The sequence below is a fragment of the Thauera aromatica genome, from assembly GCF_023093595.1.
In the GTDB taxonomy this organism is placed as follows: Bacteria; Pseudomonadota; Gammaproteobacteria; order Burkholderiales; family Rhodocyclaceae; genus Thauera; species Thauera aromatica_A.
In genome coordinates this window covers 1-54,876 of record NZ_JALLIK010000089.1, presented here as the reverse complement: position 1 = coordinate 54,876, position 54,876 = coordinate 1, and the positions used below count along the sequence as shown (strand labels likewise).

At 66.8% G+C, this 54,876-nt stretch carries 56 protein-coding genes and 1 pseudogene; 23 read left to right on the top strand and 34 right to left on the bottom strand.

The features are described from left to right. The first annotated feature begins 65 nt into the window (after positions 1-65). The 9 genes from MXC99_RS05480 (at position 66) to MXC99_RS05440 (ending at position 8,460) form a co-directional block, all read left to right on the top strand. Positions 66-392, top strand: coding sequence for a cupredoxin domain-containing protein (locus MXC99_RS05480; protein WP_247724503.1), 327 nt, complete (start codon positions 66-68; stop codon positions 390-392). A 116-nt stretch (positions 393-508) separates the two neighbouring features. Beyond that, a complete protein-coding gene (locus MXC99_RS05475) occupies positions 509-892 on the top strand; it encodes a c-type cytochrome (protein WP_247724502.1) in 384 nt (127 codons plus the stop codon). Positions 893-964: 72 nt separating this feature from the next. After that, positions 965-2,173 carry a cytochrome D1 domain-containing protein gene (locus MXC99_RS05470; protein ID WP_247724501.1) on the top strand — a complete coding sequence of 403 codons (1,209 nt, stop codon included), beginning with the start codon at positions 965-967 and terminating at the stop codon, positions 2,171-2,173. Continuing rightward, positions 2,173-3,231, top strand: coding sequence for a siroheme decarboxylase subunit beta (ahbB, locus tag MXC99_RS05465; RefSeq protein ID WP_247724500.1), 1,059 nt, complete (start codon positions 2,173-2,175; stop codon positions 3,229-3,231). The genes MXC99_RS05470 and ahbB (MXC99_RS05465) overlap by 1 nt, the downstream gene beginning before the upstream one ends. Continuing rightward, on the top strand, positions 3,224-3,727 hold the full coding sequence (locus MXC99_RS05460; protein WP_247724499.1) for an Lrp/AsnC family transcriptional regulator: 504 nt from the start codon (positions 3,224-3,226) through the stop codon (positions 3,725-3,727). Before ahbB (MXC99_RS05465) ends, MXC99_RS05460 begins: the two co-directional genes overlap by 8 nt. 26 nt (positions 3,728-3,753) lie before the next feature. Beyond that, positions 3,754-4,281: a siroheme decarboxylase subunit beta gene (gene ahbB, locus MXC99_RS05455; RefSeq protein ID WP_247724509.1), complete on the top strand. Its 528-nt coding sequence runs from the start codon at positions 3,754-3,756 to the stop codon at positions 4,279-4,281. A 105-nt stretch (positions 4,282-4,386) separates the two neighbouring features. Beyond that, positions 4,387-5,595, top strand: a complete 1,209-nt coding sequence (gene nirJ / locus MXC99_RS05450; protein WP_247724498.1) for a heme d1 biosynthesis radical SAM protein NirJ — start codon at positions 4,387-4,389, stop codon at positions 5,593-5,595. Continuing rightward, the gene (locus MXC99_RS05445) at positions 5,592-7,223 is read left to right on the top strand and encodes a cytochrome D1 domain-containing protein (protein WP_247724497.1); all 1,632 of its coding nucleotides are present in this window, start codon (positions 5,592-5,594) and stop codon (positions 7,221-7,223) included. Before nirJ ends, MXC99_RS05445 begins: the two co-directional genes overlap by 4 nt. Before the next feature lie 49 nt (positions 7,224-7,272). Then, a complete protein-coding gene (locus MXC99_RS05440) occupies positions 7,273-8,460 on the top strand; it encodes an NnrS family protein (protein WP_247724496.1) in 1,188 nt (395 codons plus the stop codon). A 78-nt stretch (positions 8,461-8,538) separates the two neighbouring features. Here the strand turns inward: MXC99_RS05440 and MXC99_RS05435 are convergent, their stop codons facing one another. The 10 genes from MXC99_RS05435 to MXC99_RS05390 all read right to left on the bottom strand — a co-directional run bounded on the left by MXC99_RS05435 (position 8,539) and on the right by MXC99_RS05390 (position 17,588). Further along, on the bottom strand, positions 8,539-9,309 hold the full coding sequence (locus MXC99_RS05435; protein ID WP_247724495.1) for a Crp/Fnr family transcriptional regulator: 771 nt from the start codon (positions 9,307-9,309) through the stop codon (positions 8,539-8,541). A 4-nt stretch (positions 9,310-9,313) separates the two neighbouring features. Continuing rightward, positions 9,314-11,227, bottom strand: coding sequence for a nitric oxide reductase activation protein NorD (locus MXC99_RS05430; RefSeq protein ID WP_247724494.1), 1,914 nt, complete (start codon positions 11,225-11,227; stop codon positions 9,314-9,316). Between the two features lie 3 nt (positions 11,228-11,230). Beyond that, positions 11,231-12,247, bottom strand: coding sequence for a 4Fe-4S binding protein (locus MXC99_RS05425; RefSeq protein ID WP_247724493.1), 1,017 nt, complete (start codon positions 12,245-12,247; stop codon positions 11,231-11,233). Positions 12,248-12,254: 7 nt separating this feature from the next. Further along, positions 12,255-12,665 carry a hypothetical protein gene (locus tag MXC99_RS05420; protein ID WP_247724492.1) on the bottom strand — a complete coding sequence of 137 codons (411 nt, stop codon included), beginning with the start codon at positions 12,663-12,665 and terminating at the stop codon, positions 12,255-12,257. 58 nt (positions 12,666-12,723) lie between these two features. Then, on the bottom strand, positions 12,724-13,524 hold the full coding sequence (locus MXC99_RS05415) for a CbbQ/NirQ/NorQ/GpvN family protein (RefSeq protein WP_247724491.1): 801 nt from the start codon (positions 13,522-13,524) through the stop codon (positions 12,724-12,726). Further along, positions 13,521-13,802, bottom strand: coding sequence for a cytochrome C oxidase subunit IV family protein (locus MXC99_RS05410; RefSeq protein ID WP_247724490.1), 282 nt, complete (start codon positions 13,800-13,802; stop codon positions 13,521-13,523). Before MXC99_RS05410 ends, MXC99_RS05415 begins: the two co-directional genes overlap by 4 nt. A gap of 11 nt (positions 13,803-13,813) precedes the next feature. After that, on the bottom strand, positions 13,814-14,440 hold the full coding sequence (locus MXC99_RS05405; protein ID WP_247724489.1) for a cytochrome c oxidase subunit 3 family protein: 627 nt from the start codon (positions 14,438-14,440) through the stop codon (positions 13,814-13,816). 45 nt (positions 14,441-14,485) lie between these two features. Continuing rightward, entirely contained in the window at positions 14,486-15,583 is a 1,098-nt protein-coding gene (locus tag MXC99_RS05400) for a type I glyceraldehyde-3-phosphate dehydrogenase (RefSeq protein ID WP_432654234.1), read from the bottom strand. A 167-nt stretch (positions 15,584-15,750) separates the two neighbouring features. Continuing rightward, complete coding sequence (locus MXC99_RS05395; protein WP_247724488.1) at positions 15,751-17,130, bottom strand: cbb3-type cytochrome c oxidase subunit I; 1,380 nt, start codon at positions 17,128-17,130, stop codon at positions 15,751-15,753. Between the two features lie 32 nt (positions 17,131-17,162). Continuing rightward, positions 17,163-17,588, bottom strand: coding sequence for a c-type cytochrome (locus MXC99_RS05390; protein ID WP_075148797.1), 426 nt, complete (start codon positions 17,586-17,588; stop codon positions 17,163-17,165). 216 nt (positions 17,589-17,804) lie between these two features. On the opposite strand from MXC99_RS05390, the gene MXC99_RS05385 reads away from it, so the two are divergent. Next, positions 17,805-18,608, top strand: a complete 804-nt coding sequence (locus MXC99_RS05385; protein WP_247724487.1) for an N-acetylmuramoyl-L-alanine amidase family protein — start codon at positions 17,805-17,807, stop codon at positions 18,606-18,608. An 81-nt stretch (positions 18,609-18,689) separates the two neighbouring features. Here MXC99_RS05385 and MXC99_RS05380 read toward each other — a convergent pair whose 3' ends face one another. From MXC99_RS05380 to MXC99_RS05365, 4 genes are read right to left on the bottom strand one after another with little or no spacing between them, the layout of a single operon-like run. Then, entirely contained in the window at positions 18,690-19,697 is a 1,008-nt protein-coding gene (locus MXC99_RS05380) for a quinone-dependent dihydroorotate dehydrogenase (RefSeq protein ID WP_247724486.1), read from the bottom strand. Between the two features lie 42 nt (positions 19,698-19,739). Beyond that, positions 19,740-20,462 (bottom strand): arginyltransferase, encoded by a 723-nt coding sequence (locus MXC99_RS05375; RefSeq protein WP_247724485.1) that lies wholly within the window; start codon positions 20,460-20,462, stop codon positions 19,740-19,742. A 32-nt stretch (positions 20,463-20,494) separates the two neighbouring features. Continuing rightward, positions 20,495-21,202 (bottom strand): leucyl/phenylalanyl-tRNA--protein transferase, encoded by a 708-nt coding sequence (gene aat, locus MXC99_RS05370; protein ID WP_247724484.1) that lies wholly within the window; start codon positions 21,200-21,202, stop codon positions 20,495-20,497. Beyond that, on the bottom strand, positions 21,199-22,323 hold the full coding sequence (locus MXC99_RS05365; protein WP_247724483.1) for an ABC transporter ATP-binding protein: 1,125 nt from the start codon (positions 22,321-22,323) through the stop codon (positions 21,199-21,201). Before MXC99_RS05365 ends, aat begins: the two co-directional genes overlap by 4 nt. Before the next feature lie 135 nt (positions 22,324-22,458). Between MXC99_RS05365 and MXC99_RS05360 the strand changes: the two genes are divergently transcribed. Then, positions 22,459-24,123, top strand: coding sequence for an ABC transporter permease (locus MXC99_RS05360; protein ID WP_247724482.1), 1,665 nt, complete (start codon positions 22,459-22,461; stop codon positions 24,121-24,123). A 266-nt stretch (positions 24,124-24,389) separates the two neighbouring features. On the opposite strand, the gene MXC99_RS05355 is transcribed toward MXC99_RS05360, so the two are convergent. After that, on the bottom strand, positions 24,390-25,403 hold the full coding sequence (locus tag MXC99_RS05355; RefSeq protein WP_247724481.1) for a Fe(3+) ABC transporter substrate-binding protein: 1,014 nt from the start codon (positions 25,401-25,403) through the stop codon (positions 24,390-24,392). A 130-nt stretch (positions 25,404-25,533) separates the two neighbouring features. On the opposite strand from MXC99_RS05355, the gene MXC99_RS05350 reads away from it, so the two are divergent. Beyond that, positions 25,534-25,860, top strand: coding sequence for a DUF2325 domain-containing protein (locus MXC99_RS05350; protein WP_247724480.1), 327 nt, complete (start codon positions 25,534-25,536; stop codon positions 25,858-25,860). 72 nt (positions 25,861-25,932) lie between these two features. Here MXC99_RS05350 and MXC99_RS05345 read toward each other — a convergent pair whose 3' ends face one another. From MXC99_RS05345 to MXC99_RS05320, 6 genes are all read right to left on the bottom strand, one after another. Further along, entirely contained in the window at positions 25,933-26,478 is a 546-nt protein-coding gene (locus MXC99_RS05345; RefSeq protein WP_247724479.1) for a C40 family peptidase, read from the bottom strand. 218 nt (positions 26,479-26,696) lie between these two features. Next, positions 26,697-27,338 (bottom strand): 3'-5' exonuclease, encoded by a 642-nt coding sequence (locus tag MXC99_RS05340; protein ID WP_247724478.1) that lies wholly within the window; start codon positions 27,336-27,338, stop codon positions 26,697-26,699. Beyond that, complete coding sequence (locus tag MXC99_RS05335) at positions 27,335-29,233, bottom strand: DUF294 nucleotidyltransferase-like domain-containing protein (RefSeq protein WP_247724477.1); 1,899 nt, start codon at positions 29,231-29,233, stop codon at positions 27,335-27,337. The genes MXC99_RS05340 and MXC99_RS05335 overlap by 4 nt, the downstream gene beginning before the upstream one ends. A 15-nt stretch (positions 29,234-29,248) precedes the next feature. Continuing rightward, a complete protein-coding gene (locus MXC99_RS05330; protein WP_247724476.1) occupies positions 29,249-30,712 on the bottom strand; it encodes a PhoH family protein in 1,464 nt (487 codons plus the stop codon). Positions 30,713-30,762: 50 nt separating this feature from the next. Continuing rightward, positions 30,763-31,218, bottom strand: coding sequence for a peroxiredoxin (locus MXC99_RS05325; RefSeq protein WP_247724475.1), 456 nt, complete (start codon positions 31,216-31,218; stop codon positions 30,763-30,765). A gap of 222 nt (positions 31,219-31,440) precedes the next feature. After that, complete coding sequence (locus tag MXC99_RS05320) at positions 31,441-31,830, bottom strand: Mth938-like domain-containing protein (RefSeq protein WP_247724474.1); 390 nt, start codon at positions 31,828-31,830, stop codon at positions 31,441-31,443. A 238-nt stretch (positions 31,831-32,068) separates the two neighbouring features. Between MXC99_RS05320 and MXC99_RS05315 the strand changes: the two genes are divergently transcribed. The 6 genes from MXC99_RS05315 to thrC all read left to right on the top strand — a co-directional run bounded on the left by MXC99_RS05315 (position 32,069) and on the right by thrC (position 37,487). Continuing rightward, a complete protein-coding gene (locus MXC99_RS05315; protein ID WP_247724473.1) occupies positions 32,069-33,373 on the top strand; it encodes a pyridoxal phosphate-dependent aminotransferase in 1,305 nt (434 codons plus the stop codon). 61 nt (positions 33,374-33,434) lie between these two features. Further along, a complete protein-coding gene (locus MXC99_RS05310) occupies positions 33,435-34,742 on the top strand; it encodes a homoserine dehydrogenase (RefSeq protein WP_107220903.1) in 1,308 nt (435 codons plus the stop codon). Between the two features lie 121 nt (positions 34,743-34,863). After that, entirely contained in the window at positions 34,864-35,526 is a 663-nt protein-coding gene (locus MXC99_RS05305) for an MOSC domain-containing protein (protein ID WP_247724472.1), read from the top strand. Between the two features lie 27 nt (positions 35,527-35,553). Further along, positions 35,554-35,697, top strand: a complete 144-nt coding sequence (locus MXC99_RS05300; RefSeq protein ID WP_247724471.1) for a hypothetical protein — start codon at positions 35,554-35,556, stop codon at positions 35,695-35,697. Positions 35,698-35,720: 23 nt separating this feature from the next. After that, positions 35,721-35,933 carry a dodecin gene (locus tag MXC99_RS05295; RefSeq protein ID WP_107220905.1) on the top strand — a complete coding sequence of 71 codons (213 nt, stop codon included), beginning with the start codon at positions 35,721-35,723 and terminating at the stop codon, positions 35,931-35,933. Positions 35,934-36,032: 99 nt separating this feature from the next. After that, complete coding sequence (gene thrC, locus MXC99_RS05290) at positions 36,033-37,487, top strand: threonine synthase (RefSeq protein ID WP_247724470.1); 1,455 nt, start codon at positions 36,033-36,035, stop codon at positions 37,485-37,487. 51 nt (positions 37,488-37,538) lie between these two features. Here thrC and minE read toward each other — a convergent pair whose 3' ends face one another. The 8 genes from minE to MXC99_RS05250 form a co-directional block, all read right to left on the bottom strand. Continuing rightward, positions 37,539-37,799, bottom strand: coding sequence for a cell division topological specificity factor MinE (gene minE / locus MXC99_RS05285; RefSeq protein WP_247724469.1), 261 nt, complete (start codon positions 37,797-37,799; stop codon positions 37,539-37,541). Between the two features lies 1 nt (position 37,800). Then, the gene (minD, locus tag MXC99_RS05280; RefSeq protein WP_107220907.1) at positions 37,801-38,613 is read right to left on the bottom strand and encodes a septum site-determining protein MinD; all 813 of its coding nucleotides are present in this window, start codon (positions 38,611-38,613) and stop codon (positions 37,801-37,803) included. A 33-nt stretch (positions 38,614-38,646) separates the two neighbouring features. Beyond that, positions 38,647-39,435 carry a septum site-determining protein MinC gene (gene minC, locus MXC99_RS05275; protein WP_247724468.1) on the bottom strand — a complete coding sequence of 263 codons (789 nt, stop codon included), beginning with the start codon at positions 39,433-39,435 and terminating at the stop codon, positions 38,647-38,649. Positions 39,436-39,575: 140 nt separating this feature from the next. Continuing rightward, positions 39,576-40,439 carry an Hsp33 family molecular chaperone HslO gene (locus MXC99_RS05270; RefSeq protein ID WP_247724467.1) on the bottom strand — a complete coding sequence of 288 codons (864 nt, stop codon included), beginning with the start codon at positions 40,437-40,439 and terminating at the stop codon, positions 39,576-39,578. Beyond that, a complete protein-coding gene (locus MXC99_RS05265; RefSeq protein WP_247724466.1) occupies positions 40,436-40,798 on the bottom strand; it encodes a Spx/MgsR family RNA polymerase-binding regulatory protein in 363 nt (120 codons plus the stop codon). Before MXC99_RS05265 ends, MXC99_RS05270 begins: the two co-directional genes overlap by 4 nt. Before the next feature lie 28 nt (positions 40,799-40,826). Further along, positions 40,827-43,241 (bottom strand): Tex family protein, encoded by a 2,415-nt coding sequence (locus tag MXC99_RS05260; protein ID WP_247724465.1) that lies wholly within the window; start codon positions 43,239-43,241, stop codon positions 40,827-40,829. 178 nt (positions 43,242-43,419) lie between these two features. Beyond that, a complete protein-coding gene (locus MXC99_RS05255; protein ID WP_247724464.1) occupies positions 43,420-44,268 on the bottom strand; it encodes a D-hexose-6-phosphate mutarotase in 849 nt (282 codons plus the stop codon). Positions 44,269-44,271: 3 nt separating this feature from the next. Then, positions 44,272-46,959 carry a GNAT family N-acetyltransferase gene (locus MXC99_RS05250; RefSeq protein ID WP_247724463.1) on the bottom strand — a complete coding sequence of 896 codons (2,688 nt, stop codon included), beginning with the start codon at positions 46,957-46,959 and terminating at the stop codon, positions 44,272-44,274. A gap of 227 nt (positions 46,960-47,186) precedes the next feature. Between MXC99_RS05250 and MXC99_RS05245 the strand changes: the two genes are divergently transcribed. Continuing rightward, positions 47,187-47,738, top strand: a complete 552-nt coding sequence (locus tag MXC99_RS05245; RefSeq protein ID WP_247724462.1) for a class I SAM-dependent methyltransferase — start codon at positions 47,187-47,189, stop codon at positions 47,736-47,738. A 3-nt stretch (positions 47,739-47,741) separates the two neighbouring features. Here MXC99_RS05245 and mnmH read toward each other — a convergent pair whose 3' ends face one another. Further along, positions 47,742-48,791, bottom strand: a complete 1,050-nt coding sequence (gene mnmH / locus MXC99_RS05240) for a tRNA 2-selenouridine(34) synthase MnmH (protein WP_247724461.1) — start codon at positions 48,789-48,791, stop codon at positions 47,742-47,744. 54 nt (positions 48,792-48,845) lie between these two features. Between mnmH and selD the strand changes: the two genes are divergently transcribed. Then, positions 48,846-49,886, top strand: a complete 1,041-nt coding sequence (gene selD, locus MXC99_RS05235) for a selenide, water dikinase SelD (RefSeq protein WP_247724460.1) — start codon at positions 48,846-48,848, stop codon at positions 49,884-49,886. A gap of 46 nt (positions 49,887-49,932) precedes the next feature. Here the strand turns inward: selD and MXC99_RS05230 are convergent, their stop codons facing one another. Then, positions 49,933-50,586, bottom strand: coding sequence for an arylesterase (locus tag MXC99_RS05230; RefSeq protein WP_247724459.1), 654 nt, complete (start codon positions 50,584-50,586; stop codon positions 49,933-49,935). Here MXC99_RS05230 and MXC99_RS05225 point away from each other — a divergent pair. Continuing rightward, the gene (locus tag MXC99_RS05225) at positions 50,558-51,268 is read left to right on the top strand and encodes an ABC transporter ATP-binding protein (protein ID WP_247724458.1); all 711 of its coding nucleotides are present in this window, start codon (positions 50,558-50,560) and stop codon (positions 51,266-51,268) included. The genes MXC99_RS05230 and MXC99_RS05225 overlap by 29 nt on opposite strands. Positions 51,269-51,289: 21 nt before the next feature. Here MXC99_RS05225 and serB read toward each other — a convergent pair whose 3' ends face one another. Beyond that, a complete protein-coding gene (gene serB, locus MXC99_RS05220; protein WP_247724457.1) occupies positions 51,290-52,129 on the bottom strand; it encodes a phosphoserine phosphatase SerB in 840 nt (279 codons plus the stop codon). After that, a complete protein-coding gene (locus MXC99_RS05215; RefSeq protein ID WP_247724456.1) occupies positions 52,126-53,205 on the bottom strand; it encodes a 3-deoxy-7-phosphoheptulonate synthase in 1,080 nt (359 codons plus the stop codon). Before MXC99_RS05215 ends, serB begins: the two co-directional genes overlap by 4 nt. A 189-nt stretch (positions 53,206-53,394) precedes the next feature. Between MXC99_RS05215 and MXC99_RS05210 the strand changes: the two genes are divergently transcribed. Beyond that, a complete protein-coding gene (locus tag MXC99_RS05210) occupies positions 53,395-53,961 on the top strand; it encodes a DNA-3-methyladenine glycosylase I (RefSeq protein ID WP_247724455.1) in 567 nt (188 codons plus the stop codon). Here the strand turns inward: MXC99_RS05210 and MXC99_RS05205 are convergent. Continuing rightward, on the bottom strand, positions 53,956-54,372 hold the full coding sequence (locus MXC99_RS05205; protein WP_247724454.1) for a VOC family protein: 417 nt from the start codon (positions 54,370-54,372) through the stop codon (positions 53,956-53,958). The two genes, MXC99_RS05210 and MXC99_RS05205, sit on opposite strands and share 6 nt — an antisense overlap. Positions 54,373-54,724: 352 nt before the next feature. On the opposite strand from MXC99_RS05205, the pseudogene MXC99_RS05200 reads away from it, so the two are divergent. Next, a pseudogene (locus MXC99_RS05200) lies at positions 54,725-54,876 on the top strand (IS5/IS1182 family transposase); the annotation flags it as partial.

Below are 54,876 nucleotides of genomic sequence, written 5' to 3'. Positions count from 1 at the left end.
TCGTACTTTCCCGGAGTAGGTTTTCCGGGTGTTGTCCGTCAGTACCAGACCGAGGAGTCGAGACCATGAATTCGATGAGCCTGCGCACCGCGCTTGTCAGCGCGTGGATGGCGCTCCTGTCCGGCCCGCTGTCGGCGGCCGACCGTGAAGTCGTGCTTTTGGACTACCAGTTCTCTCCCGCGGAGTTGAGGATCAAGCGCGGGGACACCGTGACCTGGATCAACCAGGAAAAGCGCGTCAGTCACTCGGTCCTTTTCCTCGGGTCGGGTGAAGAGTCGGAGCGCTTTTTTCCCGGTGAGCGCTGGTCCCGCGTGTTCCCCCTTACCGGGCGTTACGAGTACCGCTGTGGCCCGCATCCCGAAATGCTTGGGGTGGTGATTGTCGAAGAGTGATGCTGCCGGCCCCTCTTCAGGGACAACCCCTGCACGCGTAGGGTTGATTCGAGTCAAGGTTTCGCTCCGGGCAAAAGTTCATCCTGATTCCGTATCCCAAGCCGTCGGAAAGCAAGATGAAACTGCCTCCTCTCCTCGTTCATGTCGCTGTCTTCATCGGCGCGGCACTGGTTTCGGCCTACTCGGCCGCAGCGGACGCCCGCCTGGCGGAACCGGACTCCGCCCGCCATCGCGAACTCGTGCACATCGTGCGCCAGGACTGTGGTTCCTGCCACGGTCTCACCTTGAACGGTGGGCTGGGGCCGGCGCTCACTGCCGCGACGCTTTCCGACAAGCCGGCCGAGGGCCTGGTCGCGACCATCATCGGCGGTCGTCCCGGTACGCCGATGCCGCCGTTTCGCGGCATCGTCACCGAAAGCGAAGCGCAGTGGATCGTCGATCAGCTGAGAAACGGCTTCCCGCCCGACACCGGCCTGCCGGCGGCGCAGGCCCTGAACTGAAGTGCGCTCGCCTGCCTGCGGCAGCGCCGATCCCCCGCGCAACGACCCCCTGTCCCGATTTCCGGAGTCCGCATGACTGCCCGATTCGCCCGTCCGGCGCCCCCGCTGTTGTGGAGCATCTTTCTGCCGGCCATCGTCTTCCTGCTGTCGGCCTGTTCGGCCACGGCGCCGGTGGCGCTGCGCGGCAGCGGTGATCTGGGCGTCGTCATCGAGCGCGCCGACGGCCGGGTCAAGATCATCGAAACGAGTGGCCGCAGCGTGCTCGCCACCGTCGATGGACTGGGCGACCTGTCCCACGCCTCGGTGGTCTTTTCGCGCGATGGGCGCCATGCGTTCGTGTTCGGACGGGATGGCGGGCTGACCAAGGTCGATCTGCTCGAAGCGAAGATCGTCGGCCGGGTGGTGCAGGCGGGCAACGCGATCGGCGGCTCGATTTCGCACGACGGCCGTCTGGTGGTGGTGCAGAACTACGAGCCGGGCGGGATCAAGGCCTTCGATGCGGATACCCTGGAGCTGCTCGCCGACGTGCCCGCGGCCAGCGAGGACGGACGCCGCTCCAAGGTCGTCGGTCTGGCCGATCTGTCCGGGCAGCGCTTCATCTACTCCCTGTTCGAACTCGGGGAAATCCGCATCACCGATTTTTCCGATCCGCGCAAACCGCTCACGCAGCGTTTCGCCGGCGGCAAGCAGCCCTACGATGCGCTGGTCACGCCCGACGGCCGGCACTACATCGCCGGGCTGTTCGGCGAGGACGGGCTGGCCCTGGTCGATCTGTGGAAGCCGGAACTGGGCAGCCGCAAGATCCTCGCCGGCTACGGCCGCGGCGAGCAGCCACTGCCGGTGTACAAGATGCCCCACCTTCGGGGCTGGTCGGTGGCCGGCGGGCGCGCGTACCTGCCGGCGATCGGGCGCCACGAGGTGCTGGTGGTCGACACCGGGAGCTGGCAGGAAGTCGGCCGGATCGCGGTCAAGAGCCAGCCGGTGTTTGCGATGGCCCGACCCGACGGGCGCGAGATCTGGGTGAACTTCGCTTTCCCGGACAACGGCTGGGTCCAGGTCATCGACACGCTCACCGGCCAGATCACCCATACCCTGCAGCCCGGGCGCGGCATCCTGCACATGGAGTTCCTCTCCAAGGGGCATGAAGTGTGGATGTCCGCGCGCGACGACAACCGCGTACTGATCTACGACACCGCCACCAAGAAGCCGATCGGCGGTTTTGCGGCGAGCAGCCCGAGCGGCATCTTCTTCACCACGCGCGCGGCGCGGACGGGGTTCTGATGCCGCGCACCCTGTGCCTGCCCGCGACGGTCGATGCCACCGCCTTTCGCCTGCTCAATGAATGGCAGCGCGATTTTCCGCTCGAACCGCGACCGTTCGCGCGCATCGCCGAGGCGGTCGGTGAAGACGAGGCGAGCGTGATCGCCGCCTATCGCCGGCTCAAGACGCAGGGCCTGGTCAGTCGGGTCGGTGCCGTGTTCGCCCCGCGCCGCCTGGGGGTGAGCGCGCTGGCAGCGCTGGCAGCGCCACCCGATCGTCTGGCAGCGGTGGCTGAGCGTGTCAGCCGGGAAGCGGCGATCAACCACAATTATCAGCGCGAGCACTGCTACAACCTGTGGTTCGTGGTGACGGCCGCATCGCGCGCCCATCTGGACGAAATCGTCGGCGGCATCGAGCGCGATACCGGGTGTGCGGTCATCGTCCTGCCGCTCGAGGAGGAGTTCCACATCGATCTCGGCTTCGACCTCAAGGCACAACAAGCGAACTGCGGAGCCGGTTGCGCCGAGCGCCGGGAGCGGAGGGCGCAACCGGCGCCGCCCGACTCCCCGGGGGGCGGGCCGGCGCTGTCCGAAACCGAGCGCCGGCTGATCGCCACCTTGCAGTGCGGTCTCATGCTCGAGCCGCAGCCTTTTGCGCGCCTGGGCGCCGCGGCAGGGCTGGACGAGTCGGAAACCCTCGGGCACATCCGGCGCTGGCAGGCCGAAGGGCTGATCCGCCGTTTCGGTGTCGTCGTGCGCCACCACGAACTGGGGCTCGAAGCCAACGCGATGTGCGTATGGGACATTCCCGACGCCGAAGTCTCCGCGCTCGGCCGCCGCCTGGCCGGCGAGGCCGCGGTCACGCTGTGCTACCGCCGTCGCCGCTCCCTGCCGGACTGGCCCTACAACCTGTTCTGCATGATCCACGGCAGCGCGCGCGATGAGGTGCTCGCCGAGCGCGAGGAACTCGCCCGCCGGCTCGGCCTCGACGCCTATCCCCATGCCGTGCTCTTCAGCTGCCGGCGGTTCAAGCAGACCGGTGCGCAGTATCTCGGCACCAAGGACCTTGCCCATGCCTGAGCCGCACACCGGGGCGCGCGACGGGCGGCGGGCGGTGGCCGCCAGACGTGCGCCCGACGACATCGACCGCCGCCTGATCAACGCCCTGCAGGGCGACTTCCCTCTTGATGAGGCGCCGTTCGCAAGCGTCGGTGCCGCCCTCGGCCTGTCCGAGGCGGAAGTCATCGGCCGCCTCCAGAGCCTGCTCGAGGACCGTGTGCTGACCCGCTTCGGGCCGATGTTCCAGATCGAACGCATGGGCGGCGCCTTTTGCCTGGCGGCGATCGCGGTGCCCGAGGAGCGCTGGCGGGGGGTCGTCGAAGCGGTGAACGCCTTTCCCGAAGTCGCGCACAATTACCGGCGCGAGCACCGCCTCAACATGTGGTTCGTACTCGCCACCGAAACTCCCGACGGCATTGCCGAGGTCGCGCGCCGGATCGAGTCGGCTACCGGGCTGGCGGTGAACCTGTTCCCGAAAGAGCGGGAATACTTCGTCGAGATGAAACTGGAGGCCTGATGAACGCGTCCGATCTTTCCATCCCGATGGCCGCAGGCACCAAGACAACGGCACCCGGCGCGCTCGCCACGGACGATCTCGACCGCCGGATCGTGCTCGCCACCCAGGGCGGCCTGCCGCTGGCCCCGCGACCCTATGCGGTGATCGCTGGCCGGCTTGGAGTGAGCGAGGATCTGGTGCGTGCCCGCCTCGCCGCGATGCTCGCCGATGGCCGCATCCGCCGCATCGGTGCGGTGCCCAATCACTACGCGATCGGCTATACCGCCAACGGCATGAGCGTGTGGGACGTCGATGACGCAGTGATCGATGCCGCAGGCGAGCGGGTCGGGGCGCTGCCCTTCGTGACCCACTGCTACCGCCGCCCCCGCCATCTGCCGGACTGGCCCTACAACCTGTTCGCGATGGTTCACGCGGCCAGCCGCGAGGCCGCGCTGGCGCGGGTGGGGGAAATCGCGGCGCTGCTCGAGCGCGATTTCGGTGGTGCCTGCCGCAGCCACGATGTGCTGTTTTCCGCTGGCATCCTGAAAAAAACCGGGCTGCGCATCGGCGTCTGAGCGGACCTTGCCGGGGTGGGGCAGCCGCCCCTGCTGCCCCCCTTGACCGGCATCATTTCCCTGCGCGCTCCGCTCGGCTGTAATCGCAGCAACCAGGAGGCTTTCATGTTCCGCATCTCGCACTTCATTCGCGAACTCGACCACCCCACCCCAGCGGGGCCGCGCCGCAATCCGCCCGGGCCGGTGGTGATCTGGAACCTGATCCGGCGCTGCAACCTGACCTGCGAGCACTGCTACTCGATCTCGGCGGACAAGGATTTCGCCGGCGAACTCGGTACTGCCGAAGTGTTCAAGGTGATGGACGAACTCAAAGCCGCCCGCGTCCCGGTGCTGATCCTCTCCGGCGGCGAACCCCTGCTGCGCCCGGACATTTTCGACATCGCCCGCCGCGCCAAGGGCATGGGGTTCTACGTCGGCCTGTCTTCGAACGGTACCCTGATCAACGAAACCAACATCGATGCCATCGACGCCATCGGCTTCGACTACGTCGGGGTGAGCCTGGACGGGATCGGCGCCACTCATGACCGCTTCCGCCGCAAGGAAGGCGCTTTCGCCGCCTCGATGCACGGCATCGGCCTGTGCCGCGAGCGCGGCATCAAGGTCGGCGTGCGCTACACGATGACCGAAGGCAACGCCCACGACCTGCCCGCACTGCTCCGGCTGGTCGAAGACGAAGGCATCGACAAGTTCTACTTCTCGCACCTGAACTATGCCGGGCGGGGCAACAAGAACCGCGCCGGCGATGCCCGCCACCGCACCACCCGCGAAGCGATGGAGCGGCTGTTCGAAACCTGTCTCGAACTGCACCGGCGCGGCATCGACAAGGATTTCGTCACCGGCAACAACGACACCGACGGCCCTTTCCTGCTGCACTGGGTGCAGCGCCGCTTCCCGGAGAAGGCCGCGCACATCGAGGCCAAGCTGCGCCAGTGGGGCGGCAACGCCAGCGGCGTGAACGTGGCCAACATCGACAACCTCGGCATCGTCCACCCGGATACGATGTGGTGGCATGTGCCCCTGGGCGATGTGCGCCAGCGTGCCTTCGGCGAAATCTGGAACGACCTGTCCAATCCCCTGCTCGCCGGCCTGAAGCAGCATCCGCGCACGCTCGAGGGCCGCTGCGGCGCCTGTCGCTACCTGGAGATCTGCAACGGCAGCTCGCGCGTGCGCGCGGCGCAGGTCACCGGCAACCCCTGGGCGGAGGACCCGGCCTGCTACCTCGATGACGACGAGATCGGCGTCAGCGCGCAAGACTACGGCGCCGAACGCGTCGTCACCACCCCGTGGACCCGCATCCACAAGGTGTCGGCATGAAAGTCCGCGGCTCGAGTCTCGCCTGCCTGTTCGTGCTCGCGGGTGGTCTGGTCGCCTTGACGGCCGCCGCCTCGCCGGGCAAGGCCGCTCCCCAGGCAGCAAGCGCCGGGCCCGCAACGGCAACCGGTATCGACGTGCACGCGCTCTATGCGCAGCACTGCGCGGCCTGTCACGCCCCCAACCGCCTCGGTGCGATGGGGCCGGCGCTGCTCTCCGACAATCTCGCCCGCCTGCGCAAGGCCGAGGCCGTGAAAGTGATCGCCGAGGGCCGCACCGCCACCCAGATGCCCGGCTTCGCCGCGCCGCTGAGCAAGGACGAAATCGCTGCGCTCGCCGACTGGATCTATACCCCGGTGGTCCCTGAGCCGCGCTGGAGCGAGGCCGATATCGCCGCTTCGCGCATCCAGCACGTCGATCCGGCCACGCTCTCCGACAAGCCGGTGTTCGACGCCGACCCGCTCAACCTCTTCCTCGTGGTGGAGGCGGGCGATCACCACGTCAGCGTCCTCGACGGCGACAAGCTCGAGCCGATCCACCGCTTCCAGTCGCGCTTCGCCCTGCACGGCGGGCCGAAGTTCGCCGCCGACGGACGCTACGTGTTCTTCGCCTCGCGCGACGGCTGGATCACCAAATTCGACCTGTGGAACCTCAAGGTGGTGGCCGAAGTGCGCGCCGGGATCAACACCCGCAACGTCGCCGCTTCGCCCGACGGTCGCCATGTCGCGGTGGCGAACTACCTGCCGCACAACATCGTGCTGCTCGACGGCGAACTCAACCTGATCAAGACGATCGAGGCCGGCGATCGCGACGGCAAGCAGACGTCACGGGTCTCGGCGGTGTACGACGCGAGCCCGCGTCAGTCTTTCATCGCCGCGCTGAAGGACGTGCCCGAGGTGTGGGAGATCAGCTACACGAAGGCGGTCGAGGACATCCCCACCGGCTTCATCCACGACTACAAGCAGCGCGAGGGCAGCTTCATCCCCGGCTACCTGAACCCGCGCCGCACGATCCTGGCCGAGCCGCTCGACGACTTCTTCTTCACCCAGGATTACTCCGAGCTGATGGGGGCCTCGCGCGCAGGGGGGGGCCAGGTGGTGAATCTGGACGTGCGCAAGAAGATCGCCGACCTGCCGCTGGACGGCATGCCGCATCTGGGCTCGGGGGTGACCTGGGAATGGACCGACACCGCGGGCAAGGTCCGCACAGTGATGGCCAGCACCAACCTGAAAGCGGCCGAAGTCACCGTGATCGACATGCAGAGCTGGGACGTGATCCGCCGCATCCGCACCCGCGGCCCGGGCTTTTTCCTGCGCAGCCATCGCAGCAGCCCCTATGCCTTCGTCGATTCGATGATGAGCGCCGAAGCCAGGCACATCCTCCAGGTGATCGACAAGCGCAGCCTCGAAGTGGTGAAGGAGATCGCCGGCCCGCCGGGGCAGACGCTCGCCCACGTCGAATTCACCCGTGACGGGCGCTACGCGCTCGCCAGCCTGTGGGAAGACGAGGGCGCGGTGATCGTCTACGATGCGCACTCGCTGGACGAGATCAAGCGCCTGCCGATGCGCAAGCCGGTGGGCAAGTACAACGTCTGGAACAAGATCACGCGCGAGGAAGGCACCAGCCACTGACGGCGTCCGCCTGTGCCCGCACCCCCAATCGAATCAACGAGACAACACGATGGCCCTGATTCCGCTCGAAGAACCCACGACCAAACGCATCCCGCCCGAGACCTTCTCGCTGTGGGCGCTCGCCTTCCGCCCGCTTTACCTGCTTGCCGCGCTGTTCGCCGCGGTTGCGATTCCAGTGTGGGCGATCGCCCATTCGGGCGGAATCGAGCTGCCGATTCCGGGAATGTGGTGGCATGCGCACGAGATGATCTTCGGTTTCGCCGTGGCGGTGATCATCGGTTTCCTGCTCACCGCCGGGCGCAACTGGACCGGGCTCGATACCCCCAGCGGCCGGCCGCTGATGATGCTCGCCGCGCTGTGGCTGGCGGGGCGGCTGGCGATGGCTTTCGGCAGCGGCGTCTGGGTCGCGATCGTCGATCTGGCCTTCCTGCCGGCGGCGGCAGCAGTGCTGCTGCGGGTGCTGGTGAAGGCGAAAAGCACGCGCAACTACTTCGTCGGGGTGCTGCCGGCGGCGCTGGCGCTAGCGAACCTGTTCTTCCATCTCGCCGTGCTCGGAGTCGTCGATGCCGACCCGCTGACGGCGATGCACCTGGCGCTGGGCCTGATCGTGGTGCTGGAGACGATCATCGGCGGGCGGGTGATTCCGATGTTCACCTTCAATGGCTTGCGCGGAGTCAAGCAGTGGCGCGACGTCCGCCTCGACTGGGCGGCGGCGATCGCCACCGGCGTGGCCCTGCTGTTGTGGGCGCTCGGCGCCGGGGCGTGGGCGGGTCCGGTGTCGCTGCTGGCCGCGGTGCTGCAGGCGGTGCGCCTGGGCGGGTGGAACCCGTGGGCGACCCGCGGCACGCCGCTGCTGTGGGTGCTGCACCTGGGCTATCTGTGGATTCCGCTTGGCCTGGCGCTGGTCGCGCTGGCGCAGTTCGGCGTACTGCCGCGCTCGGCCGGCATCCATGCGCTGGCGGTCGGGGCGACCGGGGGGCTGATCATCGGCATGATCACCCGCACCGCGCTGGGCCACACCGGACGCATGCTGGTGGCGGGGCCGATGGAGACCGCCGCCTATGCGCTGGTGCTGCTCGCGGCGCTGGTGCGGGTGCTTACCGTCGCCCTGATCCCGGCGGCCCAGGTCGGCGGCGTGCATGCCGCAGCCACCCTGTGGTCGCTCGGTTTCCTGGTCTATCTGTGGCGCTATGGGCCGTTCCTGCTGCGTGCCCGGGTCGATGGCAAGGCCGGTTGAACGCCCCCGGAGGCGCTTGATCGCATGAATGGAATGGGCCCCGCGGGGCCCATTCCATTTTTCGGGGCGGGATCGGGATCAGCCCAGGCTGCGGCGCAGCCGGCCGATATCGGCGATGTGGATGGTGCGCCCTTCGACCTCGATCAGGCCGGCGTCGGTGAGCTCGTGCAGGATGCGGGAAAAGTGCTCCTGGGTCAGGTTCAGCCGCGAGGCGATCGTGCCCTTGCTGGTCGGCAGGCGGATCGAAACGCGCCCGTCGGCGAGGCTGTCGCCGGCCATCTCTTCCTCGCGCAGCAGGTAGCCGATGATGCGCTCCCGTCCGGAGCGCAGGGAGTAGCTTTCGACGTCGCCCATCAGGTGATGCAGGCGCTGAGCGAGGCCGGCGATGATCTTGCGGCAGAACGACGGATCGCCGGCCATCTCCTCGAAGAAGATGTGCTTGCCGATGTGGAGCAGGGTGGAATCGGTCAGGGCCTGGGCCATCACCACATAGGGGCGGTCCATGAACATCACCGCCTCGCCGAAGCTTTGTCCCGGGCGCAGGATGTCGACCACCTTTTCATTGCCTTCGGCAGACGTGAATGCGAGCTTGACCTGACCGTTCAGGATCAGATGGAACCCGGAGCAGGGGTCGCCGCGATGGAACAGGATGTCGCCTTTTCCGGCCTTGACTTCGCGGACGCCGCGGGCGAAGCGGGCGATGTCCTGGAATCCGAGGCCGTTGAACAGCGGAGCCTGGGACAGCAGGCGGCACAGGCGTTCGAGTTCGGGAGAGGACAGTGAAGAAGAGAGCGCGTCAGAGGACGCCTCGTGCGCCGCCTGGCTGCAGGGCGGGGGGCGGCGATCCATCTGCTTAACGGGTGAGCTGGGCATAGAACATCGGCAGGCGGGCCGGTAGCTCGTCGGGTTGGCGGATCACGGCGAAGCCTGCAGGGCCGAACAGGTGTGGCAGGTAGCTGGCACCTTCGCGGTCGATGGTGACGCAGAACGGCACGATCCCGCGCCCGCGCGCTTCGACGATCGCCACCCGGGTATCCTCGATGCCGTAGCGGCCGTCGTAGAGGTCGAGGTCGTTCGGTTTGCCGTCGGACAGGATGAGCAGGATGCGGCGGGCCGCCGTCTCCTTTTCCAGCAGGCCGGTGGCGTGGCGGATTGCGGCACCGAGGCGGGTGTAATACCCCGGCTTGATCGCCATGATGCGCCCGCGGGCGCGGTCGTCGAAGCGCTGGGCGAAGTCCTTCAGGCGGTGGAAGCGCACATTGCTGCGCTTGACCGAGGAAAAACCGCACAGGGCGAAGCGGTCGCCGGTGGCGAGCAAGGCCTCGCCGAACAGCAGCAAGGCGTCGCGGATGACGTCGATGACGCGGGCCTCGGACGACACCCAGGCATCGGTCGAGAGCGACAGATCGGCCAGCGCCAGGCAGGCGAGGTCGCGCTCGCGTTTTTCCAGCGACAGGTAAAGCTGGTCGGAGGGGTGATGGCCGCTGGCACGGTCGGTGGTGGCGCGCACCACCGCATCGATGTCGAGTTCGCTGCCGTCGCTCTGGGCCTTCAACCAGCGCCGGCCCGGAGTCAGCGCAGCGAACTGGCGGTGCAGGCGGCGCGCGGTACGGCGCAGGTGTTCGGGCAGGGCGCTGGGCGCAGCGCGCGGGTCGTGGGGGGAGGGCGCGAGTTCGTTGAGGCGGACGTGATCCTCGCGCAGCAGGTCCTTGCGGTAATCCCACTCCGGCAGCGGGATGCCTTCGCCGAGGACGACATCGTCCTCGGCCGCCGAAGGCAGGTCGAGATCGAAGCGCACCTTGGAGGCGACCCGCTCACCGTCGCGGTTGAGCGTCAGGTGTTCCATGTTGGCGGCAGCGTCGGCGGCATTGTCGTCGGGCTCGTCGTCGGTGCTGCGCTTGACCTTGATGAATTCCGCAACCGACAGCAGGCTTTCGGCGCGGAAAGGAATGATCATGCCGTGCTTCTCCGGCGCGTTGTCCTCGCGTTCGACGCGGTGGGCCTGCCGGCTGGTGTCGCGCCCGGGTTTGCTGTTGCCGGCCTCGGCGTTTTCGGCACCGCTGCCGGCGCCTGCGCTGCCGGGCCGGGGGGCGTCGCGAAAGCCGCTCAGCCACAGCAGGACCGGCTGCGCGGCCTTGGCCTTGGGCGGCAGCGGGGGCAGGGCGGCGACGCTGCCCGGAGTCTGCAGGGCCTGGCGCAGCAGGCGTTCGCGCTCGGCTTCGGCCGGCGGCAGCCGGGCCGGGTCCGGGCGCTGGCGGAGGATGGCGTCGACCAGCCGGCGATAGCGCGTTTCGATCCCGGGCCAGCGCCGCAGGGCATGCAGCGTGGCGCGCTGGTTGTCACGCAGCTCGCGCGTGGCCTCGGAATCGAAGGCGGTGGCGGGCAGTGCGGGGAGTGCGGCATCGGCGGCGGAATTCTGATCGGCGTGGCCGGCGGCGAGGGCGGCCAGCCACAGGTAAAGATCCCGGTTCAGCGCTCGTTCGGGAAGAGCGTCGATTTCCGGCGGCAGGCGCAGGGTCGAAAGATCCATGCGGCCGCGGGCGATCCGCTCGTCGGCACCGGCGATGCGCTGCAGCAGACTGCGCCGGGCGCCGTGGGTATCGGCGGTGGCGGCCGCCACGCGCAGGCCGGGGTCACCGCCCAGCGCACGAAAGAACACGCCGGCGACCTTCTCGACCTCCTTGAGCCTGACCGCGGCCTTGGGGAAGTGGCCGCCGGCGGCGCGGGTGATCAGGCGGTGCCACAGCAGGCCTACGGTTTCTTCCATGGTTCAGCGTTCCTTCTGCGCCCGGAATCCGGCTTCGTTCTGGCGGGCGGCTTCGTCCTTGACCCAGGCGAGCAACGGGCCGTTCGGATTGTCATTCTGGGTCTGGCCGCAGGCATCGATGCACTGCCGGCACTGGGTGCAGGTGAACATGTGGCGCTTGATGTTGCGCGGACGCAGGCGCATCGGGCAAACGGCGTCGCAGGCGGACTGGCGCTCGGGCAGGCAATTGGCGCAGTCGCTCGCGCGCGCGCGGTGGAAGCCGACCACCATGGCGTCGCGGTTGGACATCCAGGCCAGGCTCTGGAACAGTCCGACCGCGCACACGAAGCGGCAGAACAGGTGCCGGGCGAAAAGGAACTCCAGGCTCAGCACCGTGGTCGCGGCGGAAATGAAAATCAGCTGGTTGCGGGTGAGTTCGGCGCGGAACAGGTTCGCGTAGACTTCGGCCGGTGGCAGCAGGTAGGTCAACAGCACCACCGCCCACAGGAAGGCGAACCCGATCGCAGCGGGGACGACCACGGCCCACCAGCGCACGTCCACCCGGGTGGGGGAGCCGTCCGGCTTCCAGGGCGGCAGGCGGTGCCGTTCCCATACCGAAGGCTTGCCCGAGGCGCGCGCCATCAGCTTGTTGATCGTCTCGACCACCGAGAAATGCGGGCAGAGCCAGCCGCAGTACATGCGCCCCCATTTCCACGCCACCCACAGGAACACGCCGGCCGCGGCGAACAGGGGGAGGAACAGGCGGACGATGATGTTGATTCCGGCCACGGTCGCCGACTCGCGCCCGGCGAGGAACTCGTCCAGCCCCAGGCGCCACTCCATGCCGAGCAGCCAGGCGTGATCCGCGTCGAGGTCGTAGCGGAACAGGTCGAATACCGGAGCGAGCACGAACAGGGCGAAGAATGCAACCTGGAAGGCAAGGCGCTGACGTTGGCGGTCGCGCGGTCGCGCGGCTTCGGCAGGGGCGATCGGGATGACGGTGCGTGCGGGGGCCGAAGTTCGTATGGTGGTGTCGGGCATGGTGGATTCAGACCTCGTGTTCACGGGGGCCGAAAATCGGATAGCGCCAGGCACGGCCGTTGATGGCGCGGGCGAGTCCCATCATGCCGAGCAGGATCAGGGCAGAGTGGACGAAGGTGAAGTACAGCACGCCGATGACCCAGGTCCAGGGATTGTCGAAGCCGCCGAGAAGGAAAATCGCGACGCTGATCACCACCAGCAGCAAACCTCCCCAGATGCAGGTCCAGCCGGTCTGGCGCAAGTGGTTGCGGACCAGCGGATCGGGGTGGTCGTGGTATCTGGCCCACAGCACCAGCAGGGCGACGAAGGCGAGGCCGGGCAGCAGGATCAGGTTGGTCAGGAACAGCGCTTCCGCCGCCACTGCGAGCTGCGGGCCGGGCATCACGTTCTTGAGGGGGTCGGGGCGCTCGATGCTCATGATCTTCGGGAACCTCTCGTGCTGGCGCTCGATCCTCGGGGGCGGAGGCGGCGCGGGTTCAGCGACCGAAGGTGGCCGATACCACTTCCATCAGACCTTCGGCGATTTCGGAATCGTCGGTCAGGCTTTCGACAATGCCGACGCGGCAGGCCGCGATCGGGTCCATGCCGTCCTTGATCAGGAGGCTAGCATAGACCAGCAGGCGGGTGCTTGCGGCTTCCTCGAGATCGCGGTCCTTCAGTGCACGCAATGCGCCGGCGATCGCCACCAGGCGCTTGGCGAGGTCGGGAGGGCAGGCGGTCTCTCCGATCAGCACCGCTTCTTCCTGCTCCGGGCGGGGGAAATCGAAGCGGACGCTGATGAAGCGCTGCCGGGTCGACGGCTTCATGCCTTTGAGCAGGTTCTGGTAGCCGGGGTTGTAAGAGACGACCAGCATGAAGCTGGGCGGCGCTTCGAGCAGTTCTCCGGTGCGGTCGATCGGCAGGATGCGGCGGTCGTCGGCCAGCGGGTGCAGGACCACGGTGGTGTCCTTGCGTGCCTCGACCACTTCATCCAGGTAGCAGATGCCGCCTTCGCGCACCGCGCGGGTCAGCGGGCCGTCGCACCAGACTGTCCGCCCTTCGCCGATCAGGTGGCGGCCGACGAGATCGGCCGCGGTCAGGTCGTCATGACAGGCGACGGTGTACAGCGGCAGGCCGAGGCGTGCCGCCATGTGGGCGACGAAGCGCGTCTTGCCGCAGCCGGTAGGACCCTTGATCAGCAGCGGCAGGCGATTTTTCCAGGCGTGCTCGAAGACTTCCACTTCGTCGCCGGCGGCCTGGTAGAAGGGGATGTCGAGGTGCGGCGTGCCGGGCTTCATTGTGCGAGTCCTTTCATGTAAGCGATGGCGATCACCGCCCATACCAGGATGATCCAACCCATGGTGATCGCGCGCCACAGCAGCGGGGCGTTGCGCAGTGCCATGAAATCGAGGATGACGACCGCGCCTTTCCAGAACGAGATCACCGCCAAGGCGGCGACGACCCAGGTGCCGGTGAGGCCTTGCTCGCCCACGCCCCAGGTGAGGAAGGTGGCAGCGAGCAGCGTCACCCACAGCCAGGTGCTGCGTTGCGGGGTGCCGTGTGTGTTGGTGCTCATGGTCGGTCGCCTCAGTGAATGACGTAAACCAGCGGGAACAGGACCAGCCACACCAGATCCACCATGTGCCAGTAGGCGGCTCCGGTTTCCAGCCCGTTCATGTCGCCCGGGCGGTAGCGGCCCTGGCGGGCGCCGTTCCACATTGCGGTAAGGATCACCAGGCCGAGGATGACGTGCATGAAATGGAAGAAGGTCAGCGACAGGTAGAACATGTGGAACGGGCTGCTCGACAGGCTGATGTCGTGAGCGAAGGCCGCGGCGTACTCGGTGAGCTTGACGGCGATGAAGCCCAGTCCGGTGAAGATGGCCGCGAGCAGCCAGTTCGCTGCGGCGCGCGCGGCCATGCGCTCGGCGGCCTGGACCGCGCGGACGACAAAGTAGCTGGCGGTGAGCAGCAGCACCGTGTTCAGTGCGCCGGCGTTGCGGTTGAGTGCGGCCTGCTCGGCATCGAACAATTCGAGGTTGTTCGCCCGGGTGAAGGCGTAGGCGGCAAAGAACACTCCGAACGCCAGCAGCTCCGCGAGGATGAAGAACCAGATCGCCAGGTCGCCGGCGAGGCGCGGGCTGTGGGCGTGCTCTGGAGCGTGTGCCGGCGCGGTGCGGTGCACTGGCGGCAGGACTGTATTTGTCTGTTCCATGCGCACCAGTCTAGGGAAGGGAAAAAGCTTTGAACTTGATCGCGGTTAATTGAGAGACGGTCTCAAGCGTGTGGCACGCATGCGCGTCAGCCAGCAGCGGGTGACGTCGACCATGCGGTTGGCGAAGCCCCATTCGTTGTCGAACCAGACCATCAGGTTGAGCATCCGCGGCCCGATCATTCGCGTCTGCGCGCCGTCGACGATGGCCGAATGGGGGTCGTGGTTGAAGTCGATCGAGGCGTGGGGCTCGTCCGAGTACGCAATGAGGTGGCGATAGCAGCCTTCGGCCGAGGCTCGGAGCAAGCGGTTCACCTCGCGCCCGTCGATGTCGTGCGACAGCGTGAGCACCATGTCGATCGCCGATACGTTGTGCGTGGGAACGCGGATCGCCTTGGCCTGCACGCGGCCGGCCAGGCTGGGCAGCAGGCGCTCGATGCCGCGTGCCAGGCCGGTCGAGACCGGGATGATCGATTGCATCGCCGAGCGGGTGCGGCGCAGGTCGGTGTGATGATAGCCGTCGATCAGCGGCTGGTCGTTCATCGCCGAATGCAGGGTGGTCAGCAGTGCCTGTTCGATGCCGAACTCGCGCTGCAGCAACTCGAGGACCGGTACGGCGGCGTTCGTGGTGCACGAGGCGTTCGACACCAGTCCCTCGCCGCCTTCGAGTGTCTCGTGGTTGATGCCGTAGACGATGGTCGCATCGACATCGTCCGCTCCATTGCCCGGATGCGACAGCAGCAGGCGCGGGCAGCCGGCATCGAGAAAGCGCTGGAGCTCGGTGCGGCTGCCGTAGCGACCGGAGCATTCGATGACGAGATCGGGCTCGTATGCCCTCCAGTCCACCGCTTCGGGGGTCGTCGCATGGGTGACGGCGATCGGCCTGCCGTCGATCAGCAGACAGGCATCGCCTGCGGCGACCGGAGCGGGGAAGCGGCCATGGGTGGAGTCGAAGCGGGTGAGATAGGCGATGCCGGCCAGATCGGCGGGCTCGTTGATCGCGACCACCTCGAATTCATTCGAGATGCCGGCTTCGTACAGCGCGCGCAGGTAGCAACGGCCGATCCGGCCGTAGCCGTTGATGATGAGGCGAAAAGGGGCGCCGGTAGCGGGACGGGAGGATGCGGCGGAGCAGGGTGTGGTCACGGTGGGCGGGAGCGAATGCGGCGGGACGAAGCGTTCATTCTATCGCGTCGCCGCGCCCGGCCGGGGTGGCTGCGTTCGTGCGGGGAAGAAAGGAAAAAAGGGCGGCTTGCGCCGCCCTAACCCCTTCCCCTGGCTTACCCAGGAGGTACTACTCTTTCATGGGCGTATCAGGATTTCGCACCCTTGAGTTCGCCTTTCGCGAAGAAGCTGGCGAGATAGACCAGCAGGCCGATGAAGAACACCACGCCGGCCCATTCGCGCATCCAGTAGAACAGCATAACCTGGTCCTGGGCGGCCATGAACGACAGCGGCGTGTCGGACACGCGCTGCAGCCACACCTGCAGGATGCCGGCGGCGGTCAGGAACAGGGTGATGAACACCATGGCGATGGTCATCAGCCAGAACGACCACATTTCCAGCACTTGCGCCTTGCCCGGATTGGCGGCACGACCGCGCAGGATCGGCATCGCATAGCTGATCATGGTCAGCACAACCATCACGTAGGCGCCGTAGAAGGCCATGTGACCGTGCGCCGCGGTGATCTGCGAGCCGTGGGTGTAGAAGTTGACCGGAGCCAGAGTGTGCAGGAAGCCCCACACGCCCGCACCGAGGAAGGCCATCACGCCGGTGCCCAGCGCCCACAGCACGGCAGCCTGGTTCGGATGCTCGCGGCGGCGGCGGTTCACCATGTTGAAGGCGAACACGGTCATGGCGAAGAAGGGAATCGGCTCCAGTGCGGAGAAGATCGAACCCCACCACTGCCAGTATTCCGGCGTGCCGATCCAGAAGTAGTGGTGACCGGTACCGATCAGGCCGGTGACCAGCGCCAGGGTGATGATCACGTACAGCCACTTCTCGATCACTTCGCGGTCGACGCCGGTGACCTTGATCAGCACGAAGGCGAGCATCGCGGCCATGATCAGTTCCCACACGCCTTCCACCCACAGGTGCACCACCCACCACCAGTAGAACTTGTCGCGGACGAGGTTGACCGGGTTGTAGAAGGAGAACAGGAAGAAGATCGCCAGCCCCCACAGGCCCATCAGCAGCACGATGCTGATGACGGTCTTGCGACCCTTCAGCACGGTCATCGTGATGTTGAAGAGGAAGGCCAGAGCGACGACGACGATGCCGATCTTGGTCAGCAGCGGCTGCTCGAGGAACTCTCGACCCATCGTGGCGAGGATGTCGTTACCGGTCGCCGAGGCCAGCGTGGCGTAATCCACCAGCAGGTAGCCGAGGATGGTGGCCGCGCCCGCGACGAGGAAGATCCAGAACATCGCCAGACCCAGCTTCGGGCTGAAGAGTTCGGTTTCCGTCTCCTCGGGGATGAGGTAGTACGCCGCGCCCATGAAGCCGAACAGCAGCCACACGATCAGCAGGTTGGTGTGGACCATGCGGGCCACGTTGAACGGAATCTCCGGAAACAGGAAGTCACCGATGATGTACTGCAGGCCCATGATCAGGCCGAAGATGATTTGCCCCACGAACAGCCCGATCGCCGCGATGAAGTAGGGCATGGCGACCGCTTGTGATTTGTATTGCATAAATTGATCCCCTTGTGTCTCCAGATTTCCGGTCAGCCTTCGATGTTCGGCGGCCAGTTGGCGGTGTTGATCTCGGAGGTGTATTTGAGGAACGCCACGATCTGGTCGAGCTCTTCATCGGTGAGGTGGAAGTTCGGCATCTGGCGACGGCCCGGAGCGCCGGTGGGCTGGGACATCATCCATGCCTTGATGAACTCCGGTCCGCGGCGCTTGTAGACGTTGCCGAGTTCCGGGGCGAAGTAGGCGCCTTCACCCAGCAGGGTATGGCAGCCCAGACAGTTGCGCGTTTCCCAGATGTGCTTGCCGGCGGCGACTTCGGGGGTGATGTTGTGCCGGTTGTCGCGATTCGGGAGTTCGCGTTCGGTGTCGAAGGTCAGCGCCACCAACAGGAGGAAGAAAAAGACCGTCCCCCCGTAGAAGATGTTTCGCGCCATGGATTTAGTAAAGATACCGCTCATGGAGTACTCCTCATCACTTGTCTCGTTTTTTCCGAAAAGGTGTCAATCTGTTGCCCGGTTTATGAAGGGGTACCGCTACCTACGGCAACGCCGATGGTAGGCGAATTCTCGGTGCGGGGAAGGTATGTAACCATGATTTGTATCAAGTGGGCAGAGTGGAAATGGATGGCGGGCGAACAATCGTGCATATCGGGGGCGGCCATCGGGGATGGTTTCATGCATATTGTGCATGCAGTCCGGGAAGGCATCATGGCGCGGACAGGGGGAATGATGCACTGCCTGCTCGCCGCGCTCGCCGCGCTCGCCGCGAGCCTCCTGCTTTCCGGAAGGCTCGCCCAGGCCGCGCCGGTGGACGTGGCGGTCGATGTCGGCCATACGCTCGCTGCTCCCGGGGCGACCAGCACCCGCGGGCGGAGCGAATTCGAGTTCAACCGTGAGCTTGCACGGGCGGTGGTCCGGGCCTTGCAGCAGCGCCGCCTCGAAGTCGCGACCATCAATGCCGACGGGCTTGTCCCCAGCCTGCAGGCACGGCCCCGGGCTGCAGGGGGGGCGCGTTTTTTCCTCTCCATCCACCATGACTCGGTCAATGCCGGCGAACTGCAGCCATGGATCTGGGACGGGCGCCGGCTCGACTACAGCGATGCTTTCGCGGGACATTCGCTGTTCGTGTCGCGCGCCAACCCGGATACCGCGCGCAGCATCCTGTGCGCACGCACGATCGGGGCCCGCCTGCAGCGCCTGGGCTTCGTTCCGACCCACAAGAACGGGCGCCGCCGCGCCTATGCCGATGAAGTGCACGCGGTGCATTACTACGATGAACTCGCGGTGCTGCGTCATGCTTCGATGCCCGCGGTGTTGTTCGAGGCCGGGGTGATCAAAAACCGCGAGGAGGAGTTGCGCCTGCGCGATCCGGTGCTGCAGGCGCGCATGGCCGACGGCATCGCCACCGGGATCGCCGCCTGCCTGCGCAACGGCCTGCCCGCCGACGAGGAGGCGGATGCGGACCGGGGCCCGCGCTGAGGCCGCGCGGGCCTCTCCCGCCGCCGTCACCGATCCGGCACGATCGGCCGGGGAGGATGCGCCGAGGGCGACGGCGCGCTTTCAGGCCGCGGTGGCCCGCACGCACTCGCGCACCAGGGCCGGGCCGCGATAGACCAGGCCGCTGTAGAGCTGGACCAGCACGGCGCCGGCGTCGATCTTGGCGCGCGCACCGGAGCCGTCGAGCACGCCGCCGGCGGCGATGATCGGCACCTCGCCGGCGAGCGCGCCGGCGAGCCGGCGGACGACCGCGGTGGAGGCGTCGAACACCGGCGCGCCCGACAGTCCGCCCTGCTCGTTGCCGTGGGGGAGGCCCTGGACCTTGTCGCGCGTGATCGTGGTGTTGGTGGCGATCACCGCGTCGATGCGGTGGCGGCGCAGCGCGTCGGCGATGTTCACGATCTGGGCATCGTCGAGGTCGGGGGCGATCTTGAGGGTGAGCGGCACGTAGCGTCCGTGGGTGTCGGCGAGTCGTGCCTGCGCCGCTTTCAGGCGGCCGAGAAGGTCGTCGAGCTCGGACTCGCCCTGGAGCTGGCGCAGGTTCTTGGTGTTGGGCGAGGAAATATTGACGGTGACGTAGCTTGCCTGTGCATAGACCTTGTCGAGGCAGGCGAGGTAGTCGTCAGCGGCGCGTTCGATCGGGGTGTCGGCGTTCTTGCCGATGTTGATGCCGAGAATGCCGCGGTATTTTGCCGCCCCGACATGGGCGAGGAGGGCGTCGACGCCGTGGTTGTTGAAACCCATGCGGTTGATGATGGCGTGCGCTTCGGGCAGGCGGAACATGCGCGGGCGCGGGTTGCCCGGCTGCGCGCGCGGGGTGATGGTGCCGATTTCGATGAAGCCGAACCCCATGCGCGCGAGGCCGTCGATGGCTTCGCCGTTCTTGTCGAGGCCGGCGGCGAGGCCGATGCGGTTGGGAAAGCGCAAGCCCATCACCTCGACGGTCGGGGCCGCCTCGGGTTTGCCTGGGGGCAGCAGGCGACCGGCCAGGGCGAGGGCGTGCAAGGTCAGTTCGTGGGCGGTTTCCGCATCGAGCGAAAACAGCAGCGGGCGGGCGATGTCGTAGAGCATCGGCGGATTGTAGCGATTCGGCCGATGGGGTGCGACTGCCGTTCAGCTTGCGGCAAGTGGTCGCCACTCGCCTCCACGCAGTGCTTCGAGTCCCCCGAAGCGGGCCTTGTAGGCCATTTTCGGACTCTGCGCGATCCAGTAGCCGAGATAGACATGGGGCAGATGCAGGGCGCGGCAGGTCTCGATCTGCCACAGGATGCCGTAGGTGCCGAACGCCGTGCGTGCCAGCCCGGGTTCGTAAAAAGTGTAGACGCTGGAAAGTCCGTCGGAGAGGCGGTCGATCACGCTCACCATGCGCAGGATGCCGCCTTCGCGGAATTCGACCAAGTGGGTATCGACATGGCTTTGCAGCAGGAAGTGCTCGTACTGTTCGCGGCTGTCCAGGTCCATGCCGCCGCCGGCGTGGCGGGCGGCCTGATAACGCTGGTAGAGCAGGTAGTGTTCTTCCTCGAAGAGCAGCGGCAGCGCGCCCGCCTCCAGGTTGGCGTGCCGGTTCCAGGCGCGGCGCTGGCTGCGGTCGGGATGAAAGCGCTGCACCGGAATGCGCACCGGGACGCAGGCCTGGCAGTGATCGCAATGCGGGCGGTAGGTGAACACGCCGCTGCGGCGAAAACCCCGGCGCACGAGCTCGCTGTACACCTGCGGGTCGATCAGATGGCCGGGCGTAGCCACTTGCGACCGCGCGCTGCGCTCGGGCAGATAGGAGCAGGCATACGGAGCGGTGGCGTAGAACTGGATCAGCGCATAAGGATAGTCCTGTCGCATGATGTGGCCTGCAGGCAGCATTGCGGTTTCGTTCAGGGCCAGGCGAACTCGGTCGCCGCATCCGCCGGCCAGCGGCACGGGGGCGGGCCGAGCGGAGTCCAGTGCGCCAGCGCGCGGCAGAAGTCGGTCCGCGATATTTCCTCGGCGCCCATCGACAGCAGGTGCGAAGTCGTCATCTGACAGTCGATCATGCCATATCCACGCTCCGTGAGCAGGCGGGCGAGATGGGCGAGGGCGACCTTGGAAGCGTCCGTTTCGCGGCAGAACATCGATTCGCCGAAGAACACCTTGCCCAGCGCCATCCCATAGAGTCCACCGACAAGCCTGCCGTCGCGCCAACATTCGACACTGTGGGCATGGCCTAGTTCGTGCATCCGCTGGTAGGCAGAGCGCATTGCGGGGGTGATCCAGGTGCCCAGTCCGGGGCCGCGCGGTGCGGCACAGGCCTGCATCACGGCGGCAAAAGCCGTGTCGAGCCGGACTTCGAAGAGCTGCCGGCGCAGCGTCCGGCGCAGCGTCCGGCTGATGTGGAGGCGCTCGGGGAATAGGACCAGGCGCGGATCCGGGCTCCACCACAGGATCGGCTCTCCGGGACTGAACCAGGGGAAAATGCCGTTGCGGTAGGCGAGGAGGAGCCATTCGGGGGCCAGCGAACCGCCCGCTGCGAGCAGGCCATTCGGTTCCGCGAGCGCCTGCTCCAGCGGCGGAAAGGCCGGCTCGCTGCCCAGCCAGGGAATCATGCTCCGCCCGGTTGCGGCTGCTGCGCCTCGGGGTGGGCGGTGAGATCGAGCCCGGTGAGCTCGTCCTGGAACGTCACCACGTGATCGACATCGAGGCGGATGCCGATGCGTTCGCCAATGGTGTGGTTGTGATGGCTGGGAACCAGCGACAGCACCTTGGCCCCGCTGCTCAGGCGCAGCGTGTACAGGATGTCCGCGCCGCGAAAGGCTTTATGCACGATTTCGGCACGCAGCGGGCTGAGGTCGTCGTGGACGATGTCGTCCGGGCGCAGCAGGACATCGACGTCGCTGCCGTGGGTGCAGCCGCCACAGTCTTCGCCGCACACCAGCGGTACGGTGCTGTTGAGCACGCCGAGCTCGACGTGCACTTCGCGGTCGTTGAGCACGCGCCCGCGCAGGAAGCTGCCCTGGCCGATGAAGTCGGCAACGAAGCGGTTGGCCGGGCGGTGGTAGAGGTTGTACGGGGTATCCCACTGCTGGATGCGGCCCTCGTGCATGATGCCGATCTCGTCGGCGACGGCGAAGGCTTCGTGCTGGTCGTGGGTGACGAGGATGGCGGTGGTCCGGGTCGCCTTGATGATGTCGCGGACTTCGTAGGACAGGCGTTCGCGCAGCTCGACGTCGAGGTTGGAAAAAGGCTCGTCGAGCAGCAGCAGGCTCGGGCGCGGCGCCAGCGCACGGGCCAGGGCGACGCGCTGCTGCTGTCCTCCGGACATCTCGTGGGGGTATTTGCCGCCCTGGCCGCCCAGGCCGACGAGGCCGAGCAGCTCCTCGACGCGCGCCCGGCGGGCAGCGGCGTTTTCCCCGCGCAGGCCGAAGGCGATGTTTTCCGCCACCGAGAGGTGAGGGAACAGAGCGTAGTCCTGGAACACCATGCCGATGCGGCGGCGCTCCGGCGGCTGGGTGTAGGCGACGCTGCTGACGATGTTGCCATCGAGACTGATTTCGCCGGCACGCAGACGTTCGAAACCGGCGATGCACCGCAGCACCGTGGTCTTGCCGCAGCCCGAGGGGCCGAGCAGGCAGCCGATGCGGCCACGGTCGAGGCGCAGCGAGAGCTGGCGAACCACCAGGTGATCGCCGAAGGCGAGGTCGATGTCGTTGAGCTGGAGATGTGACATGGTCGGGCTTGCGGCGCAATGAATTCGTATCGCCCGCGATTATTGCATCGAGGCGATTCAAATGCGATCAATTATAATTTGCCATCGAAACGCGGGCGCCTGCCATCCGGCGCGCTCCACAACAACGGAAACGGAATGAATGCAAAGGGGGGGCAGGCCCGAGTGCGCCTGCAGGGCTCGACGCTGACATCGATGGCCGTGGTGATCGCAGCCTTGATCGCCGCACCGGTTTTGTCGGTATTTTCCAACGTCTTCATCGGCGGCACCAGTTCCACCTGGTCGCACCTGGCAGACACGGTATTGGGTGAATTCCTCTTCAATACCGTGGTGTTGTGCATCGGCGTCGGCCTGGGTGTGGCCTCGATCGGAATCACCACTGCCTGGCTGACGACGATGCTCGACTTTCCCGGGCGGCGCTTTTTCGAATGGGCGCTGGTGTTGCCGCTGGCGGTACCGGCCTACGTGATGGCCTATGTCTATACGGACTTCCTGCAGTACGTCGGGCCGGTGCAGACGTGGCTGCGCGACACCTTCGAGTGGGGGCGTGGAGATTATTGGTTTCCCGACGTGCGCACGGTGGGCGGGGCGGTGGCGATGTTCATGTTCGTCCTGTACCCCTACGTATACATGATCGCGCGCGCGGCTTTCCTCGAGCGCGCCGGTGGCATGCTCGAGGCCGGACGCTCGCTCGGGCTCGGCCCCTGGAGATCGTTCTTCCGCGTCTCGCTGCCGCTGGCGCGGCCCGCCGTGGTTGCCGGCACGGCGCTGGCCCTGATGGAAACCCTGGCGGATTTCGGCACCGTGTCCTATTTCGGGGTGCAGACCTTCACCACCGGGATCTACCGTGCCTGGTTCTCGCTGGGCGACCGTATCGCTGCCGCCCAGCTGTCGGCTGCGCTGCTCGCCTTCGTCGTCGTCGTGCTGACGCTCGAACGCATCAGCCGGGGGCGCGCACGCTTCAACAACACCTCGCGCCAGCACAGCCTTCCCGTTCGCCAGCGCCTGCCTTCGGCGCTGGGCGTGCTCGCCGCGTTTGCCTGCTTCATGCCCTTGCTGCTGGGCTTCCTGCTGCCCGGCGCGCTCCTGCTGGAGATGGCGTTTCTCGACGGCGACGCCCAGTTCGGTTCGCGCTTCGTGCACCTGGCGGGCAACAGCTTTGTCCTCGCCGCGCTGACGGCCCTGATCGCAGTGCTGCTCGCGATCGTCCTCGGCTATGCGGCGCGTCTGGCGCGCTCGCGTTTGCCGCATGCCCTGAACCGGGTGGTCGGACTGGGCTATGCCGTCCCCGGCTCGGTGATCGCGGTCGGGGTGCTGATTCCGCTGACGCGCCTGGACAACTGGCTTGCCCAGTCCTGGGAGGCGCTGTTCGGCAGCAACCCGGGGCTGCTGCTGACCGGGGGCATCGCTGCCCTGCTGTACGCCTACCTGGCGCGCTTTCTCGCCGTGGCGCTGCAGACCGTCGAATCCAGCCTGGGCAAGATCACGCCGAGCATGGACGATGCGTCGCGCAGCCTGGGGTTCGGTCGCTGGGCGACGCTGCGCCGGGTGCATGTGCCGATGCTGCGCGGCAGCCTGCTCACCGCCGGCCTGCTGGTGTTCGTCGATGTGATGAAGGAGTTGCCGGCGACGCTGGTGATCCGGCCGTTCAACTTCGATACCCTGGCGACCCAGGCCCACACCCTGGCCTCGGACGAGCGCCTGGCCGAAGCGTCCACCGCTGCGCTGATCATCGTCGCGGTCGGCCTCCTGCCGATGATCCTGATCTCGCGCCAGATCCTCGCCGTCCGGCGCAAGGCCTGAGGACGCCCGGGGGACGGCTTTCCCGTTCCCGCCCCGGCGAAGTGTCCACGCCCAGGCCGGGTGCCGGGTCTGGCCGCGCAAATGCGGCTTCGCGCCGCACTGCGGCGGTTTCGTGCCGCACCGCTGCCGGCGCCGTGGGCGGCCGCGGCAGGGTCGGGGCGTGATGCGGTTCCGGCGTGTTCACGGCAACGGCCCCCGCATCCGGAGGATGCGGGGGCCGTTGTTGCGCTCGTCGTCGGCGCCCGCCGGGGCCGGCGACGCCGTGTTCAGCGGTAGCCGGCGCGGTCGTAGATGCGCTGGGCTTCGGCGACGGTCGCGGCGAGCTCACCGATCGGCAGGGTGTCGGCCTTGAATTCGCCGAGCTTGTTCAGCGCGGCGTTGTCGACCTTGACGCCGGGCGCCACCGGCCATTCGTTGTTGCCGTTGGCGAAATAGGTCTGCGCTTCGTCCGAGGCCAGGTACTCGAGGAACTTGACCGCAGCTTCCTTGTTCGGGGCGTGCTTGAGCATGCCGGCGCCGGAAACGTTGATGTGCGTGCCCCAGGTGGCCTGGTTCGGCCACACTGCTTTCACTTTGGCGATCACGGCCTGGTCTTCGGGTTTGTCCGAATTCATCAGGCGGGCGAAATAGTAGCTGTTGGCGATCGCCACGCCGCATTCCCCGGCCGCGACGGCGCGGATCTGGTCGGTGTCGCCGCCCTTGGGCGCACGCGCGAAGTTGGCCACGATGCCGCTCGCCCATTTTTCGGTCGCTTCGGCACCGTTGTGCTTGATCATCGCCGCGCCCAGCGACAGGTTGTAGGGGTGGCTGCCCGAACGGGTGCAGACCTGGCCCTTCAGTGCCGGTTCGGCGAGCTGCTCGTAAGTCTGGACTTGCTCGGCTTTCACCATCTCCGGGTTGAAGACGATGATGCGGGCGCGGGTGGAGTAGGAGAACCAGTTGTCGGCACGCAGATGGGCGGGGATGCGGGCTTCCAGGGTGGCCGACTTCACCGCCTGGAAAATGCCGAGCTCATCGGCCTTGGCCAGGCGCGAAGCGTCGACGGTGATGAAGACGTCGGCCGGGCTGTTGGCGCCTTCGGTGCGCACGCGCTCGAGCAGTTCGTCTTCCTTGGCTTCGATGCGGTTGATCTTGATGCCGGTCTGCTTGGTGAAATTGCCGTAGAGCTGCTCGTCCGTCTGGTAGTGGCGGGCGGAATAGATATTGAGCTCGGCAGCGGTGGCGACGCTGGTGAATCCGATTGCGGACAGCAGGGAGGCGAGGACAGCTTTCTTGATCATGGTGGGTAACCTTGTGCGAGGGATGGCGGGTGATTTCTGGGAGCCGATATTAACGATAAAGATTTGCAGTTGCAAATAGTTCGCATTCGGTGCAGGATTAATGGGAACTGTTCTCAAATAAGAGGTTTGCATGAATGCACTGCTCGTCGGGGCCGACCGGCTCGGCAACATTCCCGATGTACTCCGCACTTTCGGCATCCGGATCGCCGCACATGTGAGCGGGCGCGACACCACGCATCAAAGACGGTGCGCACCGCTGCCGGCGGGGGTCGGATTGGTGATCCTGTTTACCGATTTCATCGGCCACAACGTCATGCAGCGCTTCCGCGATGCGGCCAGCCGCGAGGGGGTGATGGTGGTGTGCTGCCGGCGCTCGACTTGCGCATTGCAGCAGGCGTTGGGCAAGCGCCTGGGGGAAGCGTGTGCGGAGTGCTCGGTCGCTTGCGGTCGCCGGTGAACGCGGCGCGCAGGAGAGGGGGGAGTAGAGAAGGGGCGCCGCGACGGGAGTCGGGGCGCGCCGCGGGTGCGCTCAGCGTACGCCGAGCAGGGTGCGGGGTGTGTCGAAGGTGTCGCCGTCGCCGAGCAGGCGGCGTGCACCGTTGAAGCGCTGTGACCAGTAGCGCGAGGCGATGTTCTCCACCCGGACTTCGCCCCCCGAAGACGGCGCATGGACGAAGCGGCCGTCGCCCAGGTAGATGCCGACGTGCGAAAAGGTGCGGCGCATCGTGTTGAAGAACACGAGATCCCCGGGCTTGAGTTCCTGGCGGCCGATGCGGTCGCCCAGCGCGGCCATTTCGCGGGCCGTGCGCGGCAGGTCGAGGCCGACCGCATTGCGGAACGCGTTCAGCACCAAACCGCTGCAGTCGAGCCCGGTCGAGGGCGAAGTGCCGCCGAAGCGGTAGCGGATGCCGAGGTAGGAGAGCGCTTCATCGACCAGCTGCTCGGCGGCCGTGGCGTATTCATCCAGCGTTGAAACTGCGGTGGCCGCATCCTGGGTCGCCGGGCTGGCCTGGCTCGCGTAGGCGGCGGGAGGCAGCAAGAGCGCGAGGGCGAGGAGGAGGGGGCGGAAAAACATTCGGCGGAATATACGCAAGCGTTTCAAGGATGTAAATGGAAAAAGCGGTGCCGAAAGGCGTTTTCTGAACGGTTCTTCAGCGTCCAGGTCAAGCGCCCACTTATAGTGGTGGGCCGAACGCGCCGGTGCGGCGATGCTGGGCTCTCAAGAGAATGCAGGGTGGCCCCAAGTATTCCTGTCCCCCTCGGGGGAACGGCAAAGCCGTTTCCTGGGGGCGCTCAAAGGCTCCATTTCTGTCGGGAAGCCCGCTCGATGTCCGCGAGTGCCCGCGGCGTCGCTGCGCCGAGGGCCAGCGCGCGCGCCTGGGCGGCGAGCAGGAGTTGGGCGATTGCCCAGGCGTCGCCCAGGGCATGGTGGCGCTGAAAGGTTTCGATGCCGAAGCTGTTCATCCAGTCGGCGAGGCGGGCCGGGCGCACGAAACGATCCTGGAACAGGGCGGGCAGGATGTAGTAGAGATCGATCCACGGCAGCTCGGGAGTGATCCCGAGATGGGCCTGGAGGGCGCGCTCGAGCATGCTGCGGTTGAAACCCGCATTGAAGGCGACCAGCGGCGAGTTGCCGAAGAGGCCGAACAGGCCCGCCAAGGCGTCGGCCGGTACGGGCTGGAGCGGTGCGTAGTAGGCGTCCTGGGGGTGAATCAGCCCGCCGTCGACCGCAAGTCCGCCAATCGCCAGCAGGCGGTCGGCGTCCAGGTCGAGGCCGGTGGCTTCGGTGTTGACGACCACGTAGCGGGTTTCGAAATGGGGGCGGTCGAGTTCGGGAGGCGGCAGCTGTCGCCAGTGCCTGAGCCAGGCCTGCGCTTGCGCGCTCAGCGACGGCTGGTCGCCGCGCGCGGTAATGAGGCGCGACAGCCAGCTCATAGCTGATAGTCCAGCTTGAGCCGCAGTTGCAGCTTGCGCGCTTGGCGGAAGGCTTCCTTCAGGATGCGGCGGTCGAGCTCGTTGAGGGTGTCGGGGTCGATGCGGTTGTCACCCGGTGCGTCGTGCTCGGTTTCGAGGTGCTGGGCGCGCAGGCGCAGCAGCTGGATGAAGTGGAAACCGTCGATGATCGCAGCCACCTCCTCGGTGCTGACGCCCATCTTCGCGCTGGCCTGGCGCAGCCGCTGCACCGTGCTGCTGGAGTCGACCCCGGTGCGCAGCGCGAGGATGCGCGCGACATCGACGAAGAGGCGCGCGCCGGATTTCTTGAGGTCGATGCAGCCGTCGTCCTCGAGGACGAAATCGCGGATCCGCCCCAGCGGCGGCATCACCTGCAAGGCGTTGACCGCCATCATCCGCAGGAAGGCGGAATTGCCCTTGACCGTCTTGTTGAGCCAGCTGCGCAGCTGGTCGCCGAGCTGCTCGTTGCCGTACAGGACGCGGAAATCGAAGAAGATCGAGGCATTGAGCAGGGCCTGGGGGTCGGGCTCGCGAATCCAGGCGCCGAAGCGCGATTTCCATTCTGCGGGGGTCAGGCACAGCTCGGGGTTGCTGGCCATGATGTTGCCCTTGCACAGGGGAAAGCCACAGGCGGCCAGATTGTGGTTGACCGTCTTCGCGAACTCGATCAGGCGCCGCCGGATCGCTTCGCCGTCCTGGCGCTCGGGGTCGCGCCAGATGATGCCATTGTCTTGGTCGGTGGACAACGTCTGCTCGTGCCGGCCTTCCGAGCCGAACGCGATCCAGCCGAAGTCGATGCCGACCAGATCGTGTTCTTCGAGGGCCAGACCGATGATGCGCCGGGTCAGGGCGTCGTTGAGCGCGGAGATGAACTGGGTGAGCTGTTCGGCGCCGATGCCCTGGGCGATCAGGTTGAGCGCGAGCTGGCGGATGTCCCTGCTCGCGCGCTGCAGTGCCGCGATGTCGGCGGCGTTCTCGATGCCGGCGCGGATCTGGCGCAGGCTGATGCGCTGCAGGGCGAACAAATCGCGCTCGGATACCACGCCCTTGAGCCGGTTTTCGGTGTCCACAACGAGCAGATGACGCACGCCGTGGGTCGCCATTTCGAGTGCCGCGTCGTAGGCCGAAGCGGTGGCGGCGAGCTGATGGGGATTGGCGGTCATCAGTTCGCCGATCGGGCGGGACAGGTCGAACCCGGCCAGGATCACCCGCGGCAGCAGGTCGCTCTGGGTGAGGACGCCGACCGGATGGCGCTCGTCATCGACGACGACCATGCATCCGAGGCGCTGCAGCTCCATCTGTTCGAGTGCGCTGCGGGTCGACGTCTCCGGCGTGACGAACACCGGCGCCTTCTTGACCAACTGGCCGAGCGGAGTGGTCATGGTCTGCTGCTCGGCCGCACGCTGGGCGAAGGTGGTCTGCAGCTGCTGGCGGGACTGGGTCAGCAGGCTGGCGATGTATTGCGTGCAGAAGAGGTGGAACACCGGGCTCATCTGCATCAGCTGGAGGAACTCGTCGGCGCCGATCTGGTAGCAGAAGCTGTCTTCGGCCGCGGTGTAGGCGTTGGTCGAGGGCCGGCGTGCCGAGATCGCGCCGATCGGAAAGCATTCGCCCGGCCCCAGCGACAGGCTGGCATATTCGGTAACGACGGCGGCACCGGTCTGGCGCGCCTGCACCTTGCCCCGCTGCACGATGTAGAAATGCCGGGGGACCCCCATTTCAGGGGTCAGGATGTCGGCACCGCGCGGGTGGAAGGCGAGCACGGCATGCTCGGCGAGAAAGGCGAGCGCTTCGGCCTCCATGCGATTGAACGGCGAGAAGTTGCGCAGGAAATCCGTGCTGGCGCCCACCAGCAGATCGGTGGCAAGAGAGCTCATTGGCAGAGGCAGTCTTCAGAGTACTTCGGCGGCATGGTCGGCCAGGCGTGAGCGCTCGCCGCGCTGCAAGGTGATATGGCCGGAATGGGCCCAGCCCTTGAAACGGTCGACGACGAAAGTCAGGCCGGACGAACCTTCGGTCAGATAAGGGGTGTCGATCTGGGCGATGTTGCCCATGCACACCACCTTGGTGCCGGGGCCGGCGCGGGTGATGAGCGTTTTCATCTGTTTCGGCGTAAGGTTCTGCGCTTCGTCGATGATCAGGAACTTGTTCAGGAAGGTGCGCCCGCGCATGAAATTCAGGCTCTTGATCTTGATCCGGCTGCGGATCAGGTCGCGCGTGGCCGCCCGTCCCCAGTCGCCGCCTTCGCCGGTGGTGCCGTTGAGCACGTCGAGGTTGTCTTCGAGCGCCCCCATCCACGGCGCCATCTTTTCTTCCTCGGTGCCGGGCAGGAAGCCGATGTCTTCGCCCACCGGGACGGTGACGCGGGTCATGATGACTTCGCTGTAGCGTTTCGACTCCAGTGTCTGGGTCAGCCCGGCGGCGAGCGTCAGCAAAGTCTTGCCGGTACCGGCCTGGCCGAGCAGGGTGACAAAGTCGATCTCCGGGTTCATCAGCAGGTTCAGCGCGCAGTTCTGCTCGCGGTTGCGTGCGGTGATTCCCCAGATGTTGTTCTTGCTGTGGCTGTAATCGACCAGGGTCTCCAGCACCACGCTGCGCCCGTCCTTTTCCTTCACCCAGGCCTGCAGCGGGTTGTCGCCGTCCTGGAAAACGAACTCGTTGACCAGCAGGTCGGGGGTGAGCGGGCCGCTGAGCCGGTAATAGGTGCGGCCTTCCTCCTTCCACGACTCCATGCCGCGGCCGTGGGTGTCCCAGAAGTCGGCCGGCAGTTCGAGGGTGCCCGAGTACAGCAGGTCGCTGTCCTCGAGGACCTTGTCGTTGAAGTAATCCTGCGCGGCAAGGCCGAGGGCGCGGGCCTTGATGCGCATGTTGATGTCCTTGGAGACGAGGATCACCTCGCGCCCGGGGAACTTGTCGACCAGATGCATCACCACGGCGAGGATCTGGTTGTCGCCGCGCGCAGTGGGCAGGGCCGCGGGCAGGCGCACGTCGATCGCTTCGGTCTGCAGATGCAGGCGGCCGCTGGCCTGGCCGTGGGAGAGGGTTCCGAGGGCGATCCCGTTCTCGATGCCGTCGACCGCGGAGCTGACGATCTCGTCGAGCATGCGGCTGGCCTGGCGGGTGTTGCGCGCGACTTCGCTGGTGCCCTTCTTGTTGTTGTCCAGTTCCTCCAGCGTCATGATCGGCACGTAGAGGTCGTGTTCCTCGAAGCGGAACAGGCTGGTGGGGTCATGCATCAGCACGTTGGTGTCGAGCACGAAGAGCTTGCAGGGGGGACGCTTCCTGTTCGCGCCGCGCTTCGGTGTCGAAGCGCTCGCGGAAGTCGGGGCGGGGGCGGTTTTGCGGGTCGCGGGCATGTCGGAGCGGTCCGGTGAGGCAGCCGGGGCTGCGGAAACAGGGAATGCGGTTACAGCGCCTGCGCGGCGGCGAGCACTTCCTCGGCATGGCCGGGCACTTTCACGCCGCGCCACTCGCGGGCGATGTTGCCTTCGGCGTCGATCAGGAAGGTGCTGCGTTCGATGCCGCGCACCTGCTTGCCGTACATGTTCTTCAGCTTCATCACGCCGAAGGCTTCGCAGGCCGTCTCTTGAGGGTCGGAGACCAGCTCGAAAGGCAGTTCGAGCTTGGCCTTGAAATTCTCGTGGCTCTTCAGGCTGTCGCGGCTGACGCCGAACACCGTGCATCCTGCCGCGCTGAAGGCGGCGTGGAGGCTGCCGAAATCACGGGTTTCGTTGGTACAGCCCGGCGTGTTGTCCTTGGGATAAAAGTAGATCACCAGCTTGCGCCCGCGCAGCGCGGACAGGGTGACGGTGTTGCCGCCGGTGGCGGAAAGGCTGAAATCGGGGGCGGGAGTCGTGCTCAAGTCCGGTCTCTCCTGCGTAGTTATCCTGCGTGGCCTCGGCCGCCGGATTGTCATGCGGGACGATCTACCCGCAGTGGCAAGGGCGAGGGGGCGAGGGCGAACTCGGTCCGTGGCCAGAGTAGCCGAAGCGCATGCGGGCTGACAATGCCCGGCGCCGCGCCGCCGCGCCGCCGCGGCGGTGCGTGCGCGGAGGCGGGCTGTGGGGGCGGCTGCGGGGGGGCGTCACGCGGCCCGCTCGTGGAGCAGCGCCAAGGCGACGGCGCGGCCTTCGCCGACCAGGATGTTGTAGGTCCGGCAGGCCGCGGCGAAATCCATGAACTCGAAGCCGATGCGCGCCTCGACCAGCGGGCGCAGCAGCTGCGGCTGCGGAAAGCGCTGGCGGCGGCCGGTGCCGACGATCAGGATCTGTGCTCCGAGCCCGGCGGTCTCGGCCAGATCGGCCTCGGTGAGGCCGGCCAGGTCGCCGCCGGCCGCCGGCGCCCAGCCGGTGACGATGCGGTTGGCGGTGAGCAGCAGGTTGCCCTCGTAGCGTTCCTTGTCGATCATCACATGATCGTCGCCGTAACCGGTGACGACGTGGGTGTTGGTGTGGCTGTCGAGATAGAGCTTCATGGCGTGGGTTCGGTCGGTCGGAAAAAGGCCCGGCGGAAAAAAGGAATGGAGCGTGCGAGGCAGCGCGGCGTGGAAGAGGGGAAGAGAAGGAAGTGTGGAAAAGGGGAGAGGAGACGATTCAAAGTGACGATTCAAGGCGAAATTGCCGCAGTGCGGCAGCGGGGCTAAGATAACAACCTTTTGCGGCATGGGGAAAACCTTGCCGCCCTTCATTTTCCATCACGCAGGAAAGGCGATCATGAAAGCGGTGAAGACACTCGAGCTCGCAACGGTATCCCCGGAACCGGAGATCATTGCCGAAGCGGGCGCCGCCGCGAGTCGTCCGATCCGCAAGTCGGCCAAGCTCGCCGAGGTCTGCTACGACATCCGCGGCCCGGTGTTGACCCGCGCCAAGCAGATGGAAGACGAAGGGCACAAGATCATCAAGCTCAACATCGGCAACCTCGCCGCCTTCGGCTTCGATTCGCCCGAAGAAATCCAGATGGACATGATCCGTAACCTGCCCAACGCGGCGGGTTACTCGGATTCGAAAGGAATCTTCGCCGCGCGCAAGGCGGTGATGCACTACACCCAGGAAAAGGGCATCAAGGGCGTCGATATCGAGGACATCTACATCGGCAACGGCGTCTCCGAGCTGATCGTGATGGCGATGAACGCGCTCCTCGACGCCGGCGACGAAGTGCTCGTGCCGGCGCCCGACTACCCGCTGTGGACCGCGGCGGTGAGCCTCTCCGGGGGCAAGCCGGTGCATTACCTGTGCGACGAAACCCGCGACTGGATGCCCGATCTGGCCGACATGCGCGCCAAGATCACGCCCAATACCCGCGCCATCGTCATCATCAACCCGAACAATCCGACCGGGGCGGTGTATCCGGATGCGGTGCTCAAGGAGATCGTCGCCCTTGCGCGCGAGCACGACCTCATCCTGTACGCCGACGAGGTCTACGACAAGGTGCTCTACGACGGTGTCGAGCACACCTCGCTGGGGGCGCTGTCGGGCGACGTGCTGACCATCCTCTTCAACGGCTTGTCGAAAAACTACCGCTCCTGCGGTTACCGTGCCGGCTGGATGGTCGTGTGCGGCGACAAGCGTCGCGCCCACGACTACATCGAAGGCCTCAACATGCTCGCTTCGATGCGCCTGTGCGCCAACGTCCCCGGCCAGTACGCGATCCAGACCGCGCTCGGCGGCTACCAGAGCATCGACGACCTCGTCGCCGAAGGCGGGCGCATGCGCCGCCAGCGCGATCTGGCGTGGGAGCTGATCACCCGGATTCCGGGGGTCAGCTGCGTCAAGCCCAAGGCCACGCTGTACATGTTCCCGCGCCTCGACCCCAAGGTCTATCCGATCGAGGACGACCAGGCCTTCATCGCCGAACTGCTCGAGGAGGAGCGCGTGCTGCTGGTGCAGGGCTCGGGCTTCAACTGGCCGCATCCCGACCATTTCCGGCTGGTGTTCCTGCCGCACGAGGACGATTTGCGCGACGCCATCGAGCGCGTGGCGCGCTTTCTCGAACACTACCGCAAGCGCCACGGCACCTGAGGCCCGAGCCCGGGGCTCGCGTTTCCACTCCACTTCCTTCTGAAACCACGGAATTCACTGCATGAAACCGATCAATGTTGGCCTGCTGGGCATCGGTACCGTCGGCGGCGGCACCTTCACCGTTCTCAAACGCAACGCCGAGGAAATCACCCGTCGCGCCGGGCGCCCGATCCGCATCACCACGGTGGCCGACAAGAATCTCGAGCTCGCACGCCGGGTTACCGGCGGCGACGTGAAACTCTCCGACGACGCTTTCGCGGTGGTCGCCGACCCCGAGATCGACATCGTCGTCGAGCTGATCGGCGGCTACGGCGTCGCCCGCGAACTGGTGATGAAGGCGATCGAAAACGGCAAGCACGTGGTCACCGCCAACAAGGCGCTGCTCGCGGTGCATGGCAACGAGATCTTCGCCGCGGCGCAGAAGAAGGGCGTGATGGTGGCCTTCGAGGCCGCGGTCGCCGGCGGCATCCCGATCATCAAGGCGCTGCGCGAAGGCTTGTCGGCGAACCGCATCGAATGGCTGGCGGGGATCATCAACGGTACGACCAATTTCATCCTCTCCGAAATGCGCGACAAGGGCCTGCCCTTTGCCGAGGTGCTGAAGGAGGCGCAGGCGCTGGGGTATGCCGAAGCCGATCCGACCTTCGACATCGAAGGCGTCGATGCCGCGCACAAGGCGACGATCATGAGTGCGATCGCCTTCGGCATCCCGATGCAGTTCGACAAGGCCTACATCGAAGGCATCAGCAAGCTCGATGCGGTCGATATCGCCTACGCCGAACAGCTCGGCTACCGCATCAAGCTGCTGGGCATCGCGCGCCGGCGCGACGAAGGCATCGAGCTGCGCGTGCACCCGACGCTGATCCCGGCCAAGCGCCTGATCGCCAACGTCGAAGGGGCGATGAACGCAGTGCTGGTCCAGGCCGACGCGGTCGGCGCGACGCTGTACTACGGCAAGGGCGCCGGCGCCGAACCGACCGCCTCGGCGGTGATCGCCGACCTCGTCGATGTCACCCGCCTGCACACCGCCGATCCCGAGCACCGCGTGCCGCATCTGGCGTTCCAGCCCGACCAGGTGCAGGACATCCCGGTGCTGCCGATCGAAGAGGTGGTCACCTCCTATTACCTGCGCATGCACGTCGAAGACAAGCCCGGCGTGCTCGCCGACATCACCCGCATCCTCGCCGACAGCGGCATCTCGATCGAGGCCCTGATCCAGAAGGAAGCCGCCGAGGGCGAGTCGCACACCGACATCATCCTGCTCACCCACCAGACGGTGGAAGGCAAGGCCAATGCGGCGATCGTCCGCATCGAGGCGCTGCCGGTGGTGCAGGGCAGGGTCACCCGCCTGCGCATGGAAAGCCTTTGAGCGCGTAGCAGGACGATCGCGCTCTGCGACGACAGCCGCGCCCGAGGGCGCGGCCTTGCGATGTCCGGCGTGCTGCCGGGGCGGCCGCGCCACAGACCGGACTTTGAATGGAAACCGTGCGATGAGCACTACGATCGACCAGCTTTTCATCGGCCGCGTCCAGCCCATGCTGCCCGAGGGAGGAGCGACCGGGATCTACAAGGCGGCGGTTGCCGGCCGGGTGATGCTCACGCCCGGCGGGCTGCAAGGCGACGAGCAGGGCGACCTGCGTCACCACGGCGGGCCGCACAAGGCGCTGCATCACTACCCGGTGGAGCATTACGCCCTGCTTGTTCAGGAATGGCCGCACTGTGCAGGGCTCACCGGTGCCGGCGTGCTGGGCGAGAACATCAGCACCCGCGGGCTCACCGAGCACGATGTGTTCATCGGCGACATCTACCGCATCGGCGAGGCGCGGGTGCAAGTCAGCCAGCCGCGCTCGCCGTGCTGGAAGATCGACCGCCGCCTGGGGGCCGACAAGGCCTCGCGCTTTGTCGAGGCGGCCGGCATTACCGGCTGGTATTACCGCGTGCTCACGCCTGGCACGATCGCAGCCGGCGACCGGATCGAGCTCGAAGAGCGCCTGAACCCCTGGCTGAGCCTGGCGCATTACTGGGACAGCATCACCGCGCACCGCCCCGACCCGGCCCTTTTTCGCCGCATCGCCGAGGCTCCCGGGCTGGCCCCGGACAAGGCCGAGCGCTGCCGCGACCGCGCGGCGTGGCTGGAAAAGAACGGAGCCTGAGCGGGCCGCCCTCGTTCAGGAAGGGGTATGCTCTTCAAGCTGGCCGTTTTCATCGGCATTCTGATCGTCATCGCCGTGCTCGGCATGCGCGCCTATGCGGCGTCGATCCGCGGTTTCGAGGCACGGCTGGCGCAGGACACGCGCTTGCCCGAAGATGCCGGGCCAGGCTGAGCCCCAACCGAGGAGGAGAGATCATGCCGGATCACGTGTATAAGCTCGTCGAAATCGTCGGTTCGTCCCGTGAAGGAACGGACGCGGCGATCCGCAATGCGATTGAAACCGCAGCCCAGTCGATCCGCCACATCGACTGGTTCGAAGTGGTCGGAACGCGCGGCCACATCGTCGATGGCAAGGTCGCGCATTTCCAGGTCACGTTGAAGGTCGGTTTCCGTCTCGAAACGGACTGATTGTCTGCCGGGGCGGTCCGAAGGGGCGGCGAGTTCGATAGAATCGGGAGTTTGCGCTCCGGCGCGTGCATCGATAACGTCATCCTCGAGGACTGCTTCGTGAAGTATATTTCCACCCGCGGCCATGCCGGCCAGCCCGCCCACCCCGAGTTCTGCGACATCCTGCTCGGCGGACTGGCGCCCGACGGCGGGCTCTACCTGCCCGAAACCTACCCGCAGGTGACGCGCGCCGAGCTCGATGCCTGGCGCCGGCTGTCCTATGCGGAGCTCGCCTTCGCCATTCTGTCGAAGTTCATCACCGACATTCCGCCGGCCGACCTGAAGGCGATTTGCGACAAGACCTACACCGCCGAGGTTTACTGCCATGTGCGCCAGGGCGACCGTGCGGCCGACATCACGCCGGTGCACTGGCTCGAAGAAGGTCGCCTCGGTCTGCTCGAACTGTCCAATGGTCCCACACTCGCCTTCAAGGACATGGCGATGCAGCTGCTCGGCAACCTGTTCGAGTACGTGCTGGCCAAGCGCGGCGAAACCATCAACATCCTCGGCGCGACCTCGGGCGACACCGGCTCGGCGGCCGAGTACGCGATGCGCGGCAAGCATGGGGTGCGCGTGTTCATGCTCTCGCCGCACGGGCTGATGAGCCCTTTCCAGCGTGCGCAGATGTACTCGCTCCAGGACGGCAACATCTTCAATATCGCCGTCAGCGGGATGTTCGACGACGCCCAGGACATCGTCAAAGCGGTCTCCAACGACCACGCCTTCAAGGCGAAGTACAAGATCGGCGCGGTCAACTCGATCAACTGGGCGCGGGTCGCGGCGCAGATCGTGTATTACTTCAAGGGCTATTTCGCGGCCACCGCGAGCAACGACGAGCAGGTCGCGTTCTGCGTGCCTTCGGGCAACTTCGGCAACATCTGCGCCGGCCACATCGCGCGCCGGATGGGCCTGCCGGTGGCGAAGCTGATCCTCGCCACCAACGAGAACGATGTCCTCGACGAATTCTTCCGCACCGGGGTCTATCGTCCGCGCAAGGCCGCCGAGACCCATGTGACTTCGAGCCCGTCGATGGACATCTCGAAGGCGTCGAACTTCGAACGCTTCGTCTTCGATCTGCTCGGCCGTGACCCGCAGAAAGTCGCTGCGTTGTGGGCCGAGGTCGATGCCGGGCGTGCGTTCGACCTGTCGGCTTCCCCCGAATTCGCCCGCATCGCCGAGTTCGGCTTCGTTTCCGGCGCCAGCAGCCACGCCGACCGCCTGGCGACGATCCGCAAGGTCTTCGACCAGTACGGGGTGATGATCGACACCCATACCGCCGACGCGCTCAAGGTGGCCTGGCAGCAGGAGTCCGGAATTCCCGCCGGAGTCCCGGTGCTGGTGCTGGAAACCGCGCTGGCGGTGAAGTTCGCCGAAACCATTCGCGAGGCGCTGGGGCGTGAACCGGAGCGCCCGGCGGATCTCGAGGGCATCGAGAGCCTGCCGCAGCGCGTCGAGGTGATGGCGCCGGACGCGGACGCGGTCAAGCGCTTCATCGTCGACCGCGTCGGCGCGTAACGGCCCGGGCCGGCGGAACCGTTCCTGTCCCGCCGCCGGCCCGGAGAAAACTCAGCGCGCCTGTTCGGGCAGCACGATATTGACTTCGAGCACCTCGAAGTTGTCCTGCTTGTCGAGCTGGACCTTGATGTCGTCGGGAGCGACCGCAACATACTTCGAAATCACCTCGATCAACTCGCGCTGCAGCGCGGGCAGGAAGTCGATGGTCGGGCTGCCGTTTGCGCGTTCGTGGGCGATCAGCAGGGACAGGCGGTTCTTCGCGATTTCCGCGGTCTTCTTCTTTTCGCCGAACAGGCGGGTGAGCAGGGACATCTCACTTGCCTCCGAACAGGCGCTTGATCAGGCCGGGTTTCTCGTAGCTGACGAAGCGTAGCGGGCACTCCTCGCCGAGGAAGCGGCTGACGACGTCGGCGTAGGCCTCGGCGACGTCCGTGCCTTTGAGATGGATCGCCGGGGTGCCCTGGTTGGAGGCGTGCAGCACCGACTCGGATTCGGGGATGACGCCGATCAGCGGCACTCGCAGCAGTTCCTGCACGTCCTTATAGGAGAGCATTTCGCCTTCTTCGACGCGCTTGGCCGAGTAGCGGGTGAGCAGCAGGTGCTCCTTGACCGGCTCGCCGCCATCGCGGGCACGCTTTGATTTGGACTGCAGGATGCCGAGGATGCGGTCGGAGTCGCGCACCGAGGAGACTTCGGGGTTGGTGGTGACGATCGCCTCGTCGGCGAAAGTCAGCGCCATCACCGCCCCGCGCTCGATGCCTGCTGGGGAATCGCACACCACGTACTCGAAGCCCAGGTGCTCGAGTTCTTCGAGCACTTTTTCGACGCCTTCCTCGGTCAGGGCATCCTTGTCGCGCGTCTGTGAGGCGGGCAGGATGAAGAGGTTTTCGCAGTGCTTGTCCTTGATCAGGGCCTGGTTGAGGCGCGCTTCGCCATTGACGACGTTGACCAGGTCGTAGACCACACGGCGTTCGCAGCCCATGATCAGGTCGAGGTTGCGCAGACCGACGTCGAAATCAATGACTGCGGTCTTGAAGCCGCGCAGTGCCAGTCCCGAGGCGAAGGCCGCACTGGTGGTGGTTTTTCCGACGCCACCCTTGCCGGACGTTACGACGATGACTCTCACGGTTTCCCCTTGTGCGTGATCTGTGCTGGCCGCTCAACCGAGCTTGAGCGCTTCGATGTTGAGTGTGTGTTCGGCGCCGGCCAGCCGCACCAGGGCGGGTTTGCCGGCGAAGTCTTCGGCAATGCCGGACTCGAAGGTGCGATAGACGCCGGCGATCGAGACGAGCTCGGGGCCGAAGTCGCTTGTCAGGATGCGTGCCGCCTGCTCGCCCGTTGCGCCGGCGATGGCACGCCCGCGCAACGGGCCGTAGCAGTGGATGCTGCCGTCGGCAATGACTTCGGCCCCGGGGCTGACGCCGCCGAGAAGAACGAGATCGGTGCCGCGGGCGTAGACCTGCTGTCCGGAACGCAGCGGGCGATCGACGAACATCGTCGGCGGAGCCGAGGTCGGTGCCGGAGAAGCGGTCGTGGCGGGGGCCGCAGCGGCAGGCGCGGGCGCGGGTTTCGCCGCCGGGGCCGTGGTCGAAGCGGGGCGCTCATGTCCCGGCCGCGCGGAGAATTGTGCGGCATCGAGCAGGGCGAGCCCGGCCTGACGGGCACTGGCGCAATGAGCTTCGGCGAGCCGGGTGATTCCGATCGGCTGGAGGCGATAGCGCCGCAGCAAGGATTGCAGGCCGGCCCAGTCGATGCGGGCCGGCAGTTCGCGGAGCGTGCCGCAATCGAGGATCACGGGTTCGCCGTTGAAGAAGTCCGGCATGCCGCCGAGCATCTTGTGCAGCGCATCGGCGAGCGCGGCGGGTTCGGCTATTTGCAGTACGGCGACGGTTGCGCCCAGGGTCGTGTTGCGGAACTCGATCGGACGGGCGGGCGCGTTAGCGGACATGGACGGAAAGGGCTTTAAGTTCAGGGGAGTGTACTGATCGGCACGCGTTCGGGCAAGCTGCGGCCGCCATGCCGTAGCGATCGCCCCGGCGGTGCCGGAATGCGCCTTCCGGGCCGCGTCGTCCGGCGTCTGCGCAGGGGTCAATGCAGGGTCGGCGGATGGAATAGCGCGTCGACGTCGGCGGCGTCGAAACGGTAGCTGTGGTTGGAGAGATCGTCGTGGACGAGAATCTCGCCGTGCTCGGCGAGGATCGCGCGCACTTCGTCCTCGCCCAGCGCACGCAGCATCGCCGCGACCTTGGCCGGATCGGCGGGCCAGTCGTGGGTCACCGGGCGGGCGTCGAACAGGCGGACGTTTTCCTCGGCGAACAGACGACGCAGGAGGTCGTGCGCTTCGAGTCCGAGCAGCTCGTCGCTGCGTACGGTGTGGGCGAGCTGGAGTACGCGCGACCAGCCGTCGAGATCCTTCTGGTCGGCGCCCGGCAGCTTTTGCACGAACAGGGCCGCTGCGGCCCCCTCGCTGCACGCCAGCCACAAGCCGGCCGGCTGCTGCTCGGACTGGGCGAGGTAGTGCTGGAAAATTTCCGCGATGCTGCCGCCCTCGAGTGGCACCAGGCTCTGGTACGGCTGCGCCAGGCCGGGAATGTCGAGCGAGAGTTGCAGGCGGCCGTCGCTGATCAGTTCGCTCGGCGTATCTTCGGCGAGTACGCGTTCGCCCTTCGCATAACCGCGCAGGTTGAGGGTTTCGGTGCAGTCGACGACGAGCAGGCTGAGCGGGCCATGGCTGCTGACCTGGAAGGTGAGGCGGCCGGGCTGCTTGAGGTTGCCGGCGATGACCGCGGACACCGCGCTCATCTCGCCGAGCAGGCGGGCGACCGGTGCCGGGTAGCCGCGGCCGACCTGCATGGCCTGCCAGACGTCGGTCAGGCGCACGATGGCGCCGCGGATGTCGAGATCTTCGAGCAGGAAGCGCTGGACGTAACTGGAAGGAAGGGGGGCGCTCATGGCTTGTTTCCGGTGAAGACGGCGGCGAAGCGTTCGAGGTCGAGACCGATGACGAGTTCGCCAGTGGCGGCCTCGATCACCGGTCGACGGATCAGTCCGGGGTGAGCCTGCATCAGCGCGATCGCTGCTGCTTCGCTGGAGATCGCCTGCTCTTCGGGGGAGAGCTTGCGCCAGGTCGTGCCACGCTTGTTGACCAGCTCTTCCCAGCCGAGGCGTTCGCACCAGCGTTGCAAGGTGGCGGCGTCGATGCCGGATTTCTTGTAGTCGTGGAAGCGGTAGGCGGCACCGGTGCCTTCGAACCAGGCGAAGGTTTTTTTCATCGTGCCGCAGTTCTTGATTCCGTGGATCACGGCTTGCATCGCACTCTCCATCTGTTCGCGCCGTCCCTCACTTGCCACTGCGGGCGCGTGCGAAAGCCGCTGCGAGCGCGCCGCCCGCAGCGGGAGGGTCCTGTTCGCGGCGCTTTGCAGGTGGGGGCGGCGGTTTGCCTCCGGGGGCGGGCGGGCGGTTTTCTCCGTTGCGGGGTGGGCGGCGGTCGCCGTCGCGGTGTGCCGGTCGACGGGCCTGCCCGGTGCTGCGGTCGTGCGTCTCGGGGTGCGCAGCGGTGGGACCTTCGCTGCGGCGCGCTGCGGTTTCGTCGCCCAGGCGCATGGTCAGCGCGATGCGTTTGCGTGCGACGTCCACCTCCTGCACCTTGACCTTCACCACCTGGCCGGCCTTGACCACGCTGTGTGGGTCCTTGACGAAGCTGTTCGACAGCGCCGAGATGTGCACCAGGCCGTCCTGATGCACGCCGATGTCGACGAAGGCGCCGAAGTTGGTGACGTTGGTGACCACGCCTTCGAGCAGCATCCCCGGCTGCAGGTCCTTCAGCGTCTCGACGCCGTCACGGAAGCTGGCGGTGCGGAACTCGGGGCGCGGGTCGCGGCCGGGTTTTTCCAGCTCGGCGAGGATGTCCTGCACGGTGGGCAGGCCGAAGCGCTCGTCGGTGAACTCGGCCGGCTTGAGCGACTTCAGGAAGCTGCCGTTGCCCATCAGCTCGCGCACGCTCTTCTGCACCCGGGCGAGGATGCGCTCGACCACCGGGTAGGCCTCCGGGTGCACCGAGGACGCATCGAGCGGGTTGTCGCCGCTGGGGATGCGGAGGAAGCCGGCGGCCTGCTCGAAGGTCTTCGGCCCCAGGCGCGGCACGCCCTTGAGCGCGTCGCGGCTGCGGAAGGGGCCGTTGGCGTCGCGATAATCGACGATGTTGGCGGCGAGCGTCGTGCTGAGGCCGGAGATGCGCGCCAGCAGCGGGGCGGAGGCGGTGTTCACATCGACGCCGACGGCGTTTACGCAGTCCTCGACCACGGCGTCGAGGCTCTTCGCCAGCCGGCCCTGGTTGACGTCGTGCTGGTACTGGCCGACGCCGATCGACTTGGGGTCGATCTTGACCAGTTCGGCGAGCGGGTCCTGCAGGCGGCGGGCGATCGACACCGCGCCGCGCAGGCTGACGTCGACGCCGGGGAACTCGCGCGCGGCGAGTTCCGAGGCCGAATACACCGAGGCGCCGGCTTCCGACACCATGACCTTGGTCAGGCGCAACTCGGGCTGGCGCTTGAGCAGCTCGGCGACCAGCGCGTCGGTCTCGCGCGAGGCGGTGCCGTTGCCGATCGCGATCAGCTCGACGGCGTGCTTCTTCGCCAGCGCGGCGATGGTAGCGATTGCCGATTCGCGGTCGCGGCGCGGCTCGAAGGGGTACACCGTGGCGGTGTCGACGAGCTTGCCGGTAGCATCGACCACGGCGACCTTGACCCCGGTGCGGATACCGGGGTCGAGCCCGATCGTGGCGCGCGTGCCGGCGGGCGCGGCGAGCAGCAGGTCCTTCAGGTTGCGGGCGAAGACGCGGATCGCCTCTTCCTCGGCGCGCTCGCGCAGCTCGCCCATCAGCTCGAGCTCGAGGTGGATCGAGATCTTCACGCTCCACGCCCAGCGCACCGTCTCGGCCAGCCAGCGGTCGGCGGGCCGGCCCTGGTTGCGGATGCCGAAGCGGGCGGCGATGCGGCCCTCGCAGGGGTGGGGCGCGTCCGCGTCGGCGCGCTCCACTTCCAGCGCCAGGCGCAGCACGCCCTCGTTGCGCCCGCGCAGCAGCGCCAGTGCACGGTGCGAGGGGATGGCGGCGATCGGCTCTTTGAAGTCGAACCAGTCGCGGAACTTGGCGCCTTCGCTCTCCTTGCCTTCGAGGACGGTGGAGCGGACCTCGCCGTGCTCGTGCAGGTAGCGGCGCAGCTCGCCGAGCAGGGCGGCGTCCTCGGCGAAGGTCTCCATCAGGATCTGGCGTGCGCCGTCGAGCACGCTCTTCACCTCGGCGAAGCCGGCCTCGGCGTTGAGGAATTTCCCCGCCTCGGTCTCGGGCTCGAGCGTCGGGTCGGCGAGCAGGGCCTCGGCGAGCGGGCCGAGGCCGGCCTCGCGCGCGATCTGCGCCTTGGTACGGCGCTTCGGTTTGTAGGGCAGGTAGAGGTCTTCGAGGCGCTGCTTGGTGTCGGCGTCCTCGATCTCGGCGCGCAGCTCGGCGGTGAGCTTGCCCTGCTCCTCGATCGAGGCGAGCACGGTGGCGCGGCGCTCTTCCAGTTCGCGCAGGTAGCCGAGGCGTTCTTCGAGCGTGCGCAGCTGGGTGTCGTCCAGCCCGCCGGTGACTTCCTTGCGGTAGCGCGCGATGAAGGGGACGGTGGCGCCGTCGTCGAGGAGCTGGACGGCGGCGATGACCTGGCGCGGCGAGACGCCGAGCTCGTCGGCGATGCGGTATTCGATCGGGGGCAGCATCGGATAAGGAGGCGAAGGCGGAAGCGAAGGGCTGGATGGTGCAGCAAGCGCCGGCCAGCGACAAGCATTCGGTGCCGCAGCATTCGGTGCCGCAGCATTCGGTGTTGCACGGGCGGCAGGCTCCTGCTGGGGGCCCGTGGTGAATGAAAGGCGGCGGCGCAGGTGCGGGGGCCGTCCCTTACAGGGCGACCAGGGTCTGCCGCCCCCACCAGCTTTCACCGGCATCCAGGCGTACCGGCCGGTGGGCGGCGGCGGCCTCGACACAGAGCATGTGGCGGAAGCCGTTGGCGGGCAGGTCGGGCAAGGCGGCGCTGCGCTCGACCCAGGGGTTCCATACCACGACGTCGGGGAAACCGTCGGCGTTGATGCCCAGGCTGCGGTCGTATTCGCGCAACAGCAGGGGGCGTTCGACGTCCTGGTAGAGGCGGTCGGTCTCGGCTTCGATCAGGAGCACATCGCCGCTGTCGCGCCGGATGCGGTCGGCGTCGACCTTGTCGCGGTAGTCGTAGCCGTGCAGGCCTTCGAGGCGGGACTGCTCGACTTCGCGCACGGCGAGGTAGGTATGCAGCGCCGCGGTGAATTCCAGCGTTTCGCTGCCGGTGTTCTCGACTTCGAGTTCGAGATCGAGGCGGCTGTCCTCGATCAGGATGCCGAGTTCGGCCCGGAACGGGTGCGGCCACAGCGCACGGGTCGCGTCGCTGTGGCTCAGGGCGAGGGTGACGAGGGCGAAATCCTTGCCGCTGCGTTCGGTCACGACCGACCAGGCAGCGGTGCGGGCAAAACCATGGTGGGGCAGCGGGCCGAGCCCGGCGAACTGCGGAAAGCATACCGGGACGCCGCCGCGGATCGCCGCGCTGCCGTCGAAGCGGGCCAGGGGGCTGAGATACAGCCGTTCTTCCCCGCCGGGGGGAATCCATGACAATACCTGCGCACCGTGCAGGCTGACGATGGCCCGGGCGCCGGCGGCGGTGACGAGGCGCAGCGCGGGCTGGCCGTGAAAGTCGGTAGTTTCGATCGTGGAGGGCATGGTTCAGTCCTGCAGCGGCAGCACGCCGAGCTTGACCGAACTGTCCTCGGGATCGTTGCTGATCACGAAGCCCAGCTTGTGGACGAACTTCAGCATGCGCTCGTTGTTGGCGAGGAAAACCCCGTTCATGTAGGAAATGCCGCGGCTGCGCGCGGTCTCGATGAGAACGCCCATGAGCTTGCGCGCCAGCCCGCGGTGCTGCCAGTCGTCGGCGACGACCACGGCGAATTCGCAGGATTCGCCGTCGGGATTGACCGCGTAGCGGCAGACGCCGATTTCCTTCTCCCGCCCGTCCACTTCCAGCGTGGCGAGGAAGGCCATCTCCCGGTCGTAGTCGATCTGGGTCAGGCGCGCGACCATCGCCGGCGGCAGTTCGCGCATCGTGTTCATGAAGCGGTAGTACTTGGTTTCGGCCGACAGACCGCGCACGAATTCGACTTCGAGCTCGGCGTCCTCGGGCTTGATCGGGCGGATCGTCACCACCGTGCCGTCGGGCACCGTCCACGTGCTGATCAGGTGCGAAGGGTAGGGGTGGATCGCCATGTGATCGTAGCGGTCGGCGGTCGGCGAAACGTTGTCGACCATGATCCGGGCATCGACCGCGACCACGCCGTGCTCGTCCACGATCAGCGGGTTGATCTCCATCGAGGTGATCCACGGCAGTTCGCAGACCATTTCCGAGACCCGCAGCAGCACCAGCTCGAGCGCGCCCATGTCGATCGCCGGCATGTTGCGGAATTCGCCCAGGCGGGCCGAGATCCGCGTCGAACGGATCATGTCCTTGACCAGGAAGCTGTTGAGCGGCGGCAAGGCGACGGCGATGTCGCGGTTGTCCTCGACCAGGTTGCCGCCTTCGCCGAACGCGATCGCGGGGCCGAACACCGGGTCGCGCTTGACGCTGACCACCAGCTCGCGGCCGTTGCGCTTCTGGATCATCGGCTCGATGGCAATGCCGTTGATCTCGGCGTCGGGCCGTACCCGTTTCACTTCGTCGATGATTTCCTGGTAGGTCGAGCGCACCGCGGCGAGGCTGCGGATGTTCAGGCGCACCCCGCCGACTTCGGACTTGTGGGCAATGCTCGGCGAATCGATCTTCATCACGATCGGCAGGCCGATCTCGGCCGACAGCACCATCGCTTCGGCCGCCGAGCGGGCGACCACGGTCTGCGCGATGGGGATGCGGAAGGCGGCCAGCAGCGCCTTCGACTCCATCTCGTTGAGCTTGTTGCGGCGCTCGGAGAGCGCCATCTCAATCACCAGGCGGGCGCTTTCGATCGACGGTGGCGAAAGGTGAGACAGCGAGGACGGCGTCTGCATCAGCAGCTTCTGGTTCTGGTAGTAGGCGGAAATGTGGCTGAACAGCTCCACCGCCGGTTCCGGCGTGCGGAAATGGGGAATGCCGGCGGCGGTGAAGCGGTGGCGTGCCTCGCCGACCAGGTCTTCGCCCATCCAGCAGGTGACCACCGGCTTGTCGGCCGTCTTTTCGAGCTCGATGACGACGCTGGCGACGCCGGTCGGGTCGCTCACCGCCTGCGGGGTGAGCAATACCAGCACACCGTCCACGTTCGGGCCTTCGAGGACCGCCTTGATCGCGTGGCGATAACGTTCGGGGCCGGCATCGCCGAGGATATCGACCGGGTTGCCGCGCGACCAGCTCGACGGCAGCCCGGCATTGAGCTTCTCCAGGGTGGAATCGGCGAACTCGGCGAGCGGGATGCCGATGTCCGCGGCGCGGTCGGCCGCCATCACGCCCGGGCCGCCGCCGTTGGTGATGATCGCCAGGCGGTTGCCGCGCGGGCGGAAGTGCGAGAACAAGGCGTTGGCGGCGGCGAACAGCTGGCCCATGTTGTACAGGCGGATCACGCCGGCACGGCGCAGCGCGGCGTCGAATACGGCGTCGTCGCCCATCGGCGCGCCGGTGTGCGACAGGATCGCGCGCGAGGCGTCGGGATGGCGCCCGGCCTTGATCAGCAGCACCGGCTTGACCCGGGCCGCCGCGCGCAGCGCGCTCATGAAGCGGCGGGCGTCGCGCACGCCTTCCACGTAGAGGAAGATGCTCTCGGTGCGCGGGTCGGAGATCATGTATTCGAGCACTTCGCCGAAGTCGATGTCCGACGACGAGCCGAGCGAGACCACCGCCGAAAAGCCGACGTTGTTGGGTTTGGCCCAGTCCAGGATCGCTGCGCACAGCCCGCCGGACTGCGAGATCAGGCCGATGCTGCCCTTGAGTGCGCTGGCATGGGCGAAGGTGGCGTTGAGACCCAGCTGCGGGCGCATGATGCCCAGGCAGTTGGGGCCGAGCAGGCGGATGCGGTGACGGTGGGCGGCATCGACGACCTGGCGCTCGAGCAGCTCGCCGCGCGGACCGGCTTCGGAAAACCCCGCCGACAGCAGGATCGCCGCCTTTACTCCGGCACGGCCGCAGGCGTCGATGATCGCCGGCGCCTTCTCGGCACGCACCGCGAGCGCGACCAGGTCCAGGCGCTGGGGCACGTCTTCGACCGACTTGTAGCAGGCCACGCCATGCACGCTCTCGTGCTTCGGATTGATCGCGAACAGCTTGCCCTTGTACCCGGCCTCCAGCATGTTGCGGATGAGCACGCTGCCGAGGGCGTTCTCACGTTCGCTGGCACCGATGATGCCGACGGAACGGGGCTCGAGCAGCGGGGTGAGGTAGTGCTTGTCTTTCATGGTGTGGCTCTGGGTGATGTCGGGCGCAGGCCCGCACGATGACATATGTCCGAATTTTCTTCGAATTCTTCGATAACGCCTGATTATACTGCAGTGCACAATCGATTGCTGCCCGATTCCTCCACACCCGACGCCTCCGCTCATGCCGTGCACCGGGATGCGGGGCGGCCTCGGCTAGAATCGGGGCATTCTCTTCAACGCGAATCCGTCTACAGAGCATTGCACCGATGATCGAGCACCACACTTCCAGTGCGCTCACGCCTTCGGCCTGGGTCACCCGCTTCGCCTCCCTGATCGCGCCCGCCGGGCGGGTGCTCGACTACGCCTGCGGCAGTGGCCGCCATGCACGCTGGCTGGCGCAGCACGGTTTCCGCGTCGACGCGGTCGACCGCGATGGCATCGCCCTGCAATTGCTGCAGGGTCTGCCCCGGCTGGAACCGCGAGAACTCGACCTCGAAGGTGAAGACTGGCCTTTCGAGCGCGCCGATTACGATGGCGTGGTGGTCTGCAACTACCTGTACCGGTCGCGCTTCGATGCCATGCTGGAGTTGCTGCGGCCGGGCGGAGTGCTGATCTACGAAACCTTTATGGCCGGCAACGAGCGCTTTGGCAAGCCGAGCCGTCCGGACTTCCTGCTCCAGCCCAACGAGCTGGTGCACCGCCTGCGTGAGCACTGGACCATCGTTGCGTTCGAGCAGGGCGAAATCCGGACTCCGCGCGCCGCGGCCGTGCAGCGGGTGTGCGCGATCAAGGGCAGGGCGCTGGCCGTGCTGCCCTGAGCTTTATCCGGTCTGCTCGAGGATGCGCTGTGCCAGCGCCCGGATGCCTTCGGGCCCGAGATCCGTCGTCGCGATCCGGGGGGCGTCGCCGTAGCCGAGGTAGTTGCCGTGCTGGGAGCGCCGGTAAAGAGGGTCGTAATGCAGGTCGATGAGTTCGCCGAACAGCGCGGGGAGGGCGCCGGCATCGGCCATCGCATGCCAGCGCGCCAGCGTCTCCCGGCTCTGGAGCTCGCGCAGGCGCAGCAGGTTGTGCTTGAGGGTGGCGATGTCCTCGCCCAGATAGGCATAGTCGCGCACGAGAAAGTCGAGGCGGGCGTCGCGGCTGGCGTCGATCATGACGCAGGGCGCGCGCCGCATCGCCAGGATCAGCGCCTCGGGCACGAACAGCAGGCCGATCTTGCGGCTTTCGGCTTCCACATAGACCGGACGCGCCGGGTCGATGGCCTGCAGCCGGGTAAACAACTGCGTCTCGAAGTGCTTCTGTGAAGGCTGGAGACGATCGGGAAGCGCCCCCAGCACCGAGCCCTTGTGCGCGGCGAGGTCTTCGAGATCGAGCGTCTGCGCGCCGAGCGCGGCGAGCGCCTCGAGCACCCGGGTCTTGGCGCTGCCGGTCGGGCCGCAGACGATGCGCAACTGCAACTGCGGGGTGATGCGCTTGGTCTCGTCGATCACGAGGTGGCGGAACGCCTTGTAGCCGCCTTCGAGCTGGCAGGCATCCCAGCCCACCATACGCAGCCAGGTGGCGAACGAGCCGCTGCGCTGGCCGCCGCGCCAGCAATACACCAGCGGGCGCCAGTTCTTGGGTTTATCCTTCAGGTGGGTCTGCAGATGGTGGGCGATGTTGGCTGCGACCAGCGCGCCGCCGATGCGCCGCGCCTCGAACGCCGACTGCTGCTTGTAGATCGTGCCGACGACGACACGCTGCTCGTTGTCGAGCACGGGCAGATTCACCGCCCCCGGCAGGTGGTCGGCGGCGAACTCCGCGGGCGTGCGCGCATCGATGATCTCGTCAAACCCGGACAGCTGTGCTACGGTCGCGACGCCTTTCTGCATGGTTTCCCGGGCGCGCGGCGCGTGGCCGGCACAGCCCTTCACTCCTTTCCGACGATGAATGAAATCAAACTGACCCAATTCTCCCACGGTGGCGGATGCGGCTGCAAAATCGCCCCGGGAGTGCTCTCCGAGCTGCTGGCGAAAATGCCGGCAGGAGTGGTGCCGCCCGAACTGCTGGTGGGGACCGATACCGCCGACGACGCGGCAGTGTACAAGCTCAACGAGCGCCAGGCGATCGTCGCCACCACCGACTTCTTCACCCCGATCGTGGACAACGCGCGCGACTTCGGCCGCATCGCCGCCACCAACGCCTTGTCCGACGTCTATGCGATGGGCGCCACACCGATCCTGGCGCTGGCCGTCGTGGGCATGCCGCTCGACAAACTGCCGCCCGAAGTCATCGGCGAAATCCTGCAGGGCGGCGCCGAAGTCTGCCGCGCCGCCGGCATCCCGATTGCCGGCGGGCACTCGATCGATGTCCTTGAGCCGATCTACGGCCTGGTCGGCCTCGGCGTCGTCGATCCGGCCCGGGTCCGCACCAATGCCGGCGCGCACGGCGGAGACGTGCTGATCCTGTCCAAGCCGCTGGGCATCGGCATCCTGTCGGCGGGGCTCAAGAAAGGCCGGCTCTCCGCCCACGGCTACGCCGAAATGCTGCGCTGGACGACGACCCTCAACCGTGCCGGCGCGCATCTGGCCAGTATCGACGGCGTGCATGCGGTGACCGACGTCACCGGCTTCGGCCTCGCCGGTCATCTGCTCGAAATGTGCCGCGGCGCCGGGCTCGGCGCGACGCTGCAGTTCGACCGCCTGCCGCTGATCGCGGAAGCGCTGGTGCTGGTCCAGGCCGGCGTCGCCACCGGCGCCTCGGAGCGGAACTGGGCGAGCTACGGCGAGGCCATCGATCTGGCGGACACGGCGCCCGAGTGGCAGCGCAAGCTGCTTACCGACCCGCAGACCTCGGGCGGCCTGCTGATCGCTTGCGCGCCGGAGGCGGTCGACGCGGTGCAGGCGGCGATTCTTGCCGAGCAAGGCGAAGCCGGCGCCGTGATCGGGACAATGGAGGCCGGCCCGGCGCGTGTCGGCATCGCCTGAGCGGGCGCGCACTGCCGGCGGATTTCCCGTGCGGGGGCGGGCGGGCTTATCTGCCCGCCCTGCGCTTGGCGGTGTGCAGCGGCTCGAGCAGGGGCTCGAGCCCTTGCCATACCGTTTCGAGGACGAGCGCCTGGGCCTCGGCGTTGGGGTGGATGCCATCGGTCAGGAACAGCTCGGACCGATCGGCAAAGCCTTCGAGCAGGAAGGGGACCAGGGCCACGTCTTCGCTCCGGGCAACGTCGGCATAGGTCTGGGCGAAGCGCCGGGTGTAGGCCGGGCCGTAGTTCGGCGGCATCTGCATGCCGATCAGCAGGACCCGGGCTCCGGTCTTCCGCGCATCGGCGATCATCGCTTTCAGATTGTCGGCGAGCAGTTGCGGACGAAGTCCGCGCAGGCCGTCGTTGGCGCCGAGTTCGAGGATCAGGATTTCGGGCTGATGCTGTTCGAGGGCCTGTGGCAGCCGGGAGCGTCCACCGGCCGAGGTTTCGCCCGAGATGCTGGCGTTGACCACCGTGTGATGGAACCCTTCGTCCTGCAGGCGCGTCTGCAACAAGGCCGGCCATTCCTCTCCGCGGCGCAGGCCGTAGCCGGCCGACAGGCTGTCGCCCCACACCAGGATCGTTGCGGCGTGGGCGGTGCCGGCGAACAACACGATGAAAAAGAAGGTAGCGATGGATCGTAGCAAGGTCGAAGTCTCCATTCCGGTCGTCGAAGTCGATGGCCTGTGTCGACAGGTCGAGCTGGCCGATGGTCACGGCGATCTGCACATTCTGCAGGATGTCGGCTTTGCCGTCGCGGCGGGCGAGTCGGTGGCGGTGATCGGCGCCTCGGGGTCGGGGAAATCAACGCTGCTGGGATTGCTCGCCGGGCTCGACGTTCCCACCGCCGGCACGGTTCGCCTCGATGGCATCGACCTGTTCGCGCTCGACGAGGACGCGCGCGCCGCGCTGCGCGGGGAAACGATCGGCTTCGTCTTCCAGTCCTTCCAGCTGCTGCCGGCCCTGACCGCGCTGGAAAACGTGATGCTGCCGCTGGAGCTGGCCGGCGTGGCCGATGCGAAGACGGTGGCGACGCAGTGGCTGGAGCGGGTCGGGCTGGGAGGGCGGCTGCGCCACTATCCGAAGCACCTGTCCGGCGGCGAGCAGCAGCGCGTGGCGCTGGCGCGCGCCTTCGCCCCGGGTCCCCGGCTGCTGCTCGCCGACGAGCCGACCGGCAATCTCGATGCCGAAACCGGGCAGGCGATCATCGAACTGATCTTCGCCCTCAACCGCGAGGCGGGCACCACCCTGATCCTGGTGACGCACGACGAGTCGCTCGCACGCCGCTGCACGCGGGTGTTGAGAATGAACGCAGGGCGCCTGAGCGAGACGGGCGTGCGCTGAACGCGCCGCCGCGGGGCAGATTCAGCCGCCCTCGCCGAAGAGGTCGAGGATGCCGTCGAGCCCGCTGTGATCGAGGCAGCAATGGGCGACGTCGCGCAGCACCGGCTTGGGACGAAAGGCGATGCCGAAGCCGGCGGCGCGCAGCATCGGAATGTCGTTGGCGCCATCTCCGGCGGCGATCACCTGGTCTTCGGCGAGGCCGAGTTCGTCGCGCAGCCGCTGCAGGTGGGCGGCTTTTGCCGCACCGTCGACGATGTCGCCGACGATGCGCCCGGTCAGCCGGCCGTTGGCCACTTCGAGCGCGTTGGCGTAGGCGTGATCGAAGTCGAGCCGTGCCTGCAGGCGCTCGGTGAAGTAGGTGAAGCCGCCCGAAACGAGCATGGTGCGAAGCCCCGCCCGCTGCAGGCCCTGGAGCAGGCGTTCGGCGCCAGGGTTGAGCTGCAGGCGCTTTTCGTACACCTCGCCAAGGGCGGCCTCGGGCAACCCCGCAAGCAGTGCCACGCGGCGGCTCAGCGACTCGCGGAAATCGATCTCGCCCTGCATCGCTGCTTCGGTGATCGCCGCCACCTCGGCCTTCAGCCCCTGCATGTCGGCGATCTCGTCGATGCATTCGATGTTGATCAGGGTCGAATCCATGTCGGTGACGAACAGGCCGAAATCGGCCAGGCGGCGCCCTTCGGGCAGCCAGGCGTGGTCGAGCCGGGCCTCGGCGCAGGCGGCGAGCAGCCCTTCGTGGGGGCGGGCGCCGGAAAGGCGGAAGGAGCGCGGCGTGATCTGCTCGACCGCATGGGCGCCGGTGAGCGTGGCGATGCGCTCGAGCGCGGCGCGGTCGACGTCGCGGGCAAGGACCACCAGGTTCATGCGCTGCGCTCCCGCTGCGGTAGGGCGGTGCGCAACACCGCGGCGGCGTTGCGGATCATCTCTTCGGTGGTGCCCCAGCCGACGCAGGCGTCGGTGACCGAGCAGCCGTACTTGAGCTGGCCGAGGTCGGCCGGAATCGGCTGGTTGCCCGCTTCCAGGTTGCTCTCGACCATCAGGCCGATGATCGACTGGTTGCCTTCGCGGATCTGGTGCATGACGTCCTTCATGACCAGGGGCTGAAGCTCGGGTTTTTTCCACGAGTTGGCGTGCGAGCAGTCGACGACGATGTTCTTCGGCAGCTTGGCCTTGGTGAGCGCCTGCTCGGCGAGCGAGATCGACACCGTGTCGTAGTTCGGCCGCCCGCCGCCGCCGCGCAGCACGACGTGGCCGTAGCGGTTGCCGCGGGTGCGGGTGATCGCCGACTGGCCTTCGCTGTTGATGCCGAGGAAGCTGTGCGGGCTGGCGGCCGAGATGATGGCGTTGATGGCGACGTCGAGATCGCCGTCGGTGGCGTTCTTGAACCCGACCGGGGTGGACAGGCCGGACGCCATCTCGCGGTGGGTCTGCGATTCGGAGGTGCGCGCGCCGATCGCGGTCCACGAGATCAGGTCGCCGTAGTACTGCGGCGCGATCGGGTCGAGCGCTTCGGTGGCGGTGGGCAGGCCGAGCTCGCAGACGTCGAGCAGGAACTTGCGCGCGCGCTCCATGCCGATGTCGATGCGGAAGGAATCGTCCATGAAGGGGTCGTTGATGAAGCCCTTCCAGCCGGTGGACGTGCGCGGCTTCTCGAAATACACCCGCATCACCAGCAGGAGGCTGTCGGCGACCTCGTCGGCGAGCGTCTTCAGCCGTCGTGCATAGTCCAGGCCGGCCTCCGGATCGTGGATCGAGCACGGCCCGACCACCACGAACACGCGCGGATCCTTGTGGTCGAGAATGTCCATCACCGCCTTGCGCCCGGCCACCACCGAAGCCGCCGCCCGCTCGGTGAGCGGCACGCGCGCCTTGATTTCCTCCGGCGAGGGCATGTGGTCGAAGGCGACGACGTTGAGGTTTTCGGTCTGGGTGAGGGGCATTGCGGGGACTCCGGTTACGGCCAGGGAAACGCGCAATTGTAACTCCCGCAGCGGGGAGTGGTCGTGGCGATGTGAGCGTCGCGGAACGGCACGAGGGCCGGCGATCGGGCGCGAGGCCATGAGGTGGGGCCGCCCCCGGGGGACGGCCGCGGGCTAGAATCTCGGAAAATCCCGAGCAGGAGCCTATCGATGACCGAACGCTGCGCCTGGTGCGGCAACGATCCGCTCTATGTCGCCTACCACGACACCGAATGGGGCGTGCCCAGCCATGACGACCGCCACCTGTTCGAAATGCTGGTGCTCGAAGGTGCGCAGGCGGGACTGAGCTGGATCACCATCTTGCGCAAGCGCGAGCACTACCGGCGTGCGTTCGATGGCTTCGATGCCGAGCGCGTCGCCCGCTACGGGGCGGAAGAGGTCGCCCGCCTGCTCGCCGATCCCGGCATCGTGCGCAACCGCCTCAAGGTACAGGCGGCAATCGCCAATGCGCGCGCGACGCTGGCAGTGCGCGAGCGCTTCGGTTCGCTCGATGCGTTCATCTGGCGCTTCGTCGACGGCGTGCCGCGCGACGGCCGGCGCAGGATGGCAGCCGACGTCCCCGCCGAGACGGCCGAATCGCGGGCGATGAGCGCCGAATTGAAACGGCTGGGGTTCCGCTTCGTCGGACCGACCGTGTGCTACGCGTTCATGCAGGCGGTGGGGATGGTCGACGACCACGTCGAGAGCTGTTTCCGCCACGCCGGGATCCGGTCATGAAGGTTCATCGGCGGGGCCAACCCAGAACAGTGGATTGTGTGCGATTTCCCATAGATAACCATCAGGATCGGAAAAGTAGCCTGCATAGCCACCCCACTCCGTCTTGCTGGCGGTCTTTGTGACCACCGCTCCAGCCGAAACCGCCTGGGACATTACCTGGTCGACTTCGTGCTCTGAATTTACATTGTGCGCCAGCGCGAACCCAGCGAAGCCCCCTGAGGCTCCATCTACCTGCGCATCTGCCGCCAGAGCATCACGGCCGTACAAGCCCAGCCATGTGCCGTTCAAAGTAAAAAAAGCCACTTCCGGCGGAGAGTCCATTCGCGGAAAGCCAAGACCCCTTTCATAAAACTCAATCGAACGCTGCAAGTCACTCACGCCCAATGTAATCATGCTAATCCGTGGCTTCATGATTCCCTCTCCGCATAACGTTCAAAGTGAGGGGCAGCCGGAGCGCGAAGCGCGGGGGGAACCAAAAGCATAGCTTTTGGCTGTCCCTTCCACTGAGATGTTAGATTTCTTCGTCATGCGGTAGCGACTCATTTCGGAGTTCAAATAGTGTTTTGCCGAATGACGGATTGTATGTTCTTGCGCGTTCGAGGGTGAAATTTGGAACCGTGAAGCGAGCGGTATGCTTTCCGCCAAAGACATCTTTCACACAGACTTTGATTCGGGTTCCCTTTTTACCTACGGCGGGGCGTTGGTGCAATAAAATGTCCTCCACCCCGGCGGCGCCGGATTTCGTGACGGTTTGAGGTCGAGCATGGCAGCGCGAACGAAGATGGATCCCGGCACAAGCAAGCTGAAGTACCGCTACCGGGTCACGAACTGGGCTGAGTACGACCGTGGGCTGGTCAGTCGGGGCGATCTGACGATCTGGTTCGACGAGGCGACGATCAAGGACGGCTGGACGCC

Bases quoted from the DNA above. Each gene is read 5' to 3' on its own strand.
- MXC99_RS05480 (WP_247724503.1), top strand. From the start codon at position 66: ATGAATTCGATGAGCCTGCGCACCGCGCTTGTCAGCGCGTGGATGGCG.
- MXC99_RS05475 (WP_247724502.1), top strand. From the start codon at position 509: ATGAAACTGCCTCCTCTCCTCGTTCATGTCGCTGTCTTCATCGGCGCG.
- MXC99_RS05470 (WP_247724501.1), top strand. From the start codon at position 965: ATGACTGCCCGATTCGCCCGTCCGGCGCCCCCGCTGTTGTGGAGCATC.
- ahbB (WP_247724500.1), top strand. From the start codon at position 2,173: ATGCCGCGCACCCTGTGCCTGCCCGCGACGGTCGATGCCACCGCCTTT.
- MXC99_RS05460 (WP_247724499.1), top strand. From the start codon at position 3,224: ATGCCTGAGCCGCACACCGGGGCGCGCGACGGGCGGCGGGCGGTGGCC.
- ahbB (WP_247724509.1), top strand. From the start codon at position 3,754: ATGGCCGCAGGCACCAAGACAACGGCACCCGGCGCGCTCGCCACGGAC.
- nirJ (WP_247724498.1), top strand. From the start codon at position 4,387: ATGTTCCGCATCTCGCACTTCATTCGCGAACTCGACCACCCCACCCCA.
- MXC99_RS05445 (WP_247724497.1), top strand. From the start codon at position 5,592: ATGAAAGTCCGCGGCTCGAGTCTCGCCTGCCTGTTCGTGCTCGCGGGT.
- MXC99_RS05440 (WP_247724496.1), top strand. From the start codon at position 7,273: ATGGCCCTGATTCCGCTCGAAGAACCCACGACCAAACGCATCCCGCCC.
- MXC99_RS05435 (WP_247724495.1), bottom strand. From the start codon at position 9,309: ATGGATCGCCGCCCCCCGCCCTGCAGCCAGGCGGCGCACGAGGCGTCC.
- MXC99_RS05430 (WP_247724494.1), bottom strand. From the start codon at position 11,227: ATGGAAGAAACCGTAGGCCTGCTGTGGCACCGCCTGATCACCCGCGCC.
- MXC99_RS05425 (WP_247724493.1), bottom strand. From the start codon at position 12,247: ATGCCCGACACCACCATACGAACTTCGGCCCCCGCACGCACCGTCATC.
- MXC99_RS05420 (WP_247724492.1), bottom strand. From the start codon at position 12,665: ATGAGCATCGAGCGCCCCGACCCCCTCAAGAACGTGATGCCCGGCCCG.
- MXC99_RS05415 (WP_247724491.1), bottom strand. From the start codon at position 13,524: ATGAAGCCCGGCACGCCGCACCTCGACATCCCCTTCTACCAGGCCGCC.
- MXC99_RS05410 (WP_247724490.1), bottom strand. From the start codon at position 13,802: ATGAGCACCAACACACACGGCACCCCGCAACGCAGCACCTGGCTGTGG.
- MXC99_RS05405 (WP_247724489.1), bottom strand. From the start codon at position 14,440: ATGGAACAGACAAATACAGTCCTGCCGCCAGTGCACCGCACCGCGCCG.
- MXC99_RS05395 (WP_247724488.1), bottom strand. From the start codon at position 17,130: ATGCAATACAAATCACAAGCGGTCGCCATGCCCTACTTCATCGCGGCG.
- MXC99_RS05390 (WP_075148797.1), bottom strand. From the start codon at position 17,588: ATGAGCGGTATCTTTACTAAATCCATGGCGCGAAACATCTTCTACGGG.
- MXC99_RS05385 (WP_247724487.1), top strand. From the start codon at position 17,805: ATGCATATTGTGCATGCAGTCCGGGAAGGCATCATGGCGCGGACAGGG.
- MXC99_RS05380 (WP_247724486.1), bottom strand. From the start codon at position 19,697: ATGCTCTACGACATCGCCCGCCCGCTGCTGTTTTCGCTCGATGCGGAA.
- MXC99_RS05375 (WP_247724485.1), bottom strand. From the start codon at position 20,462: ATGCGACAGGACTATCCTTATGCGCTGATCCAGTTCTACGCCACCGCT.
- aat (WP_247724484.1), bottom strand. From the start codon at position 21,202: ATGATTCCCTGGCTGGGCAGCGAGCCGGCCTTTCCGCCGCTGGAGCAG.
- MXC99_RS05365 (WP_247724483.1), bottom strand. From the start codon at position 22,323: ATGTCACATCTCCAGCTCAACGACATCGACCTCGCCTTCGGCGATCAC.
- MXC99_RS05360 (WP_247724482.1), top strand. From the start codon at position 22,459: ATGAATGCAAAGGGGGGGCAGGCCCGAGTGCGCCTGCAGGGCTCGACG.
- MXC99_RS05355 (WP_247724481.1), bottom strand. From the start codon at position 25,403: ATGATCAAGAAAGCTGTCCTCGCCTCCCTGCTGTCCGCAATCGGATTC.
- MXC99_RS05350 (WP_247724480.1), top strand. From the start codon at position 25,534: ATGAATGCACTGCTCGTCGGGGCCGACCGGCTCGGCAACATTCCCGAT.
- MXC99_RS05345 (WP_247724479.1), bottom strand. From the start codon at position 26,478: ATGTTTTTCCGCCCCCTCCTCCTCGCCCTCGCGCTCTTGCTGCCTCCC.
- MXC99_RS05340 (WP_247724478.1), bottom strand. From the start codon at position 27,338: ATGAGCTGGCTGTCGCGCCTCATTACCGCGCGCGGCGACCAGCCGTCG.
- MXC99_RS05335 (WP_247724477.1), bottom strand. From the start codon at position 29,233: ATGAGCTCTCTTGCCACCGATCTGCTGGTGGGCGCCAGCACGGATTTC.
- MXC99_RS05330 (WP_247724476.1), bottom strand. From the start codon at position 30,712: ATGCCCGCGACCCGCAAAACCGCCCCCGCCCCGACTTCCGCGAGCGCT.
- MXC99_RS05320 (WP_247724474.1), bottom strand. From the start codon at position 31,830: ATGAAGCTCTATCTCGACAGCCACACCAACACCCACGTCGTCACCGGT.
- MXC99_RS05315 (WP_247724473.1), top strand. From the start codon at position 32,069: ATGAAAGCGGTGAAGACACTCGAGCTCGCAACGGTATCCCCGGAACCG.
- MXC99_RS05310 (WP_107220903.1), top strand. From the start codon at position 33,435: ATGAAACCGATCAATGTTGGCCTGCTGGGCATCGGTACCGTCGGCGGC.
- MXC99_RS05305 (WP_247724472.1), top strand. From the start codon at position 34,864: ATGAGCACTACGATCGACCAGCTTTTCATCGGCCGCGTCCAGCCCATG.
- MXC99_RS05300 (WP_247724471.1), top strand. From the start codon at position 35,554: ATGCTCTTCAAGCTGGCCGTTTTCATCGGCATTCTGATCGTCATCGCC.
- MXC99_RS05295 (WP_107220905.1), top strand. From the start codon at position 35,721: ATGCCGGATCACGTGTATAAGCTCGTCGAAATCGTCGGTTCGTCCCGT.
- minE (WP_247724469.1), bottom strand. From the start codon at position 37,799: ATGTCCCTGCTCACCCGCCTGTTCGGCGAAAAGAAGAAGACCGCGGAA.
- minC (WP_247724468.1), bottom strand. From the start codon at position 39,435: ATGTCCGCTAACGCGCCCGCCCGTCCGATCGAGTTCCGCAACACGACC.
- MXC99_RS05270 (WP_247724467.1), bottom strand. From the start codon at position 40,439: ATGAGCGCCCCCCTTCCTTCCAGTTACGTCCAGCGCTTCCTGCTCGAA.
- MXC99_RS05265 (WP_247724466.1), bottom strand. From the start codon at position 40,798: ATGCAAGCCGTGATCCACGGAATCAAGAACTGCGGCACGATGAAAAAA.
- MXC99_RS05260 (WP_247724465.1), bottom strand. From the start codon at position 43,241: ATGCTGCCCCCGATCGAATACCGCATCGCCGACGAGCTCGGCGTCTCG.
- MXC99_RS05255 (WP_247724464.1), bottom strand. From the start codon at position 44,268: ATGCCCTCCACGATCGAAACTACCGACTTTCACGGCCAGCCCGCGCTG.
- MXC99_RS05250 (WP_247724463.1), bottom strand. From the start codon at position 46,959: ATGAAAGACAAGCACTACCTCACCCCGCTGCTCGAGCCCCGTTCCGTC.
- MXC99_RS05245 (WP_247724462.1), top strand. From the start codon at position 47,187: ATGATCGAGCACCACACTTCCAGTGCGCTCACGCCTTCGGCCTGGGTC.
- mnmH (WP_247724461.1), bottom strand. From the start codon at position 48,791: ATGCAGAAAGGCGTCGCGACCGTAGCACAGCTGTCCGGGTTTGACGAG.
- selD (WP_247724460.1), top strand. From the start codon at position 48,846: ATGAATGAAATCAAACTGACCCAATTCTCCCACGGTGGCGGATGCGGC.
- MXC99_RS05225 (WP_247724458.1), top strand. From the start codon at position 50,558: ATGGATCGTAGCAAGGTCGAAGTCTCCATTCCGGTCGTCGAAGTCGAT.
- MXC99_RS05230 (WP_247724459.1), bottom strand. From the start codon at position 50,586: ATGGAGACTTCGACCTTGCTACGATCCATCGCTACCTTCTTTTTCATC.
- serB (WP_247724457.1), bottom strand. From the start codon at position 52,129: ATGAACCTGGTGGTCCTTGCCCGCGACGTCGACCGCGCCGCGCTCGAG.
- MXC99_RS05215 (WP_247724456.1), bottom strand. From the start codon at position 53,205: ATGCCCCTCACCCAGACCGAAAACCTCAACGTCGTCGCCTTCGACCAC.
- MXC99_RS05210 (WP_247724455.1), top strand. From the start codon at position 53,395: ATGACCGAACGCTGCGCCTGGTGCGGCAACGATCCGCTCTATGTCGCC.
- MXC99_RS05205 (WP_247724454.1), bottom strand. From the start codon at position 54,372: ATGAAGCCACGGATTAGCATGATTACATTGGGCGTGAGTGACTTGCAG.